Raw genomic sequence first — 56256 nt, 5'->3', positions numbered from 1 at the left:
ACCAGGTGCGCTACGAGGGCGGCACCAACGTGCAGAAGAACGTGCAGACCACGTTGATCCCGGCGGGCGGCGCGGCGGTTGTGAAGTTCACCGCGCGCGTGCCGGGAAGCTATGTGCTGGTTGACCACTCGATCTTCCGTGCCTTCAACAAGGGCGCCATGGCCATCCTCAAGGTGGATGGCCCAGAGAACAAGCTCGTCTATTCCGGCAAGGAGCTGGATTCCGTGTACCTGGGCGATCGTGCCGCACCCAACATGAGCGCCGTCACCAGGGCGACCCAGGCGTCGGAGAGCGGCACGCTGACGGTCCAGGATCAGGTGCAGGCAGGGCGCGCGCTGTTTGCGGGCACGTGCTCGGTGTGCCATCAGGGCAACGGCGCCGGGTTGCCGGGCGTGTTCCCGCCACTGGCCAAGTCGGATTTCCTGGCAGCAGACCCGAAGCGTGCGATGAATATCGTGCTGCATGGCCTGAACGGCAAGATCAAGGTCAACGGTCAGGAGTACGACTCCGTCATGCCGCCGATGACGCAGCTCAATGATGACGAGGTCGCCAACATCCTGACCTACGTGCTCAACAGCTGGGACAACCCTGGCGGCCGCGTGAGCGCAGACGACGTGAAGAAGGTGCGTGCCCAGCCGGCACCCGCCAAGGCCGTGGCCGAACATTAAGCGGATCTGCACGACCATGGCCCGCCTGACCTTGCACATTGCTGCCATGTTGATGGCGCTGGCCGGTGCCGCCGCACACGGTGCCGCCTATGTGCAGTTGCCCGGCGGTGATTTCGACAGCGTGCTGCCGCAGAACGCACCGGGGCTGCCGCAGCGGGTGCGCATCGAGCCATTTGAGTTGCGCGCCACGCCCGTCACCATCGGCGAATTCCAGGCCTTCGTGCAACGTCATGAGGCTTGGCAGCGTGGCCGTGTGCCGCAAGTCTTTGCCGGCAAGGCCTACCTTGCCGACTGGGCCGACGCGACACACGCCGATGCGCAGGCATCGCCGCAAGCGCCGGTGACCGGCGTGAGCTGGTTTGCCGCGCGCGCCTATTGCGAAAGCGAAGGCGCGCGGTTGCCGACGTGGCTGGAATGGGAGTTTGCCGCCGCGGCCGACGCCACCCGTGCTGACGCCCGGAACGACCCGCAATGGGCCCAACGCATTCTCGGCTGGTACGAGCGACCCGCCACGCGTGTGTTGCCACCCGTTGGCGGCCCAGCGGATGTCCATGGCGTACGCGATCTGCACGGCCTGATCTGGGAGTGGGTCGACGATTTCAATGCACTGTTCATTGCCGGAGACAGCCGCACCCAGGGCGACCCCGACAAGCAGAAGTTCTGCGGCGCCGGTGCCATCAGCATCGTGCGTCGCGACAGCTACGCCGTGCTGATGCGCGTGGCGTTGCTGTCTTCACTTGAAGGCGCAGATGCCACAGGCAGCCTCGGCTTTCGCTGCGCCCGATCCCTCAATGGAGATCATCCATGATGTTCACGACTTTCATCCGACGCGCCTTCGCGGCGCTCCTGCTGGCCGGCGCGACGGCCAGTGCCCTTGCTGCGGGGCCGCTCGCCCCGGGCTCGCTGTATCAATCCGATGTGGTGCTGACTGACCAGAACGGCCGCGTCTTTCACCTGGCCGACCTGCGCGGCGAGCCGGTGCTCGTGAGCATGTTCTATTCGTCGTGCCAGATGGTCTGTCCCATGATCTTCGAGACCATTCGCGCGACCCTGGCCAAGGGAGGCACGCCCGCGCACGATGGCGTGCGTGTCCTGATGGTGACGGTCGACCCTGACCGCGACACCGTTGCAGCGCTCAAGAAAACTGCCGCCGCGCACAATGCGGATGCGCACTGGCAGCTTGCCCGTGCCAACGCCAGCGGCACGCGCGAGGTGGCGGCATTGCTGGGCGTGCAATACCGTCGTCTGGCCGATGGCGATTTCAACCATTCGAGCACGATCCTGCTGCTGGATGCGGAAGGGCGCATCAATGCGCGCACCAATACGCTGGGCGCCGTGGACCCAAAGCTGGTGGGTGCCATGCGCAAGCTGGTGGCGGCGCAGCCGCACTGAGCGTGCGGCACCGTATGCCTAGGCCCTGGTGTAGGCGGCCACCGTCTGCGTCTGCACGCCGAGGCCGTCGATGCCCAGGCACATGATGTCGCCTGCGCGTAGATAGCGCGGTGGCTTGGCGCCCATGCCCACGCCGGGCGGTGTGCCGGTGCAGATCAGATCGCCCGGGTGCAGTGTCATGAAGCGGCTGACGTAGCTCACCAGATGCGCTACGCCAAACACCATGGTCGCTGTGTTGCCCCGCTGCGCGCGTTCGCCATTGACGTCGAGCCACAGGCCAAGCGATTGCGGGTCGGGCACTTCGTCACGTGTGACCAACCATGGGCCGACGGGGCAGAAGGTGTCGCAGCCCTTACCCTTGTCCCACGTGCCACCGCGCTCAAGCTGGAACTCGCGCTCGGACACATCGTTCACCACGCAATAGCCTGCCACGTGCGAGAGCGCTTCTTCGCGTGAAACATCGCTCGCGGTCTTGCCAATCACTACACCGAGTTCAACTTCCCAGTCGGTCTTTACCGACCCGCGCGGCAGCATGACTGCATCGTTGGGGCCGTTCAATGCGCTGTTGGCCTTGAGAAAGATGATGGGTTCTGCTGGGGGCGGCAAGCCGGCCTCGGCTGCGTGGTCGGCATAGTTCAGGCCGATCGCGATGATCTTGCCGATGCCGCTCCATGGCACGCCAAAGCGGGCATCCGGTATCACCGGCAAGGCGTGCATATCGAGCCCCGCGAGTTGCGCGAGGGCGGCTTCGGACAACTGCTGCGGCCCCAGGTCGCTGACCACGCCTGACAGGTCGCGTACGCGGCCTTGCGGGTCGATCAGGCCTGGACGTTCTGCGCCGGGTGCACCCACGCGTACGAGTTTCATTGCGCTCCTTTCTTGGGGGCTTCCTTGGTGGATCGGACGGGGTGGCCGGCCTCGGCCAGGCTGTGGGCCACGACGCTCAGCACTTCCTTGGCGGTGTTTTCCGAGTGGTGGCGCAGCACGTGTGCCAGGCGCGGGCGCCCGGGCTCGCGAAGGGCGGCCATGATGGCTTCGTGTTCTTCGTGCGATTCCTGCCAGCGCAGCATGTCGGCGTTGGCCGCGCCGCGCGCGCGGTGCACTTTGCTCATCAACGCGGCATAAATGCCAGCCAGTACGGGGTTGGCCGTGCCGTCGATGATGAGTTGGTGAATTTCTTGGTTGATGCGGAAGTACTCGGTGCGCCGGCCCGCCGCGTGCGCGTCGAGCATCGCCTGGTGCTTGCGCTCCAGGCGCGCCAAGGCCACCTCGGACAGACGGGCCGCTGCCAGCTCCCCAGCCGTGAATTCCAGCCCATGCAGCGTTTCGAAGGTCGCGCGCAGTTCATCCAGGTCGAGCGGCGCCACGCGGTAGCCGATGTACTGCCGATGCAGCACCAGACCCTCGGCCACCAGCACCTTGAGCGCTTCACGCAGCGGCGTCTTGGAGACATCGAACATTTCACAGAACGCACGCTCGTCGATTCGGGCGCCGGGTGGCAATTCGCCTTCTTCGATGAGGGTGCGCAGGCGCGAGGCAATCTCGGCTGACATGCCGAGCGTGCGCAGGCGGGGGGATTGGGGCAGCGGTTGGGTCACAGACGTCACCAGAATGGGGAAGATGCACCACAAGAGGCTATCACACACCGACATTGTGCTTTTGTGGTTCAATAAAATCAATAACTTACAGAAGTTGTAATTACAGATTACGTATCCTATACTCGGCCTCGTTGCGCAACACAAACCCATCAAATCGACTCAAGAGGTCGTTTCGGCGGGCGAAGCTGGCGCGGATCGGCGTCAAGACCGGCCCCCCCCAACGCCCCGCTTTTCGAAACGACTTTCGGAGCTACCAGGAGACACGCGTAATGGAAACCGCAAGCCAGGCCCCGGCCATGGCGCTAACAGAGACGAAGAGCTCTGTGCGCTGGAAGATTTTCTTGATGATGTTGATGCTGATTTCGATCAACTACGTCGACCGCGCATCGTTGTCGGTCGCGATGCCGTTGATCGCGAAGGAATTCAACATCGGCCCCGCGGTGCAAGGCTTACTGCTGAGTTCGTTCTTTCTGACGTACGCGCTCATGCAGATCCCCGGCGGCATGCTGGCGGACCGGTTCGGTCCGCGTGTGGTGATTGCCGGTGCCACGCTGGGCTGGGGCTTCTTCCAATCCATCGCGGCCCTGTGTACCGGTTGGATGCCGCTGTTGATCACGCGTCTTGGCCTGGGTGCGGCCGAGGCGCCCATCTATCCCGCCGGCGGCAAGCTCAACGCCATCTGGATGACGCAGAACGAACGCGGCCGCGGTGCCACGCTGCTCGACGGCGGCGCGCCGCTGGGCGCGGCACTGGGCGCGCTCATCATCGCGGGGCTGATTGCCGAATTCGGATCGTGGCGCACGTCGTTCGTGGTGGCCGGTATCGGCACGATGGTGGCGGGCCTCTTCTCGTGGTGGTACATCCGCAACCACCCGCGCGAGCATCCGTCCGTCAATGAAGCTGAGGCTTCCTACATTGAAGAGGCGCACGCCGCCGACCAGGCTGCCGAGCCCGCCGCCGTGAGCGGCAACGTACTGGACTTCTTCAAGTACCGCTCTGTGTGGGGCATGTTCTTCGGTTGGATGTGCTTCAACGCATTGTTCTACGGGCTGCTGACCTGGATGCCGACATATCTGTCGAAGGTGCATGGGCTGGACATCAAGGAGATGGGCGGTGCCGTGTTCACCATGTTCTTCTCCGGTTTCGTGGGCGAGATGGTGGGTGGATGGATTGCGGACAAGTGGATGGCCACCGGGGCATCGCGAGCCAGGGTGCTGCGCACGCTGTTCGGCATTGCTTCGGTCCTGGCCACGATCGCCATCTACACGGTGGCGCGCTTCAAGGACCCGGTGGTTGTGGTGGCACTGTTGTCGACCACGCTGTTCTTCCTGCGCTGGTGCGGCCTGTTCTGGTGCATTCCGTCGATCCTGGGTACGCGCAAGCGTGTGGGCTTCCTGGGCGGCACGATGAATCTGGGCGGCAACTTCGCCGGGGTCGGCATGCCGATCATCGTCGGCTTGATCGTGCAGGCGACCGGTTCGTACGACATGGCGCTGATGCTGTTTGCTGTTGCCGGTGCGGGCCTCTTCATCTGCTCGACGCTGCTGATCGACTACAGCAAGAAGCTGCCGGTCTGAAGCGCGATGAATCAACCTAAGCCGACGCCCTTTGCATTGCGGTGCGGCGCTTGCTTCTGACTTCCGACGACAAGCTGTAACCGTACTCATCAACATAACAAGCAGCCCCGACGCCAACTGTTCCGTGCGTCGGGGCGTGCAAAACCACGAAGAAGACTCCCATGACCAAACGTATCAAGCTCGGCATGCTCACGCCATCGTCCAACACGGCACTGGAACCCATTACCAGCGCCATGGTGAGCGGCCTGCCTCACGTGAGTGCGCATTTCTCGCGCTTCACGGTGACGGAAATCTCGCTGCGCGACCAGGCGCTGGGGCAGTTCGATCTGGAGAAGATCCTGAACGCCGCCAAGCTGCTGGCCGACGCGCACGTGGACGTGATTGCCTGGAACGGCACGTCGTCCGGCTGGCTCGGCTTTGAAAAGGACGAGGCGCTGTGCCGCCAGATCACGGAAGCCACCGGCATTCCGGCCACCACGTCCGTGCTGGCGCTCAACGAGATTCTGGCCAAAACCGGCGCACGGGATTTCGCCCTCGTGACGCCGTATCTGGAAGACGTGCAGCAGCGCATCGTGCAGAACTACGCGCGCCACGGTTTCAACTGCGTGGCCGAGCGCCATCTGGATCTGCACGTCAATCACAGCTTTGCCGATGTGGCAGAAGACACCATCCGTACCCTGGTGCGAGAGGTGGCGCAGCAAAAGCCGGCGGCCATCACCACGTTCTGCACCAACCTGCGCGCAGCGCATCTGGTGGAAGCACTGGAAGCGGAAACGGGCATCCCCGTGTACGACACCATCTCGACCGTCGTGTGGAAATCGCTGCGGCTGGCGGGTGTCGACACCCGCGAGCTGCGCGGCTGGGGCCGCCTGTTCGCAGACGTTGCTTAACGGAATGAGGGAGCGCTCAGCATGTCCACGGAACTCGACCTGGTGATCCGCAACGCGGATGTGGTCACCGCATCCGACCGCTTTACCTGCGACATCGGGGTGCGCGATGGCCGCATCGCCGTGCTCGGCCACGGCTTGCCGCGCGCCGCGCGCGAGCTGGATGCCAGCGGCCTGCTGGCGCTGCCTGGCGGCGTCGATGGCCATTGCCACCTCGACCAGCCCATGGCAGACGGCATGCGCATGGCCGACGACTTCTTCACCGGCACACGCGCGGCCATCTGCGGCGGCACGACAACGGTGATCCCGTTTGCTGCGCAGGAAAAGGGCGGCTCGCTGAAGGCGGCGGTGGCCGACTACCACCGCCGTGCCGAGGGCCGTGCGGTGGCCGACTATGGCTTCCATCTGATCGTGGCCGACCCCACGCCCGAAGTGCTGAAGCACGAACTGCCGGAGCTGATCCGCCAGGGCTACACCTCGTTCAAGGTCTACATGACGTATGACGATCTGAAGCTGTCCGACCGCGAAATGCTGGACGTGCTGGACGTGGCCAAGCAGAACAACGCGCTGGTGATGGTGCATGCGGAAAACGCCGACTGCATTTCCTGGCTGACCGAGAAGCTGGTGGGCGAAGGCCGCATCTCGCCGCGCTTCCATGGCCTGTCGCGCCCGGCTGCCGTAGAGCGCGAGGCCACGCACCGCGCCATCACCTTTGCCGAACTGGTGGACGTGCCGATCCTGATCGTGCACGTCTCCGGCAAGGAGGCCATCGAGCAGATTCGCTGGGCGCAAAGCCGCGGTTTGCAGATCCTCGCCGAGACGTGTCCGCAGTACCTCTACCTGACCGCCGAAGACATGGGCCTGCACGGTGACGATGGCTACGAAGGTGCCAAGTGCGTCTGCAGCCCGCCACCGCGCGATCCGGAAAACCAGGCGGCGGTATGGCGCGCGCTGGCAGGCGGTGTGTTCAGCGTGTTCTCTTCCGACCACGCCCCGTTCAACTATGACGACGCCGAAGGCAAGAAGCTTGGCGGTCAAGCGCAACCGTTCGACCATATTCCCAATGGCGTGCCGGGCATCGAGACGCGGTTGCCGCTGCTGTTTGACGGCATCGCGCGGGGCAAGCTGTCGCTGCATCAGTTTGTGGAGCTGACGTCGTATCGCCCGGCACGGCTGTACGGCTTGTACCCTCGTAAGGGCACCATTGCCGTGGGTGCCGATGCCGACATCACGCTGTGGGATCCGGAGCGCCGCGTGCGCATTACCAACGATGCGTTGCATCACGCGGTGGACTACACGCCCTACGAGGGCATTGAAGTGACGGGCTGGCCGGTGCATTGCTTCTCGCGCGGCGAGATGCTGGTCGAAAACGGCAAGTATCTCGAACCGGCACCGGGGCGCGGGCGGTTCCTGCCGGCGGGCGCGCCGTCGCTGGTTTGACGTTTCTGCTCCGGTTCAGAGGGTTTCATCGTGCATATTCTGGTCGTCAATCCCAACATCTCCGAGAGCGTGACGGAGTTGATCCATGCGGAGGCGCGTCGCTCCGTTTCACCCGGCACCACGCTCACGATGGAGACGGCGCCATTTGGCGTGGCCTATATCGAAACGCGCTTCGAAGCGCTGGTGGGCGGTTATGCCACCGCGTGCGTCGTCGCCGAACACGATGGTCAGTTCGACGGCGTGATTGTGGCGGCGTTTGGAGACCCGGGCTTGGCCGGCATCAAGGAGCTGTGCAATGTGCCGGTGGTCGGCATGACCGAGGCGGCACTGGCCAGCGCATGCCTGCTCGGCCAGCGCTTTTCCATCATCGCCATTTCGAACCGCATTCAGGCGTGGTACCGCGAATGCGTGGCCGTCAATGGACTGTCGTCGCGGCTGGCGAGCGTGCGCTCCTTGCAGCAGCCGCTGCGCGACATCGGCAGCGTGCAGGAAGACCACGCGGCACGCTTGGAGGAACTCAGCCTGCAGGCGGTGCGTGAAGACGGCGCGGACGTGATCATCGTGGCCGGTGCACCGCTCGCCGGGCTGGCGCGCACACTCAAGGACCGCATTCCCGTGCCGGTCGTGGACGGCGTCTCCAGCGCCATCCGCCATTGCGAGAGCCTGATCGCACTCGCCCCACACGGAGCAGTGGAGGGCAGCTTTGCGCGCCCGCCGCACAAGCCAAACCGCGGGTTGCCTCCCGCGCTGGCTGCCATGCTGGGGTAAGTGGGTTGTCTTGCTGCCGCGAGGGGCAGGCCGGTGCGGCAGAGGCACCCGGCGATGTGGTGAGAGGTACGATGCGCTATCCGCACCTGATCCAACTTCGCACTCGCCATGTCTCTCCGCGCCTTGAGAACGCTCGTTGCCATCGCCCGCCACCGCACGTTTGCGCGTGCCGGCGAGGCCATCGGGCTCACGCAGTCGGCCGTCAGCCTGCAGGTCAAATCGCTGGAGGAGGAGTTCAATGTCCGTCTGTTCGACCGCTCGCGCCGCGAGCCCGCGCTGACAGAGGCGGGCCGTATCGTGCTCGCCCAGGCCGAACAGATCCTCGCGCTGTATGACCGCATTCCCGACGCCCTGAGCGATGAGAAGGCGCTGGTCGGGCGGTTGCGCATCGGCGCCATCCAGACTGCGCTGTCGGGGCCGCTGCCCAATGCGCTGCTGGCGCTGCGGACGGCGCATCCTGGCCTGCGCGTGCACGTGGCTGCCGGCATGTCGGCCGAGCTTGCGCAACGCGTGGCCGATGGCGAACTGGATGCCGCGATCACGTCCCACCCCGTGCGGCCGCATCCGGCCGAACTGGTCTGGTCGACGCTCTACGAAGACCGCTTCTGGCTGCTCGCTCCGGCCCAATATGCCGAGCAGGATGCGCGCGCGCTGCTGACCGAGCTGCCGTTCATCCGCTTTGATGCGCAGGCCTGGGCCGGCCGCATGATCGCCTCGGAACTGCGTCGCCTGGGCGTGCGAGTGCGCGAAGAGATGGTGCTGGACAACAAAGACACGATCGTGCGCATGGTGGCCAGCGGATTGGGTGCCGCCGTGGTGGCGCTCTCCGATTCGGAGCTGACGCAATTGCCTCCCATTGCCCGACTGGCATTTGGCCAACCGCAATTGCACCGCGCTGTGGTGCTGCTTGAACACCAATCACGGGCGGCACAGCGCTTTACCCAGGCATTGGCCGACGCCGTCGTCGCTTCTGCAATGAGAATTTCTCATTGAATGCCGGATAAATAACAATTATTGCTGCTGTGACTGCGTGATAGCTTGGCGGGGTTCCTGATCTTTGCCGAGCCTCCTCATGCTGTCCCGGACGTTTCTGCGCCTCGCATCCACATTGCGCGCACACCGCTGTGCAGGAGCGCAGCCATGACCGCTGCAATCCTGCTCGCTCTTGCCCCCGTTGCCCTTCTGGTCGCGCTCGGCCATTGGCTCAAGCGCTCCGCCTTTATCGCCGAACACTTCTGGCCGCAGGCCGAGCGGCTCTGCTACTACGTTCTGTTGCCGGCGTTGTTCATGCATGGACTGGCCACGGCACACATGCAGTCGCTCCCCGTGCTGCCGCTGGTGCTGACGTTGATTGGCGCGACATTACTGGTGGCTGTCGCGCTGATGCTGGCCCGACCGTGGATGCAAGTGGACGGCGCGGCGTTCACCTCGGTGTTCCAGGGGGCGGTGCGGTTCAACAACTACGTAGGGGTGTCGCTGGCCACGGGCCTGTTCGGTGCCAAGGGAATTGCGCTGGCGGCTGTGTGCAACGCAGCGATTGTGCCGACAGTCAATCTGCTGTGCGTGCTGGTCTTTGCCCGCTATGGATCGGTACGGCTCAGTGGGCGCGCGCTGGTGCGTCAGATCGTGACGAACCCGCCAGTGGTGGCCTGCTCGGCGGGCATCGCCATGCAGGCGCTGGGGTTGCAGATGCCCGTGGCGATCGAGCCGGCGGTGCGTGCGCTCGGGGTGGCGTCCATGCCCCTGGGCCTGCTGTGCGTGGGGGCTGCGCTCAACTTCAGCGGCGTGCGTTCGTGGGCGCAGCCGGTGTTCGTGTCGTCGGTCATCAAGTTCCTGGCCATGCCCGTGCTGACGCTGGCGGTCGGCCACGCGGTTGGCCTGACCGATGCCGCATTGATCGTGGCGCTGCTGTTTCAGGCGCTACCCACGGCATCCTCGTCGTACATCATGGCGCGCCAGTTGGGCGGGGACGCACCGCTCATGGCCGGCATCACCGCCGCGCAGACGGTGATGGCCGCAGCGGCCATGCCGGCCGTGATGACGCTGCTGGCCCTCACGCGCGGATTACCCCAGGGGCTGCTCTCGGCGCTGTGATCCAGAAGCGCTGGCGGCCTCGATGGCCTAGAGGCGCACCACATCCAGCATGGCCTGCACAAACGCCTTCGGTGCTTCCTGCGGAAGGTTGTGTCCGATGCCGCCGCCGATGTTCCGGTGCTGGTACTTGCCCGTGAACTTCTTCGCATAGGCCGACGGCTCCGGGTGCGGTGCGCCGTTGGCATCGCCTTCCATGGTGATGGTGGGCACCGTGATGGCGGGGGCGGTGGCCAGGCGCTGTTCCAGCGCGTCGTACTTCGATTCGCCCTGCGCCAGCCCCAGGCGCCAGCGGTAGTTGTGGATGACGATGTCTACGTGGTCGGAGTTGTCGAACGCCGTAGCGCTGCGGTCGTACGTGGCGTCGTCAAACTTCCACGTGGGCGAAGCGAGCTTCCAGATCAGGCGGTTGAACGCCTTGCAGTTGGCGGCATAGCCTTGCGCGCCGCGCTCCGTCGTGAAATAGAACTGGTACCACCAGGCAAATTCTGCAGCGGGCGGCAGCGGCTTGCGGTTCGCCTCCTGGCTGCCGATCAGGTAGCCGCTGACGGACACCAGCGTCTTGCAGCGTTCCGGCCACAGCGCGGCGATGATGTCCGCAGTGCGAGCCCCCCAGTCGTATCCGCCAAAGTGCGCCTGCTTGATCTTCAGCGCGTCCATGAACGCGATGACGTCGGCGGCCAGCGCGGCCTGCTGGCCGTTGCGGGGCGTGTCTGCCGAGCGGATACGCGTCGTGCCATAGCCACGCAGGTACGGCACCAGCACGCGATAGCCCGCCGCTGCCAGCGCGGGAGCCACCTCTGCATAGCTGTAGATGTCATATGGCCAGCCGTGAAGCAGGATCATCACGGGGCCGTTCTTCGGGCCCAGGTCTGCATAGCCGATATTGAGCACGCCGGCATCGATCTGTTGCAGCGCGCCGAACGGGTCGGTCGGGCCGGCCAGCAGCGTGTTTGCGTTGGAGGGCGGTGCCGGTTGCGCATGCACAAGTTCGGCCAGCCCGAGATCCAGCACGCCAATGCTGGCGATGGTGGTGCCCAGCAGGCGGCGACGGCGAAGGTTGACGGGGTTCGACATGGGGTTCTCTCTTCGGAGTGGACGGGACAGCGGGTTAGTGAACGAGCTTGACCAGCGGCTCACCGGACTGCACGACATAGGTCGCCAATTCCGATGCCTTGCCGCTGCCGACGTTTCTTGCCGAGTGCGCAACGCCCGCCGGAATGAACAGCGAATCCCCGGTGTGTAGCGTCACCGAGGGCTGGCCGTCCAGTCGGTATTCGATCGAGCCTTGCAGGACATGGGCGATTTCCTCGCCAGGGTGGAGATGCGCGGGGGCGAATGCACGCTCATCAAAATCCACGCGCACTTGCAAAGTTTCGTGGCCGGGCACGCTCAGGTCGTGATGGACGAGGTCCGTCCGATGCACGCCGGTGGTTTGCGCAAATGCGCTGTGCGCACCCAGCGCGCCTGCAAGGATGAGCAGGGTGGTGGTCAATCGATTCGGTTGCATGAAGGCTCCAGTGATCAAGGATGGATGACGAGGCGGAGTCTTGCCCACCGCGTTTCCAGCATTGGGCGCCTGCGATGTATCCGGTCGGTTTCACGATGCCGCCGATTTGTATTGCTTTGTAGCAACGGGCATCGACGGACGGGGTTTTGTATGCGTCTGTATCCGGCCGCCGCCCGGGTACATGCCCAGACAAAACGGGCAGCACGTCGCTACGTGCCGGATACGTCAGGCGCCTTAAATGCATTCCGTGGCCACGACGCCGGGCCCAAGCAATGCAAAGCGCCGGCAGGCCGCGCAATCCCAATCCAACTGTTCAAAGGAAACGATCATGACCCGCAATCTCACCAAGACCCTTGCCGTTGTCGCGCTCGCGGTGGCCGCTGCCGGCGCGCAAGCCGCTTCGTCCGTCGGCGCACGTGACCCGTACACCGAAGGCGCCCGCGCCGTGCAAAGCGCGGTGGATGCCTACACGGAGGGCGCGCGTTCGTCCGACGTCTATACGGACGGTGCTCGCACCACCGACCTCTACACCGATGGCGCCCGCAGCGCCAACCCGTACTACGACGGTGCCCGCGCCTGAAGCCGCAATCCCGCAGACACCCCATCCACCGAGAATCCGACCCGATAACAAGGACCCGACATGTTTCATCGCAAAGCCGTCTCGACTGCAGCGTTGGCACTTGGCATAGCCGCCAGTGCGCCCCTCTTTGCCGCTACGGCGGCCGACGCCAAACAACCTTCCGTCGTGATCGTGCACGGCGCCTTTGCCGATGGGTCCGACTGGGCGAAGGTGATTCCGCTGCTGCAGGCCAAAGGCGTGAAGGTGCAGGCCGTGCAGAACGGACTGAACTCGTTGGCCGACGATGTGGCCGCCACGCGCCGCGCGATTGGCAACCAGCCCGGCAAGGTCGTGCTGGTGGGGCATTCGTGGGGCGGTACGGTCATCACAGAAGCCGGAGCGGACAGCAAGGTTGCCGGGCTGGTGTACGTGGCGGCGTTTGCGCCGGATGCCGGCCAGTCGACAGAAGAGGTGGGCACGGACTACGCGCCCGCACCGGGCATCGGCAAGCTGGTGGCCGATGCCAACGGCTATCTCTCACTGCCCGCTGCGGCGCTGGCGAGCGACTTTGCGCAGGACGTGCCCCCTGCCCAGGCGCGCGTGATGGCCGCCACGCAGGGGCCCATCAAGGCGACGGCATTTGGCGAGCGCACCACGGTGGCCGCATGGCAGAGCAAGCCGTCGTGGTTCATCGTGAGCGCGCACGACCGGATGATCCAGCCTGACCTGGAGCGCGCCATGGCCAGGAAGATTGGCGCCAAGGTGACGACGCTGCCGACGAGCCACGTGCCGCAGCAGTCGCGGCCGCAGGATGTGGCAAAGGTGATTCTCGACGCGGTGCACGCGACCGAGGCGCGCGACTGAGGCAGCGTATTGTTTGCGCGTCAGTCCGGGCGTTTGCCCATGGCGCGCAGGAAGGTCTGCTGCGCAGTCAGCAATTCCCGGTAGGTGAGCGCGCGGTAGTCGAGCGCATGGGCGCGCGCCACTTCCGCCACACGCGCCGCCAGCGCCGGATAGTGCCGGTGGCTATACGTCGGGAAGAGGTGATGCGTCAGGTGCCAGTTCAAGCCGCCGAGCCAGTAGCCGATCCACGCCGGTTGCGGTTGCCAGTCGCACGCCGTGTGGAAGGCGTGCTCGTGCCACGTGTGCGGCAACTGGCCCGATTCGGGCGGCAGATAGAACGTCACGTCGGCCCAGTGCGTGCCCAGGATCAGCGCCACCAGCACGCACGAGGCAAGCATTTGCCCCGCGAAGTAACCGAACACCACCCAGCCCCAGCCGAGGCCAAGCTGATGTGCCACCCAGGCCGGCACCGCCACGGCAATGAGCAAGTGCAAGGTCTTGGCGCACAGGAATGTCGCCCAGCCGCGCAAGCCGGGCAACACGCGATCCGTCGTCAGCGGCGTGAGGCCAAGGCGGTCCGACCAGTCGTAGATCCAATTGATGTAGGGCAACGACAGTGCGGCAATCAGCGGCCAGTAGCGATGCTGGTGGCGAAACTGCGGATACCACGGCTGAAACGGCGTCTGCCGCAGGAAGCGGTTTGCAGCGGTATCGAGGTCGTAGTGCTCCACGTTCGCATGCGCGTGGTGATAGTGCACATGGCGCACCGTCCAATAGGCCGGTTCGATGCCGAGCGGGATGGCGCTCACGCGGGTCATGAGGCGGTCCAGCCATGGCCATGGGGAGAGTGCCCGATGCGCGCCGTCGTGCAGCACGTTCATCGCCAGCAGCATCGCGATGAACGGAAAGGCCACATAGGCGAGCACGAAGACCGTCGCGCTCGTGGCCGTCATCATGGCGCCATACAGCAGCGCGGAAACCGCGACGAGGAAGACGCCCTTGGCGATGAGCCGCGCATCGGCAAAGCGATGGTCGCCGTGTGCCTGCAGATGATCGTGCGCGGCACGGCGCAAATCCTCTGCCAGCGACGAGGAACGCGGTGAAGCGTAGCGAAGCTTAGCGAGATCCGGCATGCGGCGACGAAGAGAGGGACGATCCGGCACGCAGCCCGTGCCACAGTCCACAAACAAGGCCCTGCAACCCCAGCGCAACGGCCAACATGTCGGACAACGCATCGCCCGCACCGCATACGCCGATCATCAGCACGGGCAGTGCAAGTGCCAGGAGCGGCCAAAGCCATCGGCCCCAGGTGCGCCCATCCGACAAGCCGCCGAGCGCCAGCGTGAGCAACAGGATGAGCGCGAACCAAACCGCCTGCCAATGCCCGGGCCACATGCCATCGGTGCGCACAGAGTCGATCACCACGCCAAACAGCAGCACACCACCGGTGGCGATCCAGCCGGCGGGCGTGGCGCGCGCATCGCGTTGCAGCTGCGGTGTGCGCAGCCCCAGCCATTGCAGTGCCGGCACCACGTTGGCCCAGAAGGGGTTGTCGCTGTGGGTGGGCGTGTGCACGCCGTAGCGGATCGGCACGTCAGCCAGCGCGCGCTGATACGTGCCGAACAGCTTGTCCCACAGCAGCAGCGTGCCGCCGAAGTTGCGGTCGATGTACTCCGGGTTGCAGCCGTGATGTACGCGGTGGTTGGCGGGTGTGACCATGAAGCGGTCCAGCACGCCAGAGCGGCCGACCAGCCCGCAGTGGTTGTAGAACTGCACCGAGTAATGCAGGCCGGATACCGCCACGAACATCTCCGGCGTGACGCCCAGCAGGGCCAGCGGCACGAAGAACGGCAGCGATGTCAGCGACGACAGCCACGCGTTGCGCACGCCCAGCGACAGGTTGAAATGCTCACCCTCGTGATGCACCGCATGGATCGCCCACAGAACGCCCAGCTTGTGGTGCGTGCGGTGCAGCCAATAGAAGCCGAGATCCCACGCGACAAAGGCGAAGGCCCAGCCCGCAATCGGGTGCCAGCCATCCACCCAATGCAGGCTGGCATGGGCATACAGCCACGTGAAGCCTGCCACTTCCAAGCCACGGCACAGCCACATCAGCACGTGGCCCGAGTTCAGGTTGAGGATGACGTCGCGCCACGGCAGCGGTTGGCCGCGCCACCATTTGAGCGCAGCGAGTTCCAGCAGCACGCAGCCGAGCATCAATGCGAGCGGCAGAGCAAAGGCATTCATGTCGACACCGGTTCGATGGAGAGCGTTGACGCACGCCGCGCCAACCATTGACGGATCGCCACGCCGCACAGCACGCCCACGGCCACACCCGCCGACAGATCGAGTGCGACGTGCCGGCGGGTCTGGATCGTGGCGTACAGGATGCCGAGGCCCCAAGCTGCGGCAAGCACTGTGCGAACCGGCTTGCGCGCGTCGGCCAGCGCCCAGACCGAGAGCAGCGTGAGCGCCCCATGCAGCGAGGGCAGGCAGTTCTGGCTCGAATCCACGGCCATCAGCATGCGCTGCACGCTGGCCGGCAGCGACGCGTCAGCCAGCGGCGGGTAGTGCAGCGTGGTCGGCCACAGCAGAAACACCGCACCGCTCACCAGCGCGCTCATCTGCATGGCGCGTTCCAGCCAGGGCAGGCGTGACATATCGGCCAGCAGATACGCCAACGGAATCAGCGCGAAAAACGACACATACAGCCAGATGCCCGACGTGCTGAACGCAATGGCGCGGTCCAACGCGGTTTCCGGCACAACCGTGCCCGCGCCTTGCAGCACACCGCACGCACCATAGACCAGGCCCACCGAACACCAGCCCAGGGCCATATGGCGCAGGCGCGTGGCAAGCGGGCTCATCGTGCCGCCCCCGACGCTGCGAGCCGAACGATGCGGCGGCGCTTGGTGGTGAAATCGGTGGCGATGCGCTCGGGCGTGGCGTGCCATGTCATGCGCGACGTATCGACACCCTGGCAGGCGAACACATCCGCCAGATGCGCCTGGCACGCGCGGACGATGTCGGCGTCGACCGGTTGGATGGATAGCGCCAGCGTGCACGCATCGGTTTGCACCAGGCGGTAATCCGCATACAGCGGCAGCGCCTGTGCCAGTGCCCGTGAACACAGGTCCGCAAACAGCGTGACGGTGCCGCCGCCCAGCGCGGGCAGGACGAGCGTATCGTCGCAGCGGCCTTCGATGCGCTCGATGGCTATCGCCGGATTGCCGCAGGGGCAGGCCCCAAGCGCTGGGTCGCGGCGGATGAGGATGTCATCCAGCCGGTAGCGCACGATGGGCTGCGTGCTGCGTGTGAAATCCGTGATGACGGGGACGAAGCGGCGTTCGTCCAGCCATTGCGGCTCGATGTGCACGTGCGCTTCGTTCAGGTGCAGCGTGCCGTGCGGGCAGGTCGCGCCGAGGAAACCTTCGGTGGCCTGATAGACCTCGCCGACGTTGCCGAAGGCCTGCGCAAGCAGCGCGCGGTCCATCGGCTCCAGGACTTCGGCGCCGGAAAGCACCTGCACGGGTGCGATGTCGAGCCGGCCTGCCAGCCGTTCCATCGCAAGCGCACGCAGCACCTGTGCCGGCCCCACGATGATGGTCGGCTGCAGTGCCTCCAGCGGTGCGCGGTGCGAATCGAACGGGGCAAACAGATCGAAGAACGAGAACGTCAGCCACGGGTTACGCACGGCCGTATACAGATTGCTGTTGGCGCGCAGGAACAGCGCGACGCGCTCGCCGTGCAACAGGCCGCGCGGCAGCAGCTTGGCGAGCAGGATGCCGGCCCACTGCGCCCGCTCGGTGGGGCTGACGACGAATACGCCGCGCCCACCGGTTGTGCCGGACGACAAGCCCACCGAATACGCCCCGACCATCGGCCGGAAATCGCGCGACTGCTCGGCCTGTTGCGCGCAGGCCAGCACGTCGTTCAGGCGCAGGCCGGCGGTGTTCATGGCGTCGAAATGGGCCATCATCGTGGCCTTGTCCATCAATGGCCATTCGCGCATCGGCTTCGATGCAAACGGGCGGAAGTACGGGCTGCGCGCCAGCACGCGCTGCGTGAAGCGAGCGATCTGGCGCTCTTGATGCATTTGCAGCGCTGCGCGATCAGGCAGGCGCAACCGGCGCGTTTGCCAGTACGACCACAGCAGGCGGTGCAGCGCCGTCACAACGCACCCTCGTGCGTGAGCAGGATGCGCACGTGGCCGCTTGCATCCAGCGCGCGCAGCTTGCGCAGCGTGTCGAAATAAGCGTATCGGTCTTCCATGATGGAATACGCCAGCACAGACGGCCCACGCAGTTCGCGATAGCTCAGCGGTGACCAGGCGGCGTCGGCAGCCAGCAGCACCCAGCCGTCATGCGTGCGCACGAACGCGCCGAGGTGCCCCGCGGCGTGGCCGGGCAGCGGCACGAGCAGCACGTCGCCGTTGCTGTCGGGCAAGGCCCAGGCAGATGTGAACGGCGCCAGCTCCGGTGGCAGCGCGACTTGCTCGAACTGTTCGACAAAGCGCGTGCGCGTTTCAAAATCTTCGGGAATCAGCCCGGGCACGAAGGCGCGCCGCAACGCGGAAACGCCACGCAGCGCACGCAGGTGCATCCATCCTTCGCCAGAGCAGATGACCGGCACGCCCGGAAAGTCGCGCAGGCCGGCAACGTGGTCACCGTGAAAATGCGAGACGATCAATCCATCCAGGTCGGCCGGGCGCACGCCCTGTTGGGCGAGCTGTGCCGCCATGGATTCCGACGTATCGAAATACACCGGGGTGACCTTGCGATAGATCGCGAATATGCCACTGCGCGTGTGGTCATGAAAATGCGAGGCATAGCCCGTGTCCCACAGCCAGCGTCGGCCGGCAGCTTCGATCAGCCATGCGCGTGCAGGGAAGGCGCACGTGCGCAGGCCAGCGCCGCGCAGTGCCACGCACGCGGTGTGCGTGCAGTACCCTGCTTCAAAGACCGCTAGGGTTGCCATGTTCGCGTAACCAGTGGGCCGTGCGGCGGATGCCTTCGGCCATGTCGATGGGCGGCACGTAGCCGAGTTCGATGCGCGCGCGGTCGTTGGCGAGCGTCATGTCGTAGTGCAGGGCGGCGGCGCTGTAGCGTGTGAGCAGCGGCTCGCGCTGCGTGATGGCGCCGGCGGCTTCCATTGCACGCGCTGCCAGCGCCATCGCCGGATACGGCACGGCGCGGATGCGGTGGCGCAGGCCGAGCTGTTGCCCCAGCAATTGAGCGAGCAGATCGCGCAGTGTGGCGGGCGCGTGATTGGTGATGTTGTAGGCGGCGCCGGAAGGCACGTCCGCGGTGGTGGCGCACTGCATGGCATGCACCACGTTTTCCAGGTACGTCAGGTCCATGCGTGCCGCGCCGCCGCGGGGCAACGGCAGCACGCCGCCGCGCAGTTTCAGCAGATGCAGGATGCGCGGCAGCACCACGCGATCATGCCGCCCGAACAACCCGCGCGGCCGCAGGATGACGAAGTGCGTGCGGTTCTGCGTGGAGACCTGCTGCTGGATCGCAGCTTCTGCCAGCATCTTGGTCGCCGCGTAATGGTTGGCGAAGCGGGCAGGGCGATAGCTCTCTGGCAGATCGGCGTGATGCTGGTAGTCGAAGTAGATCGACGGCGTGGAGATTTGCACGAAGCGGCGCACGCCACGCTTGACGGCGCCTTCGGCCAGCGCCGCCGTCGCACGCACGTTGGCAGCGTAGAAGTCGTCATAGGCGCCCCATGGCGATGACAGCGCCGCGCAATGCCACACCGTGTCGACACCATCGAGCATCGCATCAAGCGTGGCCGGTGTCAGCTTTGACAAATCGGCGGGTACGTAGTCCGCACCGCGTGCGACAAAAGCTTCGCGCTGCGTGGCATCGCGCCCCGTAGCGCGCACGCCCGCGCCCCGCGCCAGCAGCGCATCGACTGCGTTGCGGCCGAGCCCACCGGTAGCGCCGGTCACCAGTGTCGTCATAGCGTCAGCACCATGCCGCCCAGCGTCAGGCCCGCTGCCGTGCCAACCAGCAGAACCGGCTTGCCGGGCTCGATGCGTTGGCTCGCTACCGCTTCATGCAGCGCGGTGGGAATCGACGCCGCCACCTGGTTGCCGTGCTGGGCGTAGATATCGATTACGCTCGCTTCGGGCACGCCCAGCCGTTTGCGCAGATGCTGCATGCCAAGGTGGCTCGCCTGGTGCGGCACGACGACATGCATGTCGCGCAGCGTGTAATTGCTGCCCGCGAACAGGCGATCGAGAAAGCCATCCATCAGTTGCGAGGCGAGCTTGAACACGCGCTTGCCGTCCATGTGGAAGAGGTAATCGGTGGGGTGCGCACCGGTGCGCGGGTTGCGGCGCGTGCCGCCCGCGCGGATTTCGCAATAGGTCTTCCCGGCGGGGTAGGTCTCCAAGCGGTAGGCGTGGACGCCCGCGCCGGACGCCGCAGGCGCCGCTTCAACGATGACCGCTGCAGCTCCGTCGCCGAAGATCAACGCGGTCTCGGCATCGTCCCAGTTGATCCCGCGTGAGGCGAGATCGGAAGCCACCACGGCAATGCGCCTGTACGCACCCGTGGTCAGCAGGCTGCTCGCCACATGCAGCGCAGTGAGGAAGCTCAGGCAACTGGCGTTGACATCAAACGCGGGCGTGCCGACCAGCAGCCCGGCGGGCTCCAGGATGCGCGCGGCCGTGTTGGGCAGCGCCTGTTCCTGCACGCCCGACGCAGAGATCAACAGGTCAATGGATGAAGCGGGAACATCGGCGCGGCGCAGCGCATCACGCACGGCAGCGCCAGCCAGTTCCGACTGGTGTTCGGCCAGCGCGGCATGGTGGCGGACATCAATACCGGACTTCTTGCGCACGTAGCCAGCCCGATGGCCCAGGCGAGCATCCAGTTCAGCGGACGTGACTTGTTGTTCCGGCAGTGCCTTGCCGGTGGAAAGCAGATGAATCGGCAGCATAGATGCAGGCCCGCACGGAGGTGCGATGCCCTGTTCCCTTTTTCGGCTGCGGCGGCGCGGGGCGCATGCCGCAGCGTAACGATCTTGTCTTGTTGTGCCGCGATTCTAGCGGGTGCGGCCCGCTGCGCCGGATGAAGATTCGTTAATAATGGTGGGCCCGTCAGGCGCCGTAGCTGCGCAACCGCTCGAGGTCGACGACCGTCACGCCGCCGTATTCCAACCGCACCACGCCATCCTTTTCCAAGGCTTTGAGCGATTGGTTGGCAACCTGCCGCGTCATGCCGGAGAGCAGGCCGAGTTCTTCCTGCGTGATCTCCAGGTGGTCGCCCGCGCCGGGGTAGAGCACGGGGTTGAACAGCGACGCAATGCAACGCGCCAGGCGCGGCGTGACATCAAGCAGCCGGTCGTATTCCAGCAGCGCCATGAAGTGCCCGAGCCGCTCGTTGAGCTGCTTCACCAGAAAGCGGTTGAACGCGACGCTGTTGTCCACCAGCCACATGAAGGTGGCGCGGTCCATGAAGGCCATGCGCGTGTCGCGCAGCGCAACGATGTCGTAGCGGCGCGGCTCGTTCTTGAGCACCGTGCCTTCGCCAAACCAGCCGCCGGCGGGCACGCCCGTAAACGTGACGCTACGCCCCTCGGGCGATACCGTGCCGATTTTGATGAGGCCCGTGACAACGCCCGTCCAGCTTTCCAGCAACGTGTTCTTCGGGCAGATGCAGGCGCCGCGCGCATAGGTTTTTTCAACGATGCCGGCGCAGGCGCGGTCGGCTTCATCCGCAGGCAAATCGATCGACCACGCTGCGATATGCGCCAGGCGTGCGCGGGTGATGCCGGGACGCGAGTTTGTGTCGTGTTCAGCCACGCTGGACGCCCACCGGCAAGGTGCTCACGCGCTGCGCTTCGGGGGTGGAGAGCCAGCCGGAGCGCAGGCTTTGCAGAAACATGCCGGTGGCGTCCTCACCCCAGAACAGCTCGCCGTTGTGCACGAGCGTGGGTACCCCAAACACGCCCAGCGCGATGGCCGCATCGGTGTGGGCACGCAGGGCGTCTTTCACGGCGGGCTGGTCGACAGCCGTTGCGCCTTGCGCAAAGCCCACCGCCTCGCACAGGGCGGCAAAACCCTCGGGCGATGCCACATCGTTGCCGTCGCGCCAGATATGCCGGAAGACCGCACGCACGGCGTCGAGCGAGCCACCCATTGCAATTGTCAACCGCAGCGCCTTGATCGGGTTGAAGGGGTGCGCGGGCGGCATGCGAAAGGGGATGCCGAGCTGCTGCGCGCGAAACAGCGCGTGCCGGTACGTGAATACGCGCTTGGTGCTGATCTCGGCCGGGCCTTTCTGGCCCCAGTGGTTCAACAGCGCGCCCAGCACCAGCGGACGCGGGCGGATGACGATGTCGTTGGCCTTCTGCAGTGCATCGAACTGTTCCAGTTGCAGGTAGGCAAACGGCGAGATGACATCGAAGAACCAGTCGACAGTGATGGGCATGAACGTTCCTGGGGTTTCAAGCGGCACGCATCTGCAGCAGCGGCGCCAGCGTAAAGGGCGCTGCCGTCATGGCGCGAATGTCGTCGAGTGTCGCATGCGAGAGGATTTCACGCAGCACGAGCCCCGTGTCGGTCACGTCAAACACGGCGTGCTCGGTGACGATGACCTTCACGCAGCCCTGGCCCGTGAGCGGCAGCGTGCAGCGCGGCAGGATCTTGGAGTTGCCGTACTTGTCGGTGTGCGCCAGCGCGGCAATCACCTTGCGCGTGCCGTAGCAGAGGTCCATCGCCCCGCCGATGCCTGGCCACCACTTGCCGTTGCGCTCGCATGCCCAGTTGGCAAGGTTGCCCTGCGCATCCACTTGCAGCGCACCGAGGATGGTCACGTCGATATAGCCGTTGCGCATGGCGCCCAGGGACGTGGCGAGGTCCATGAGCGCCGCGCCGGGCATCAGGGTGATGGGCTCGCAGCCGGCGTTGGTAAAGTCGCTGTCGATGGCGTCCAGCGGGGGGCGTCCGCCAAAGCCGAAGGCGCCGTTCTCGGTGTGGAAGATGACGCCCGCCTCGGCGTCCAGGTAGTTGGCCGTGAGCGTGGGGATACCCAGGCCAAGGTTGACGACTTCGCCGGCGCGCAGTTCTTGCGCGCAGCGGGCGGCAATGCGTTGCTTGGGCGTTTCGGGCAGGGCATGCATGGGGCGGTCTCCTGGTGGTGATGGACGATCAGGCTTCGGCGGCAGCGGGCAGGCGGCCGAGCTTGGTCCAGTGGTGCTTGTAGAGTGCGTGCTGGTCGTCCAATGACAGCCCTTGCACCACCGCATTGACGAACACGCCCGGGCAGCCCACGCGCTCGGGCGGGATCGTGCCCACTTCCACGATCTCGTTCACCTCGACGATGGTGTAGTCGGCCGCCATGGCGATGTCGCGCTGGTTCTGCAGCGCCGTGCCGCGAAACTCCACATTGCCGAAGGTATCGGCGCGCCAGCCTTTGATGATCGACACGTCGGCGCGCAGGGGCGGCTCGACGAAGCAGGTCATGCCGTCCACGGTGATCGTCGGCTTGGGCGCACCGCGCTTGGGAAACATCCCGGGCTGGTCGAGGATGCCAACGCCCACCGGCACGAGCGCACCGCCCAAGCCCAGCGCACCCGCGCGCACTTTCTCGGCCCAGGTACCCATCGGAAAGAACTCGGCCACGTGTACGGAGTCGGTCAGGTAAGCCTGCGTCGATTCATCCGTCGTGCCGACGTGCGTGCCAATGAACTCGGCCAGTTGGCCGGAGGCGAATAGCCTGGCTTTGAGAAAGCCGCCGCGCAGCCCCGGCGTGTTGGTGATGAGCGTGAGTTGCCCGATGCCGCTGGCGAGCAGCGCCTCGATGCAGCAGGCCGGCTCGCCGGCGCCGACGAATTCGCCCAGCATCAGGCGGCTGCCGCTGCGAACGTGGGAGATGGCCTCGTCCACGGAAAGGACTTTGTTGGCGTAGCGCATGTGTTGTCTCCTTGGGGCCGCCCTTGGGGAGGGGATCTGCGGCGCAGTGTAGGAGCGGTGTTTCTGGCGCGATGTCTTCTGCATGACATTTGCTTCGTAAGGTTTCGCAAAGGGCAATCCTTATAGTTGTGACGCAACGTGAACAAATCCGCGCCGCAGTTGTCGCACAAGGGCCGGCCCGGCCCCGTTTCCTTTTCTGTTCCGCCATCCCATCCTTGAACCAGCCCCTTTCCAGGACCGCATGCACGTCGACACCCCGCTCATCTCCACCATCATCGGTGGCCTCGTGCTGGCCTTCATCTTTGGCACCATCGCGCAGCGCCTGCGGCTGCCGCCGCTGGTGGGCTATCTGGTGGCGGGCGTGGTGGCCGGGCCATTCACGCCCGGTTTCGTGGCCGATCAAAGCCTCGCGCCGCAACTGGCCGAGCTGGGCGTGATCCTCCTGATGTTCGGCGTGGGGCTGCACTTCTCGATGAAGGAGTTGCTGGCGGTCAAGGCCATCGCCATTCCGGGTGCAATCGGTCAGATTGCGCTGGCCACGCTCATGGGCATGGGCCTGGCGTGGCTGCTCGGGTGGGATTGGGGCCCGGGGCTGGTGTTCGGGCTGGCGCTCTCGGTGGCGAGCACGGTGGTGCTGCTCAAGGCGCTGGAAGATCGCGGCATCGACAACTCGCACGAAGGGCATATCGCCGTGGGCTGGCTGATCGTGGAAGACCTCGTGATGGTGGTGACGCTGGTGCTGCTGCCGGCCTTGGCCGGTGCGCTGGGCGGCGCCGGCAGCACGGCGGTCAGCACGTGGGACATCGTCAAGGTGCTGGCCGTCACGCTCTCGAAGGTGGTGGCGTTTGCCGCGCTGATGCTGGTGGTGGGCCGCCGCGTGATCCCGTGGATGCTCGAGCGCATTGTCATGACGGGCAGCCGTGAGCTGTTCCGCCTGGGCGTGCTGGCAACGGCGCTGGGCGTCGCTTATGGCGCGACGGTGCTGTTTGGCGTGTCGTTCGCGCTGGGCGCGTTCTTTGCGGGCATGGTGCTGGCCGAGTCCGAATTCAGCCAGCGCGCGGCCGAAGAATCGCTGCCGCTGCGCGATGCATTTGCGGTGCTGTTCTTTGTATCGGTGGGCATGCTGTTCGACCCGAGCGTGCTGATTGAAGACCCCTGGGCGGTGCTGGGGACGGTGCTGATCGTGGTGGTGGGCAAGTCGCTGGCGGCGTTTGCGGTGGTGCGCGCGTTTGGTCACGGCAACCGCACGGCGCTCACGATTTCCGCGAGCCTCGCGCAGATCGGCGAGTTTTCGTTCATCCTGATCGGGTTGGGGATCAGCCTGGAAATCCTGCCCGACCGTGCGCGTGGGCTGCTGTTGTCGGCAGCGATTTTGTCGATTCTGCTGAACCCGCTGATGTTTGCCCTGATCAACCGTCTCAAGCGCGAGGTGGCCCCAGAGCCCGCGACGGCGGAGTGAGCCTCAGGGCCGTCCTGAACTGTTTGGCACCCAAGGAGTGTTCATGAGCAATCTGACTATCGGCGTGATCGTCGGCAGCCTGCGCAAGGCGTCGTTCAACCGCCAGTTGGCGCAGGCGCTGGCGGGCTTGCTGCCATCGGGCGCGACGGCGCAGTTCATCGAGATTGGCGAGCTGCCGCTTTACAACCAGGATCTGGATGCCGACCTGCCCGAGCCCGTGCAGCGCTTTAAGGCCGCGGTGGCGGGCGTGGATGCCATCCTGTTCGTCACGCCGGAATACAACCGCGGCATACCGGGCGTGCTGAAGAATGCGATTGACTGGGGCTCGCGGCCGTACGGCCAGAGCGTGTGGGGCGGCAAGCCAGCAGGCATTGCGGGCGCGTCGCCGGGTGCAATCGGCACGGCACTGGCGCAGGCGCAATTGCGCAATGTGCTCGCGGCGGTCGGCGTGAAGGTTTTGCCGTTACCGGAGGTGTTCTTCCACTTTGCGGGGGAGCCCTTTGATGCCCAGGGCGGGGTGACGGATGCGCGTACGCGCCAGTTCTTGCAGGGGTTTGTCGACCGATTCGTTCAGTGGGCGGGTCAGAAACCAGCCTGACGAATCGATCGTTCGGGGTGTTCATGGCCGGGCGGGGAAGGGGTTCCCGCTCGGCCGTTTTGCCTTTTAGGGCATGGGAGGGCGTTAAGCCAGGAAGGCGGCGGCGCTGATGAGCCAACCTGCTGCTACGCAGCTCGCAATCCAGGCGGCCATGACGGCGCCAATATCCAACCATTTCATCATTGTTCTCCTTACAACACTTGCTTTGCTTGTTCAGGCAATCGATGTCTAAACAACTGTCACGAAGTGTAGGTGTTGCAATGCGGAAGAACAATACAGCGGTGGGTGAACAGACTGTTCCAAGAGTAACAACAGATTTCAGCCCTTGCGTGGACTGGCCTGCGCTTGAGCGCCGGGGCTGGTGCGTGGGCTGCACGTGTTGCTGCATTGCAACAACCGCGGCGAAGGCTCGGCGGCTACTTCGTGCGGAAGGTGGCGGCTACCAGGTCGGCAAAGCGGGCTTCTTCGGCAAATTCTCCCGGGGCACTGCGCCCCGCGGTGCCGAATACGCGCAGCAGGTAAACCGCGCCGTTACCAAAGAAGGCATACCCGCGAACGACGACAGTCCGCGCGGTAGACGTGTTCCATTCGCCTTCCCAGTAGATCAGTCGGCGCCCGGCAAGCATCTTTTGCGTTGGGGCCTTGCCGCGCACGAGACGGACGGCCCAGGCGGGGCGATCGCCATGCACGCGCGATTCCATGTGGTTGAGCAGGATCGCCAGATCGCGCGGGCGCAGGGCTTCCAGGTAATTGGGCGTGCCTTTGTCGAAATCGGATTTACGTACCGTGACCAGCGCGAAGCTCTCCGGAGCCACGGTCTGCTGCGCAAACACCAGCCGTGACGGACCGAACGGGGAGTTGATGGTCGCCGCAACAGAGGGAATGGGCGTTTCGCTGGTCAGCCGTGATGGGCCCCACGTGCGCGGCAAGGCAACGCTCGCACCGGCGTCGATGCGCATCGTGACGGGATAGGCGAACTTGGGCGCCGCCCAGGTCGGGCTCCAAGGCGCCATGCCGGCAAGGGCAATCCAGGCGGCCGCGCATGCGTATTGGGCGTATCGGGCGTATTGGGCGCAGCGGCTCCAGCAGCGATACCCCTCTGTAATGAACGGCGCCACTCGCGGGCTCCTGGCAGAAAAGATGGCGGACGATTCCGTGGGCGCGTGCATACCCCTGCACAGCAACGCCTATGCCTGTGCCCGCGCCTATTCGTGGCGCCGTTCTCCCCCGCCCTCAACATATCGATTTGCATGCCCATGCGCCACCGGCGTCTGGCGGGGCATCGAACGGATTAATCCGGGCGTGGGGTGTTGGGGTGGCTCTATCGGAATGACTTTCCGTGGCTCTTTTCATGGAGCCAGGAAGTTCGGTAGGGTGAAGGTTCCTTGTTGTTCCTGATCCAGGTTTCACGCATGACCACGCTCAACCCCTATCAGCAACCCATTGGCACGCCGCTGCCCGGCTGGACGGCCCGGCCGTTGCCGCCGCACACGCCGCTCGCCGGCCGCTACTGCAGGCTGGAGCCGCTTGACGCTGCCCGCCACGCCGACGCGCTGTTCGAAGCGTTCAGCCACGCGCAGGACGACCGCGTCTGGACGTACATGGTGGAAGGCCCGTTTGCCGATATCACGGCACACCGTGCTTATATCGCGCGCATTGCGGCGAAGCGCGATCCGCTGCAGTACGCAGTGATCGACGCACGCACCGATCGCCCGGTCGGCACCCTGGCGCTGATGCGCATCACGCCCGACCACGGCGTGGTGGAAGTGGGGGCGGTGACGTTCTCGCCGCTGCTGCAGCGGACGCCGGCATCGACCGAAGCGCAGTTCCTGCTGATGAAGCACGTCTTTGAGGATCTTGGCTATCGCCGCTACGAGTGGAAGTGCGACAGCCTGAACGCGCCATCGCGCCAGACCGCGCAGCGGCTGGGTTTTCAGTTCGAGGGCATCTTCCGCCAAGCGGTGGTCTACAAAGGCCGCAGCCGCGATACCGCGTGGTTCTCCATCATCGATGCCGATTGGCCGCAGTTGCGGGCCACGTTCGAGCAATGGCTGTCTCCGGACAACTTTGATGAAACCGGGGGCCAGCGCGCGTCGCTGGCCGCGTTGCGTTCGGCCTAACGCGTCTTATGACGCATCGGGCGCGGATGTATCGGCATACATGCCGCGCAGCGCCAGCGCGCGTTCGGCTTCCGGCAGGGCCAGGATGGAACGGGAGAAGCCGATCAGCGCCTGGCAGCGTTCGGCCGGCGGGGCGGTGTGGCGCAGCGCGGGGAGGGTCAGCACGCGCTGTTCATTCAGCGGAAGCGCGGCCACGGCCAGTCGCAGCACCGGCAGGGTTTGCGCACGCGTGACAACCGGCGCGTGGTCCGGGTCGGCCGCCTGCATCAGGTCTGAAAACAAGGCCTGCTCGCGGGTCACCAGCGTGCGCGGCAATCGCGCGGCCGCGGCGCTTGCCCCGGATGTGCCATCCAGATAAGCCACGCAGGCCTCCGGGCTCACGCGCTGCAGGGCCTGCGCCTGTTCAAGCGTGAGTTGCGCGTTGGCAAAGAGCAGCGCGTTGGGCGCAGTCGGAATCAGCGCGCGATACAGCTTGCCCGTCTGCTCGCGCAGCAGCGTTACCGCCTGCGCATCGGTCACGTTGCGCTGCAGCTCCGGCCACAGCGTGTCGATCAAGCGGCTGAAGTGGGCGGGGTACTTGCGCTCCAGCGTTGCATACAGCGGGGCGCTGCGCAGTTCTGCGGCCAGGGCTTCGCGGGTATTCAACTGCGTGGCCATGGTCGCGTATTCGCCGCCGGGCGATGTCCGCGTGACGACGTGGTCGGCCAGCAGTTCCTGCGCGGTGGGGAACCACATCTGGTCGAACGGTGTGTCCTGCACGCGGCGCACGAAGGCATCGGGCAGGCCTGCGTCTGAATACGCACGCCAGAGTTCGCTGTCGGTGGCGCCGGGAGTCTGATCGTGATCGGCGCCAACCGCGCGGGGGCGGTGGAACCCGATGCGCGCGCCTGGGGCTGCAGCGCGGTCAACGCCCGCGAGGAAGGCGATCGTGCAGGCTGAGGCGCAGGTCCGCTCGACGTACGTGCGCAACTGATGGCGGCGGATGACGTCTGCCACCAGCGTCCCTTCGCGCAGCCAGCCGCCTTCGGAGCGCAGCACGACGGCCGTGGCATTCGGCGCCTTGCGCAGCGCGGCTTCCAGTGCATCGGCGGCGCCATCGTTGATGCCGCCATTGAAGAGGATGGCGCGCCCATCGCGTTGCGGCATTACCGCAAATGGGGACGCCGCCTGCTCACCGAGTGCGGTGCGCAGATGTGCGCCCAGGCGCGGCCCGTCGTTGATGACGCGCGAGCTTGTGCCCACGGCGCCCAGCACGATCATCACCTTGGCAATCAGCGGCCACGGGTTCGACATGCCGGCGAGCCGGTTGCGCGCTTGCTCGCGATCGGCCGAGCGCCAGGTGCCCACCACCGCCCAGATCCACAGCGCCAATCCCAGCACATAAATAACGAGCAACGCCGAGGATGCCGCGCGCGCCGGAGCGTTATGCGCCAGCGCATGCGTGACCCCGGCGCTGAGCGCCACCACGCCAAATTGCATCAGCGCCGTGTGCAGCCAGTAGGAGCGGGCGAGGCTGTAGTCGCCGCGCCAGTGCCGTGCAAAGAAATTGCGCGATGGCGCGCGCTTCCGATGCGGATCGGGCGGGACAGTCGGGGGCAGGGCGTCGCTGGCGGCGGAGGTCATGCGTGTTCTCGATGCCGCGCACGGAATGGCGGCGCGGCGATTGTCGCTGTCGGCACCGCAAGCTGGCGTCCCCTCGATGGGAGGGGGTGATGAGGGCGTTGGTCCGGCATCGGCGGTGGACGCCATCAAGAAACGGCCGCCGCCGCGTTGCCGCCGGTCAGGCCCTGACGGAAACCAGAGGGGGCTCCGCCGGCGTGATGGCTTCAGCGCTGGCCGGGTGGGTCGATTGCGCCGATTGCGCCGATTGCGCCTGCGTTGCGTGGCGGGCTTGCAGCCGGGCGTCGCTCAACGTGGACGAGCCCGTGACCTTGTCTGTCGTACGCGCCTTGGTTGTCGCATCGGTGGTGCTGGTGGCCGCTGCACTCTTGGACGCGTTGTGGCGGTTCTCCAGCCGTGTTTGCGCTTGCTCCAGGCCGTTCTGCGCCTGAAGGCGCGCGATCTGCGCCTGCACGATCTGGATCTGCTGGCTGAGCAACTGTGCCTGCTCGCGGGCTTGATCGGGCGGCAGGTTCTGGGCGGGGAGATCCTGCATCGACTTCTGCAGGTTCTTGAGCTGGCGCTGCAGGCGCTCGATGTCACTGGCTGAGCTGCTCCCGCTGCCCGATGCGCCGGCGGTCGCAGTAGAAACGGAAGGGGAGGAAAGTTGCATGGCCATCTCGCTGATCAGTACGCCCTTCATCGGATGGCGGGCGGAAAACTTTAGCGTTCGGCCGCAACAATCGTTGCGGACCGATATCTTTTGAGTTCTATCAGAAAGAATAAAATTCCTTTAGAAAGAACAAAATTTGGCCTGAGGAGGGCAATTATGCGCGGAAACGCTCTCTTTTCCAGAGGTTTCAGGGTTTACGCCCGTTATCATTCGAGATGTCGCCTTATAAAATAGAATATAGTTCTATCAAACAGAATGCATCGAACCAGGTGCGTTCAAGGAGACGTCAATGCTTTCTTCCCCTCAGGTCGCCGGCGGCCGACTTCACGCCGGGTTGCCGGCGGTTCAGCTCAATCAGGTCTCGGTGCGGTTCGGCAGCTTCACGGCGGTGCAGGGCGTTGACCTGTCGATCGGTGAAGGCGAGTTCGTGGCCGTGGTGGGCCCAACGGGTTGTGGCAAAAGCACGTTGCTCAACGCCGTGACCGGGCTGCTGAAGCCGGCCGGCGGCACCGTCACTGTGTTTGGCGAGCCGTTGACGGGGCTTAACGGGGATGCGGGTTTCATGATGCAGCAGGACTCGCTGCTGCCCTGGAAGACGGCGCTCGACAACGTCGCGCTGGGTTTGGTGTTCCAGGGCGTGCAGGTGGAAGAGGCCCGCGAGCGGGCCCGTCCGTGGATGAAGAAGGTAGGCCTGGCCGGCTTCGAGGCGCGCTATCCGCATCAGCTCTCCGGCGGGCAGAAGAAGCGCATCAGCATGGCGCAGACGCTGATCCTCTCGCCCAAGATCGTGCTGATGGACGAGCCGTTTTCGGCGCTGGATGTGCATACGCGCCACCTCATGCAGAGCGAGCTGCTGCGCCTCTGGCAGGAAGACCGCAAATCGCTGTTGTTCATCACGCATGACCTGGAAGAGGCCATTGCCCTGGCCGACCGCGTGGTGGTGATGTCGGCAGGGCCTGCCAGCCGCCCGGTTGGCGATGTGGAAATCACGCTGCCGCGCCCGCGCAACGTGTCTGAAATCAACATGTCCGACGCGTTCATCCACCTGTATCGCGAGATCTGGTCGATCCTCGGCACCGAAGTGGAGAAGAGCCATGCCGTCCAGCACTAATACGATGCCCGCCGTAGGCACGCGGCGCGCCGGTCTCGCGCACAAGACCAAGATCCGCCTGTTCCAGCTGGCCGTAGTGGTGTTGATGTTCGGCGCATGGGAGGGCCTTGGCCGCGCGGGCGTTATCGACCCGTTCTATTTCTCGATGCCGTCGTCCATCGTTGCGCGCATCTGGGAATGGTTTGCCGCCGGCGACATCTACACGCACCTGGCCATCACGCTGGCCGAGACGATTCTCTCGTTCGGCATTGGCACGTTGCTCGGCATCAGCCTGGGGTTGTGGCTCGGCTTGTCCAAGCTCGCAGCCGAGGTGCTGGACCCGTTCATCAAGGTCTTCAACGCGATCCCGCGCATCCTGCTCGCGCCCATCTTCGTGATGTGGTTCGGGCTGGGGCTGACCTCCAAGGTGGCGCTGGGTGCAACGATGGTGCTGTTCATCACCTTCTTCAATACGTACCAGGGCGTGCGCGAGGTGAACCCCGTCATCCTGGCCAACGCGCGCCTGCTCAAGGCCAGCCGCATCAGCCTGCTGCGCCACGTGTACGTGCCGTCCGCCACGAGCTGGATCCTCTCCAGCCTGCGCGCTTCCGTGGGCATGGCGGTCATGGGCGCGATCGTGGCCGAGTACCTCGGTTCGTCTGCAGGCCTGGGCCACCTGATTGCGCAGGCCGAAGGCGTGTTCGATGCCACCGGCGTGTTCTCGGGGATCGTCGTGCTGTCGGCGTTCGTGATTGCGCTGGACCGCAGCGTGGATGCGCTCGAAGGCAAGTTGCTGGTGTGGCGCCCGAAGGCTGACCCCGAAGTTGGCACATAAGCCGGCGCCTGACCCCGAATAACGACGATGGAGACAACCATGAAACGATGGATTTCGGTCCTGTTGTGTGCGGCCGCCTGTACGGCAGCCAACGCCGCTGAGCCGGAGAAGAAGGACGTGAGCCTGTCGGTCGGCTCGATGATCTTGAACTACATGCCGGTAACGCTCACGCAGTCGCTGGGCAACTTCCAGAAGGAAGGGGTCAACGTCAAGGTGGAGAACTTCCAGGCCGGCGGCAGCAAGGCGCTGCAGGCGCTGATTGCTGGCTCGACCGATGCGGTGGTGGGCTTCTATGACCACACCATCCACATTCAGGCGCAAGGCAAGGACATCGTGTCGGTGGCGCTGCTCAACACCACGCCCGGCATCGTGCTGGCGGTGCGGCCTGACCTCGACATCAAGAGCGGCAAAGACCTGAAAGGCAAAAAGATCGGCATCACCGCGCCGGGTTCGTCTACCGACTTGTTTGCGCGCTACTACGCGATTCGCAATGGCCTGCAAGTGAGCGACATGTCGTATATCGCCGTGGGGTCGGGCGCACCGGGCATGGTGGCGCTGGATCGCAAGGAGATCGACGCACTGGTCAACTTCGATCCGGTGGCGAGCCTGCTGGAAAAGCGCCGCGCAGCCAAGTTGCTGGTCGACACGCGCACCGATGCCGGCTCCAACGCCGTGTTCGGGGGCCGCTACCCGACGGCCACGCTGTATGTCACGCGCGACTTCATGACGAAGAACCCCGAGACCGTCCAGCGCCTGGTGAACGCCTTCATCCGCACGCTCAAGTGGATCGATGCCAGCACGCCCGAGGCCATTGCCGACAAGATGCCCAAGGAGCAGCTCGTGGGCGGCCGCGATGTGTTTGTCGATGCGCTGCGCCACTCCAAGCCGATCTTCTCCAAGGACGGCCTGATGACCGATGCCGATGCCAAGGTGGCCCTGACGGTGCTCTCCAGCTACGACGACAAGATCCGCAATGCCAAGATCGACCTGAGTAAAACGTACACTAACCGCTTCGTCGACCAAGCCTTGAAGACGGTGAAGTGAACCGTCTCGCCCAACACGCCATGACCGCAGAGCGCCAAACCACCCAGAACGAGACCACGTCCGCCGCCAATGAGGGCGATGCCGCTACGCCGGGGCAGTCGGGCGTGGCCGCGCTGGACCGCGCGTTCTCGATCCTGTTTGCGTTCCGCCCGGGCGACTACGCACTCACGCTGGCCGAACTGGCCGCCCGCACCGGGCTCTACAAGAGCACGATCCTGCGGCTGGCAGGCTCGCTCATCCAGCATCGCATGCTGTTCCGCCTGGAAGATGGCCGCTACCAGATCGGTGCCGCGCCGTTGATGCTCGGTGCGCTCTACCAGCGCAGCATGCGCCTGGGCGACGTGGTCTTGCCGCACATGCGCGCGCTGGCCGAGGCCACGGGCGAGGCCGTGTCGCTCTACATCCGCGAGCGCGATGTGCGGGTGTGCCTGCACCGGGTGGATTCGAGCCATTCGATCCGCGATCACGTGCGCGAGGGCGATGTGCTGCCGCTGGAGCGCGGGTCGGGCGGGCGCGTGCTGTGTGCGTTCTCTGGCATGCAGGGCGCCACGTACGACGCGATCCGGCGCGATCACTACTACGTGTCGATTGGCGAGCGCGATCGGGAAACGGTTGGCCTGTCGGTGCCGGTGTTTGGTGCGCAGCAGGCCTTGCGCGGGGCGCTGTGCCTTGCCGGCCCCGCTTCGCGCATCGATGGAGCGCTGCTGCAATCGTGGCGCGTGCCTGTGCTCGAGCACGCCGCGCAAATCACTTCCACGCTGGGTGGCGATCCCGCGCCGCTGCGTCTGGCCGCCCAGCTCATCCAAAAACCCTAGGCTCCGCCAAGACGCCCAACCTCCTGAACGGGCGAGGGGCGGAGCCACCCTAGCTGTAGGAGTTGTTTTCATGGCTTTGCCTCTCGCGGGTTTGCGCGTGCTCGACTTGTCGAACGTGCTGGCCGGGCCGTTCTGCGGCTATCAGTTGGGCTTGCTCGGCGCTGAAGTCATCAAGGTCGAGGTGCCCGGCAATGGCGATCTCGCGCGCCGTCTGGGCGCTGATCCGGAGCAGGCGCGCCGCAAGATGGGTGCCTCGTTCGTCGCCGTCAATGCGGGCAAGCAGTCCGTCACCGTCAACCTGAAGCACCCGGAAGGGCGGGCCATCCTGCTCAAGCTGGTGGCGCAGGCCGACGCGCTGATTGAAAACTACCGCCCCGGCGTGATGGACCGCCTGGAACTCGGCTACGAGGTGCTGCGCGAGGTCAACCCGCGCCTGGTCTACTGCGCCATCTCGGGCTTTGGCAAGGACGGTCCGCTCAGCGGCAGACCCGCATACGATCAGATTATCCAGGGCATTTCGGGCGTGATGAGCGTCACGGGGGATGACGAATCCGCGCCGCTGCGCGTTGGCTACCCGATCAGCGATACGGTGGGCGGCATCACGGCGGCGCTTGCCGTCACCGCCTGCCTGCTCGGCGCGCAACGCACCGGTCAGGGCTGCATGGTGGATGTGTCGATGCTGGAATCGACGCTCGCCACGATGGGCTGGGTGGTGTCCAACTACCTGAATGCCGGCGTGAGCCCGCGCCCCATGGGCAACCAGAACTTCACCGCCGCGCCGTCGGGCACGTTCCGCACGGGCGAGGGACTGATCAACATTGCGGCCAACGAAGACAAGCAGTTTGCGGCGCTGTGTCGCGTGGTCGGCCATCCGGAACTGGCAACCGATGCGCGCTTTGCCGAGCGTCACGCACGCAAGGAACATCGCCAGCAGCTCAACGACGCACTGGAAGCTGCGTTGGCTTCGCGCGCGGCTGCCGAATGGGAACCGCTGCTGATCGATGCCGGTGTTCCCGCAGGGCTCGTACTCGACGTGCCTGGCGTGCTGGCGCACGAACAAGTGACGGGCCGCAGCTTTGTTACCTCCTTCCCCGAAGCGGGGCAGCATGTCACGCGCGCGGGTTTCCGCCTGTCGGGCGAAGACCCGTGCCCGCAGACCCCCGCGCCATTGCTCTCCGCCCATACCGACGACTGGCTTGCCAAGCTCGGCTACCGCCACGACCAAATTGAAGCCTTGCGCGCTGAAGGCGCCATCTGACCATGACGACCGCACCTATTCACGACGCCGCCGGCCTCGCTGCCGATTACTGGCGCACCGACATCATCGACATCGAACCGGGCCGCATCCACGTGCGCGGCTACCCGATCCAGGAGCTGATCGGCCACATCGGTTTTGCCGAAATGATCTGGCTGATGCTGCGCGGCGAATTGCCGGCCAAGCGCCAGGCCGCCCTGCTGGAAGCAGCGCTGGTGGCATCTGTCGATCATGGCCCGCATGCCCCCTCCATTGCCATTGCCAAGATGGCGACGAGCTGTGGCCTGCCGCTCAACGGTGCGATGGCGTCTGCGTTGAACGCGCTGGACGACGTACACGGCGGGGCGGGACAGCAGGCGGTGGAGCTGTTCCACGATATTGAGGCGCGCATGTTCGACGGGGCCTCGCTGGAGGCGGCCACGGCGGCGGGTGTCGACACGTTCATCGCGGAGCATGGCAAATACCTGCCCGGCTTCGGGCATCGCTTTCACCCGGTCGACCCGCGCGCGGGGCGCCTGCTCGCGCTCGTGGACGAGGCTGCGCAGGACGGCGTGGTCGGCGGGCGCTATGCCGCCATCGGCCGCGCCATCGAAACGCTGCTCGCGGCCCGCAAGGGCAAGCCGATCCCGATGAACATCGACGGTGCCACGGCCGTCATCTATGCGGAGCTGGGGTTTGCGGCGCCGCTGGCGCGCGGCGTGTTCTGCCTGTCGCGTGCCGTCGGCATCCTGGCGCACGCCTGGGAGCAAAGCAGCCGCGGCGAGCGCAACAAGGGCCCGATGCCGCGCCAACTGCCGTACCGCTATACAGGCAACGCCAAGCGGCATCTGGCTCAAGCCGAATCGGCCCCCACCACGCCATGACGTATTTCAACTGGCCCATCATCGAAACCACCGTCTTTGCGGAGATGCCCGCCGCGCTGCGCCGCCCGGTGCCGACCGAATGGTCGCGTGCCAACAAAGGCGGGGCACCGGTCAATTGCTTTCTGGAAGGGCCGTGCTGGGATGCACGCGGCAATCTGTGGTTGGTAGACATTCCGCATGGCCGCATCCTGCGCGTCTCGCCGCAGGGCGATTGGGATGTGGTGGCGGAGTACGACGGCGAACCGAACGGCTTGGCGCTGCGCCACGATGGCACGCTGCTGGTTGCCGACTATAAGAACGGGTTGCTGTCGCTCGACCCCGCGACAGGTACGGTCACCCCGTTCCTGACCCGCCGCAACAGCGAACGCTTCAAAGGCCCCAACGATCTGGTCGTCGCGCGCAACGGCGATGTGTATTTCACCGATCAAGGCCAGACCGGCCTGCATGACCCGACCGGCCGCGTGTATCGCCTGCGCACGGATGGCCAGCTCGATTGCCTGCTCGCCAATGGCCCGAGCCCCAACGGTTTGGTGCTCACTTCAGACGAATCCGCGCTGTTCGTTGCCATGACGCGCGACAACGCCGTCTGGCGTTTGCCGCTGCTTGCCGACGGTAGCACCAGCAAGGTCGGCCGCTTCGCGCAGTTCTACGGCACCAGCGGTCCCGACGGCATGGCCATGGACGCTGCCGACCATCTGTTCGTCGCGCATGCGTCGCTGGGCGCGGTGTTTGTCGTCTCGCCGCATGGCGAACCGCTGGCGCGCATCGCGTCGTGCCGGGGGCGCACCACCACCAACGTTGCACTCACGCCTGACGGGCAATCGCTCGTTATTACCGAATCCGCCACGGGCAATGTACTGCGCGCCCGCTGGACCCCGCCGCACCACGACTGAAAGGGCGCACGTGGACTGTTGTCGCAGTCCACGTTGTCCTACAGCTGTCCTACACGAGGGCGGCGGTCAGATCGTCAACATTCCTCGGTTTTTTGTCCCAGCAGATAGCTATTCGGCACTTTTTGTTGCGTCGCAACAGGGGGAGTGCGGCATCCTCTTCTTCCTGCCCTGGTCAGCCCGTCTCCTGCGTGGCTTTTGTATCGTTTAGATGGACGCGTCTGTTTTAGGTAAACAAACGGGTAGGAGTTGTCCTACAAAATTGCCATTTGACTGTAGGAGCGATCCTACAAAATCAGCCAAAGACCGGTCGGAGCTGTCCTACACGGCGTGTAGGAGTGGGTCAGAAGTGTCCTACAAGCAGTTAACCCGGCATCCGATGCTCACAGTCGCAGAAGTGCGACGGCTTCTTTGTCGATTTATGGCAGATTTAGGCAATTTAATTGCTATCTTTGGCCGATCATTGGGGTAAATACGTGTCAAACACCCGCTTTAGCGCATCGTCCACCCACGGCCATTGCGTCGGCAAAGGCTTCATTTGCAACGTTTATTAACAGATTTGTAGGAAAATTGCTTACAAAAGAACGGACTACCTCACCCCTCTGACGTAGGGGTCCCCCCTTCTTTACTTACCCCGGACGTAAACCCACAATGTGTTCAACAGAAAACAACTTCGCCATGTCTTTAGCGACGTGAGTAAGAAGGAGCAGGAAGTGCCGGCAACGGCGCCGACTGCAGGAACATCCGATCTGTGGGGATTGGTGAACAGCCCGGCGAGGGTAGGCGCAAAAAAAGCGCCAACCGGACATCACCATGCGAGACCGGATGCAAGTTGCACTTTTACTGCACACGACGGGACATACATGGACACGCAAGACATTGTTTCCGAGATCAGCGAACTGAATCTCACCTACTTGATGCTTGCTCAGCAGATGCTGGCCAAGGATCGGGATGCCGCACTCTTTCGCCTGGGCATCTCTGAAGAACTGGCTGACATCCTGCTGACGATGTCGCCCGCGCAGATCGTCAAGCTGGCCAGCACGAACATGATGCTGTGCCGCTTCCGCTTCGACGATCACGCCATCCTGGGTCTGGTGACCCAGCCGCACCGTGACAAGGGCCTGCAGCAATCGCAAATGTCGATTCTGCTGGCACGTCAGGCGGTTGAGCAGATCAGCTGAACCGTTTGCGGCGGGTTTTCCGCCGGGTTCAGAGATTGCACTTTGGGATGAGTAGCAAGCGAAAGCGGGAGCAGTGCCATGCGTCACACCAGCGTCATGAACGAAGTTCAGCAGATCCACCTCGCAGCGGAATTGATTTCGCTCGGTGCGCGCCTGCAACTGCTGGAACAGGAAACCACGCTCAGCCGTGAGCGTCTGGTCAAGCTGTACAAGGAAATTCGTGGGGAATCGCCGCCCAAGGGCATGCTGCCCTTCTCGGCAGACTGGTTCCTGACGTGGTCGCCGAACATCCATTCGTCGATCTTCCTGAACATCTACCGTTTTCTGGGCGAGAACAGCCGCAGCACTGGTGTGCGCCGCTTGATCTCGGCCTACAAGCTGTACCAGGAACATATTCACGTCCACGAACAGGAAGAGGTGCTCTCGATCACCCGCGCGTGGATGATGCTGAAGTTCTTCGAGGGGAAGATGCTGCACACCGTGAAGTGCAAGCGCTGCACCGGCCATTTCGTGGCCCACGCAGACGACCTGCACCACGATTTCGTGTGCGGTGTGTGCCAGCCGCCGTCACGCGCAGGAAAGAAAAAGCGCGTCGCTGCTCCGGTTGATGCGATCGCGGAAAAGACGGTCGACGCCTGATAACGGCATTTGCAGGACACGGGAATACGGGAATTGCAGAACCGCCGGGGGATGGACAAAAAGGGCGGACGGGAAATGCGGGTAGCTGTACGGGAAATACGGGAATAGCCGGCCAGATCGGCAAATAACAATACAAAGAACAAAGAGCAAGGAACACAGAGCAGGAAAAGCACAGGGGCTCAGGCAGGACAAAAGGGGAAGGGGGTAGGCCGGTCGCGGGAAAACTGCGGACCGGCTTTTTTTTGCGCTTAGAAAACAGGACGAAAAGTGGGGACGGAAAGCGATTTTCGTCCCTTTTTCTTTGGATCTGCCTAGGGGGAAGGCCTCTTTGGGCCACGAGGTGCTCAAGCCGCCCGTTTTGTTGCCGTTCTTGGTGAAGAAGGGCGCGGCGGCAGGGTTTTCCAAGCACCGCGCGGCAGCAACGCTGTGTGCGCCCCGGCCTTCAGTTAACCAGGGGAATGCCGTTATTCCCTCTTGTATTGATCGAAGGATCGCCCATTCAGGAGTTCGCCCCGTGTTAGTTGCCATCGGTTACATCGTGATTCTCGCGTCGGTGTTCGGCGGCTACATGCTGGCCGGAGGACACCTCGGGCCGTTGTTCCAGCCGACCGAACTGCTCATCATCTTCGGCGCCGGCATTGGCGCCTTCGTGGTCGGCAACGACAAAAAGGCTATCAACGCCACCGTCAAGGCCCTGCCCGGCCTGTTCAAGGGCTCGAAGTACACCAAGGCCCTCTATATGGAAGTGATGGCATTGCTGTACGTGGTGCTGTCCAAGATCCGCCGCGAAGGGATGATGTCGATCGAAGCCGACATTGAAGCCCCGCACGAAAGCACGCTGTTTGCCAATTACCCCGCCATCCAGGCAGATCACCACGCGCTGGATTTCATCTGCGATTACCTGCGCCTGATGGTGGGCGGCAACCTGAATCCGTTCCAGATCGAAGCGCTGATGGATCAGGAAATCGACACCCACCACCACGAAGCCGAACAACCGGCCCGCATCATCACCAAAGTGGGCGACGCCATGCCGGCCTTCGGCATCGTGGCCGCCGTGATGGGCGTGGTGCACACCATGGGCTCGGTCGGCTTGCCGCCGGCAGAGCTGGGCAAGCTGATCGCCTCTGCGCTGGTCGGTACGTTCCTCGGCATCTTGCTGGCGTACGGCTTCATCGGGCCGCTGGGCTCGCTGCTGGAGCAGCGCGCCGAAGAGTCGACCAAGTTGTTCCAATGCATCAAGGTGACGCTGCTGGCCAGCATGAACGGCTACGCCCCGGCGATTGCCGTGGAATTCGGCCGCAAGGTGCTGTTCTCGACCGAGCGCCCGTCCTTTGCAGAGCTGGAAGATCACGTGCGCGGCGCCAAGACGGCGTAGCGCTGACCCTATGAGAGAAGAGCGCGGCCAACGAGCCGCGCCAATGACCACGTAGCACAAACCGACGGGAACGGACCATGAGCAAGTCCAGCACGCCGACCTTCATTGTCATTCGGCGCAACAAGAAAGGCGGACACGGCCACCACGGTGGCGCGTGGAAGATCGCCTACGCCGACTTCGTGACCGCCATGATGGCGTTCTTCCTGCTGATGTGGCTGCTCAGTTCGGTGACGAAGGCCGAGCTGTCGTCGGTCGAAACGTATTTCCGCACGCCGCTGAAGGTGGCGCTGTTCGGTGGCGCCGGTTCGGGCGACCAGTCGAGCATTCTCAACGGCAGCCCGGCGCTCAAGCAGAACATGCCGCAGCCGAATCCGAGCCCCAGCCCGACCGTGCAGCGCCAGCGCAACATTCGCGACGAGTCGGATGACGCGGCGCTGAACAAGCTCAAGCAGAAGATTGCAGAGATGGTCGAGACGAACCCGGTGATGAGCCAGTTCAAGCACCAGTTGCTGATCGACATGACCACCGAGGGCCTGCGCATCCAGATCGTCGACCAGCAGAACCGCCCGATGTTTGCCAACGCCAGCGCCGAAGTGCAGCCCTACATGCGCACCATCCTGCGCGAGCTGGGCTCGGCGCTGAACGACGTGCCCAACCCGATCAGCCTGTCGGGCCACACCGACGCCACCCAGTACGCCACGCAGCACGGCTACAGCAACTGGGAACTGTCGGCCGACCGCGCCAACGCATCGCGACGCGAGCTGGTGGCGGGCGGCATGAAACCCGAGAAGGTCAGCCGCGTGGTGGGCCTGGAGGCATCGGTGCCGTTGGACAAGACCAACATCTACAACCCGATCAACCGCCGAATCAGCATCGTCGTGCTCAACGCACGCGCCGCTGAAGCCGTGCGCTCGGGTGGGGTCGAGCCGGTGGCCGACCTGCGCAATGACGGTAAAGACACGCTGACCGACGCCGCCGCACGTGCCACGGGTGTGGCGGACGCGGTGACTGCGGCCAAGCCATAAAGAGCGCCGAGGGGAGAAACAGTCAATGAGCGAGAAACACATCCTGGTGGTGGACGATTCCACGTCGATTCGCCGCATGATTGCCGCGTGCCTGCGCGAGTGCGGCTTTGCCGTGACGGAAGCCGGCGACGGCACCGCCGCACTCGAAGCCGTGCGCACGCTCGCCCAGGGCAACCACCACCTTGTGATTACCGATCAGGTCATGCCGTCAATGGACGGCCTGACCCTCATCCGAGCCCTGCGCGCACTGCCGGCCTACGCCGACACCCCGATCCTCATGCTGACCACCGAGGCTGACAACACCATCCGCGACCAGGCGCGCGCTGCCGGCGCGACGGGTTTCCTGCCCAAGCCGTTCGACCCGGACGGGCTGACGGATTCGGTGATGCAGTTGCTCGAATGGCATGCGCAGACCCACGGGTCTGCATCGACGCATTAAACGACCGAGACGACAGATATGAACCTCGACCTTAGCCAGTTTTTCGGCGCCTTCTTCGAAGAAGCGGAAGAGCTGCTCGTCGACATGGAGCGGCTGCTGCTCAACCTCGATGTTGCCAACCCTTCTTCTGATGATCTGAACGCCATCTTCCGCTGCGCGCACTCCATCAAGGGTGGTGCTGCGACCTTCGGTTTCACGCACATGACGGAACTCACGCATGTGGCGGAATCGATTCTGGACCGCGCCCGCACCGGTACCTTGCAGCTGCGCGAAAACATGGTGGATGCCTTCCTGGAAACGAAAGACGTGTTGAAAAGCCAACTTGATGCCTACCGGCAAGAGCACCCCATCGATACGGCCACGCTCGAATACATGGTGGCCAAGCTCAACAGCCTGACCGCCGAGGACGGCGCCCCCGTTGCTGCCGCGCCGGTTGCTGCCGCGCCCGTGGTGGCGACGCCCGAACCGGTGGCTGCACCCGAGCCCGAGCCGGTGGTTGCACCCGAGCCCGAGCCGGTGGTTGCCGAAGCGCCTGCGGCCGAAGTCGTGGGCGACATCGAAGGCGGCCTGGACATCAAGCTCATCGACGTCTCGAAGGAAGACTGCGAGCTGATCGTCACCGAACTCAAGCACCTGGGCACCGTGCTGCGCCACGTGCGCACCGGCCGCAACAGCGACATCGTGCTGCAGAGCACCTGCACCGCCGACGACATCATCGCGGTGAGCTGCTTCATCATCGATGCCGACCAGATTGTCATCACGCCGCACGTGGGTGGCGCTGCTCCGGCCGAAGCCGCTGCGCCGGTTGTGGCTGCACCGACGCCCGCCGCTGCCCAGACGGAAGTGCACGCCCCGGCTGCCAACGAAGCTGCGCCGGCGCAGGCCGTTGCCGCTGCTGCCGCACCGGTGCCGGCACGCCCGGCCGCTGCCGACCACAAGCCGGCCGTGGCTGCCGAAACGTCGATCCGCGTGGGAGTGGAAAAGGTCGATCAGCTCATCAACCTGGTGGGCGAACTTGTCATCACGCAGGCCATGCTGGCGCAAACCGCGCAGGCCTTCGACCCGGTGCTCAATGAGCGCCTGTTTGCCGGCCTGTCGCAGCTCACGCGCAATGCACGCGACCTGCAAGAGGCCGCCATGTCCATCCGCATGATGCCGATGGATTACGTATTCAACCGCTTCCCGCGCCTGGTGCGCGACCTGGCGCACAAGCTGGGCAAGCAGGTCGAACTGTCGACGTTCGGCAAATCGACCGAACTGGACAAGGGCCTGATCGAACGCATCATCGATCCGCTCACACACCTGGTGCGCAACAGCCTGGACCACGGCATCGAATTGCCCGAAGCCCGCGTGGCCGCCGGCAAGGATGCCACCGGCCAGCTGCTGCTCTCTGCTGCCCACCAGGGCGGCAACATCGTCATCGAAGTGAGCGACGACGGCCAGGGCCTGAACCGCGACAAGATCCTCAAGAAGGCGCGTGAGCGCGGTCTGCCCGTGTCGGACAACATGACCGACGACGAGATCAACCAGCTCATCTTCGCACCGGGCTTCTCCACGGCTGACCAGGTGACGGACGTGTCCGGCCGAGGCGTGGGCATGGACGTGGTCAAGCAGAACATCCAGTCGATGGGTGGCTACGTCGAGATCCAGTCGCAGAAGGGCAAGGGCACGACGATCCGCATCGTGCTGCCGCTCACGCTGGCGATTCTGGACGGCATGTCGGTCAAGACCGGCGAGGAAGTGTTCATCCTCCCGCTGTCGTGCGTGGCCGAATCGCTGCAACCGCGTCCGGAAGACATCAAGGCCGTGCCGGGCGGCGGTCGCCTGCTCAAGGTGCGCAACGAATACCTGACGCTGGTGCCGATGTACGAACGCTTCCGCATCACGCCGTCGCTGCCCAATCCGTCGGAAGGCATCGTTGTGATCCTGGATTCGGAAGGCAAGAAGATTGCGCTGCAGATCGACGAACTGGTTGGTCAGCAACAGGTGGTGGTCAAGAACCTCGAGACCAACTACCGCCGTGTGCCGGGCATTTCGGGCGCGACCATCCTGGGCGATGGCAGCGTTGCACTGATCGTCGATGTGTCGGCACTGATGCGCGAGACCCGCACGGGCCATTCAGAAAACGCGATGCGTGCCGTTACTGCCGAAAAGCACGAGATGGGCGAAGCGCAGGGCGGTCGTTTTTCGACCGAGGCGATGGCCGCGGCATAAGCGTTCACGCCAGGCAGGTTGGGATCACCCATCCACAACGAATTCAATCTAGTGGCCCGACGGGGGCCGAGGGGAGCCGCAATGGAAGTTAAGAAACACGTGGTCGGCGAAGACACCGGCGGGGAGGAGTACCTGGCCTTCACGCTGGGCCGCGAGGAATACGGCATCGACATCCTGAAGGTGCAGGAAATCCGCGGCTACGAGACCGTCACGCGCATTGCCAATGCGCCCGATTTCATCAAGGGTGTGATCAACCTGCGCGGCATCATCGTGCCCATCGTTGATCTGCGCATCAAGTTCCAGCTCGATCGCGTCGAGTACAACCAGTACACCGTCGTCATCATCCTGAACCTGATGGACCGGGTGGTCGGCATCGTGGTGGATGGCGTGTCGGACGTGCTGACGCTGCAAAGCCAGCAGATCAAGCCGGCACCGGAGTTCTCGGGCGCGCTGGACACGGAATATATCCGCGGCCTGGGTTCGATCGACGAGCGCATGCTCATTCTGGTGGACATCGAGCGCCTGCTGATGTCGGCCGACATGGCGCTGTGCGACGAAGCCGAAGCAGCCTGAGCGCGACATGAATCCGGCCGGGGCACGGCGTACGTGCCCCCGGCAAATGAGGCTGGGCCGCGGAGGCCCGGCGGGCGACAAGACACCGTCGGCACAGGTGCGGCGCCGTAAGGGGAGGGAAGCATGTTCAGCAAAATGACCATCCGGCTCCGTTTGGGGCTGATGATGGCGGGTATTGGTGTGCTCGCCGTTATCGTGGGCGTGACGGGCCTGATCGGCATGCGGCACGCCAACACCCGTGTGCAGGATGGCTATGCCGTGCAGCTGGCAGGCACCGTGGCATTGGCCGAATCCGATTCCAACCTGCTGAGCTTTCGCATCGTGCTCGATCGCGCAGCCATGGCCCCCAACGCGCCCGGTATGGAAAAGACGCTCGAGCGCGCCAAGATGTTCCTCGACAAGTCTGACACCGCCTGGAAGCGCTACCGCGCGCTGCCCACCACGGCAGACGAACGCAAGCTGGCCGACGAGGCCGAGGGCCTGCGCGACATCTTCGTGCGTGACGGCGCACAGGTATTGATGCAGGCGGTGCAAGCGCACGACGAAGCGCGCATCAACAAGACGGTCATGGATGTCATGCCCGCCCTGTACCGCCCCCTTGGCGACAAGGTCACGGCACTCAACCGCCTGCAGATGGACGCGGCCAAAGCCAGCTACGAAGCCAGCCAGGCCGAGCATCACACCCTGAGCACCCTCACCACCGGCCTGCTGTTGGGCGGCATTCTTGTGGGCGGGCTACTGACGTGGGCGCTGCGCCGTTCGATCACGGTGCCGCTGATGCGCGCGATCGAACAGGCCGAGCACATCACGCAGGGCGATCTCACGCACACCATTCAAGTAGACCGCGCCGATGAAACCGGCCGCTTGCTGCTGGCGCTGCAACGCATGCAGGAAAGCCTGCAGAAGATGGTGGGGCAGGTGCGCTCGGGCTCCGACTCGATTGCCAGTGCCACGCAACAGATTGCTGCAGGCAATGCGGACCTTTCGCAGCGCACCGAGCAACAGGCTTCTGCGTTGGAAGAAACCGCGTCGAGCATGGAAGAGCTGACGAGCATCGTGCGCCAGAACGCCGACAACGCACGTCAGGCCAGCACGCTGGCCGGCAACGCATCGGACATTGCCGTCAAAGGCGGCGAAGTGGTTGGCCGGGTGGTGGACACCATGGCTGGCATCAACGACAGCAGCAAGAAGATCGCCGACATCATCGGCGTGATCGAGGGCATTGCATTCCAGACCAACATCCTGGCGCTGAATGCAGCAGTGGAAGCCGCGCGTGCGGGCGAACAAGGCCGCGGCTTTGCGGTGGTGGCGGGTGAAGTGCGCAGCCTGGCGCAGCGCTCGGCCACGGCGGCCAAGGAAATCAAGGAGCTGATCAGCGATTCGGTCGGCCGCGTGGAAAACGGCACGACGCTGGTGGCGGAAGCGGGCAGCGTGATCGACGAGGTGGTGGTGGCCGTCAAGCGCGTGACGGACATCATGGGCGAGATCAGCTCCGCATCGGATGAACAGAGCGCCGGTATCGAGCAGATCAACCAGGCCGTCGCGCAGATGGATGAAGGCACGCAGCAGAACGCCGCCCTGGTGGAGCAAGCCGCCGCTGCCGCGATGTCGCTGCAGGAGCAGGCCGGCGGGCTGCGTCAGGCCGTGGCGGCGTTCCGGATGCAGGCCAGTATGCAGACCGGAATGCAGGCAAACGCGGTGCCCACGGTGTCCGTGGCCGCGCGCGCGGCTGCCAAGCCGGCACCGAAAGCCACCGCTGTGCCGCGCCGTGCCGCCCAGCCGAAGGCCGCAGCGCGCACTACCGCTGAACCGACTGCGCAGACCGCAGCTGCACCTGCAGCGCCGGCCCGCGCCAAAGAACAACAACGCGAGCGCACCGCCGCCGCTGCCGTATCAAAAGCGGCTGCGCCAGCGCCCAAGTTGGCCGTACCCAAGCTCGTTGCCGCAGGCGGCGACGATAGCGACTGGGAAACCTTTTGACCATGTATGCACGGGATCTTCGCTGCTCGCGAAAGCTCTCTCGTGTGTGTTTGTGGTGTGCAGCCTGCCCTCCGGGGCAGGTTTTTTTTTGCCTGGGCTAGTGTCTGCTGAAGCCGGGGTGACCCCCCACTGAAGTGGCATGACCCCATGGCGGTTCTAAAGAGCCGTCCCCCGCAGGCCGATAGCGGTTAGGGGGCATATAAAAACAGGAAGAGGTAGACAACATGGGTTGGATCAAGCGTTTGCCGGTGTCCACGGTACTGACCGGCGGTTTCCTGATCGTGGCCGCCATGGGCGCGGCCATCGGCGGGTTGGGCATCTACACCATCACGCAGTTGAGCAAGGCCAGCGAAGAGCTGGCACAGAAGCAGATGCGCGCCATCACGCAGATGGGCAGCGCAGCCAACAGCCTGGCGCACGCCAGCCGCGCGCAGACGGCACTGCTGATTGCCACCACGCTCACCGAGCGCAAGGCGCTCAGCACACAGATTGCCGACAGCATGCAGCACCTGAAAGACGGTGTGGAGAACGTGCGCCCGCTCTTTACGTCGGACGAAGGCAAGAAGATGATCCGCGAGGTCGATGCGATCTACCCTGTCTGGGGCAAGCGCATGACCGACTTCGTGGCGCTGATGGACAAGCAGGGCCTCGACCCGACCCAGTTCGACAGCCGCGTCACGGCCGAGAACGTCGGCCTGCTGGACGACACCGCTGCCTTTGAAAAGACGCTCGACAAGATGGTCCGGCGCGTGGAGGAGGTCTCTGCCGCATCCACCGTCAAGGCCCGCGATGACGCACACCGCTCGCGCCTGGTGATGGTGGTGATGGCCTGTGCGGGGGCGCTGCTCGGCATCGTGCTGGGTCTGGTCATCGCACGCCGGCTGTCGCGCCAGTTGGGCGGCGAGCCATCGTACGCCGCCGAGATTGCCCGCCGCATTGCCGCCGGCGATCTGGCCGTGCACGTACAGACCCGCCCGGGCGACCATGACAGCATGCTCTTCGCCATGGCGCAGATGCAGCAGCAACTGACCGGCACGATCACCAATATCAAGAGTTCGGCCGATTCCATTGCCAGCGCTACCAAGCAGATCGCAGCCGGCAATGCCGACCTGTCGCAGCGCACGGAAGAGCAGGCCTCGTCGCTGGAGGAAACCGCTTCCAGCATGGAAGAACTCACCAGCATCGTGAAGCAGAACGCCGACAACGCGCGCCAGGCCAGCCAACTGGCGGGCAGCGCGTCGGACATCGCCGTGAAGGGCGGCGAAGTGGTGGGCCGCGTGGTGGAAACCATGGCGGGTATCAACGCCAGCAGCAAGAAGATCGCCGACATCATCGGCGTGATCGAGGGCATTGCGTTCCAGACCAACATCCTCGCCTTGAATGCGGCGGTGGAAGCCGCACGCGCGGGCGAGCAGGGCCGTGGCTTTGCGGTGGTAGCCGGCGAGGTGCGCAGCCTGGCACAGCGCTCGGCCACGGCGGCCAAAGAGATCAAGGAGCTGATCGGCGATTCGGTTGGCCGCGTGCGCAACGGGTCGGCCCTGGTGGCCGAAGCCGGCACGGTGATCGAAGAGGTGGTGGTGGCCGTGCGGCGGGTGACCGACATCATGGGCGAGATTTCCGCCGCGTCGGACGAGCAAAGCTCCGGCATCGAACAGGTCAATCAGGCCGTGAACCAGATGGACGAGGTCACGCAGCAGAACGCCGCCCTCGTGGAGCAAGCCGCGGCTGCCGCCCTGTCGCTGGAAGAGCAGGCGCAACTGCTGCGCAATGCCGTGGCGACGTTCCGCACGGATGCCTCGGTGGAGCTGGCCGTGGCGGCGCCGACTGCCGTTTTGGCGCCGGCCGTCCGCAGCGAGGTCCGCCCCGAGAGGACCGAAGTGGTGCCCTCCGTGGCGCGCGCCTTGGCTTCGCGCAAGGCGGCCAAGCCCGCAGCGGCACCGGCACCCGCCCCGGAGCAGGAGACCGCCCCCGCTGCCGCGCAAGGAGAAAAAGCGCCCCAGGAAGCACATGCACCGGTTGCTCCGGTGGCTGGTGCAGTCGTTTCGGCAGGCGTTTCCGAGGCTGCCATCGCCCCGGCCCTCAAGCTGACCACCGGTTCTGCCGATGAAGATGACTGGAGCACCTTCTGACGCCAGCCTCGCCAACAGCAAACTTGGCGCGGCCTGCGGTAGCGGTGCCCGCCAACGACTGAGAGCGGGCATCAAGACTCGCCAAACACGGGGTTAGTTATCCATGGCAGCACAAAACTTGGCGCCAGTTTCGCCGACGCTCGCGTCGCGCGAGTTTTCGTTCACCGCCGAAGATTTCGGCCGCATCCGAGACCTGATCTACCGTCGCGTCGGTATTTCGCTGTCCGACCGCAAGAGCGAAATGGTCTACAGCCGCCTGGCCCGCCGCCTGCGCGTGGTCAACCTCGGCTCGTTCCGCGATTACCTGGACGCGCTGGAAAAAGGCCACCTGCCCGACGAGTGGGAAGCCTTTACCAACGCGCTCACCACCAACCTGACCGCGTTCTTCCGCGAGCAGCATCACTTCCCCATCCTGCACGAGCACGCCAAGGCCAAGCGCACGCCGTTCACCGTGTGGTGCTCGGCCTCGTCGACGGGGGAAGAGCCGTACTCGATCGCCATTACGCTGGCCGAAGCCTTTGGCTCGATGTCGCCCAGCCAGGTGAGCGTGGTCGCCTCTGATGTGGATACCAACGCGCTGGCTCGCGCCCGTGCCGGGATCTATCCGATGGAGCGCGTGTCGGCCCTGTCGCCCGAGCGCCTGAAGAAGTATTTCCTGCGCGGCACCGGCAAGCAGGAGGGCTATGCCCGCGTGCGGCCCGAGCTGCAGGCCATGATCGACTTCCGCCAGATCAACCTGCTCGACCGCGATTGGCCGCTGCAGCAGAAGTTCGACGTGATCTTCTGCCGCAACGTGATGATCTATTTCGATAAGCCCACGCAGGCCAAGATCCTGGAGCATTTCATCGATGTGATGAAACCCGATGGCCTGCTGTTTGCCGGCCATTCGGAGAGCTTCCTGCAGGTGACCAAGGCGTGGACGCTGCGCGGCAAGACCGTGTACGAAGTCGCGCCCGAGTTGCGCGCCAAGATGGGGGCACGATGATCGAATTCGGCAAACGCGCGACGCTGCAATCGGCCGCCGATGCCGTGCGCAGCGATAGCGGCCTCGGGAACAGCGGCATGAGTGCTGGCGCCATGGCCACGCTCGCGCAATCGGCGGCCAGCACCCACGCCTACTACGACACCACCTTCAGCCGCCGCGCCATGAAAGTGCTGCCCGGCGAGTACTCCGTCACCACCGAAGACCTGATGCTCGTCACGGTGCTCGGCTCGTGCGTCTCCGCCTGCGTGCGCGACAAGACCCTCGGCATTGGCGGCATGAACCATTTCATGCTGCCCTCGCGCAACGAGGGGGAATCGATCCTATCGCCGTCCATGCGCTATGGCACGCACGCCATGGAAGTGCTGCTCAACCAGCTCTACAAGGCGGGCGCCAAGCGCGAGCGCCTGGAGATCAAGGTGTTTGGCGGCGCCGCCGTGCTGGCCGGCATGAGCACGCTCGACGTGGGCGAGCGCAACGGCAAGTTCGTGCTCGAATTCCTGCGCAACGAAGGGCTGACGGTGGCCGCCAAAGACCTCTTTGATGTGCACCCGCGCAAGGTGTATTTCGTACCGTCCACCGGCCAGATCATGGTGCGCAAGCTACGCTCGCAAAACTCGGCGGCCGAGCTGGACAGCGAGGCGCAATACGCCAGCAAGCTGTCGAAGTCCATCACGACGAAGCCGGCCTCGCGTCTGCAACTATTTACCTAATCCCTGAACTTGCTCCCTGAACATGAACGACAAACGCAAGATTCAGGTGCTGTGCATCGACGATTCCGCACTGATCCGCAGCATCCTGAAGGAGATCATCAACAGCCAGCCGGACATGGAAGTGGTGGGTGTGGCGCCCGATCCGATCATCGCGCGCGACCTCATCAAGCAGACCAATCCGGACGTGCTGACACTGGATGTCGAAATGCCGAAGATGGACGGCCTCGACTTCCTGGAAAAGCTCATGCGCCTGCGCCCGACGCCGGTGGTCATGATCTCTTCGCTCACGGAGCGCGGCTCTGAAGCCACGCTGCGCGCGCTGGAGCTGGGCGCGGTGGATTTTGTCGCCAAGCCCAAGCTCGGCATGCGCGACGGCATGAACGAATACGCCGACCAGATTGCCGACAAGATCCGTGCGGCGGCGCGGGCCAGGTTGCGTCCGCGGGCAGCCGCACCGGTAGCGGCAACCGGATCGGCAAACGGTGGGGCAACTGCATCGGCGCCCGGCGCACACGTTCGCGCAGAGCCCGCGCCGGGGACCCCGGCCCCTGTGCGTACCCATTTCTCGTCGACGGAAAAGCTCATCATCGTGGGCGCTTCCACCGGCGGCACCGAGGCCATCAAGGATTTCCTGCTGGAAATGCCGCCCGACTGCCCCGGCATCCTGATCGTGCAGCACATGCCGGCGGGCTTCACCACGTCGTTCGCCAAGCGGCTGGACGGCCTGTGCCGCATCCGCGTGAAGGAAGCCGTGCACGGCGAGCGCGTGCTGCCCGGCCACGCCTACATTGCCCCGGGCGACATGCACCTGTCGCTGGGCCGCAGCGGCGCCAACTACGTCACCGAGCTGGATCAGGGCCCGCCGGTCAACCGCCATCGCCCGGCGGTGGACGTGCTGTTCCGCTCCGCCGCGCGCAACGCCGGAGCCAACGCCTTGGGCGTCATTCTCACCGGCATGGGCAAGGACGGCGCGGTGGGCATGCTGGAAATGCGCAACGCCGGCGCCTACAACGTCGCTCAGGACGAGGCGTCCTGCGTGGTCTATGGCATGCCGAAGGAGGCCGTGGCCCACGGCGGCGTGCATGAAGTCCTGCCGCTGTCGCAAATTGGCCCGCACGTGCTGGCAAGACTGTCGGCCCATGGCCGTGTGACCCGGGTATAACGCTTCACTTTGCGGGTACATTGGTTGCGGGGCGCAGCAGTCAGGCGCCCCCGAATGTGTCCAGGCGTGTTTCAGCGCTCAAGAATCGGCCCCAGGCGCCGATAAGATTGCCAAGGAAGCCCGAAACCCCCCAATTCAGTTAGTTTGCGGAGATTGTGTCCATGGACAAGAGCCAGTACCGATTCCTCGTCGTCGACGATTTCCCGACGATGCGCCGGATCGTGCGTAACCTGCTCAAGGAACTCGGTTTTGCCAACGTTGACGAGGCCGAAGACGGCGCCGCCGGCCTGGCGAAGGTCAAGGAAGGCCGGTTCGATTTCGTGATCTCGGACTGGAACATGCCCAACATGGATGGCCTGCAGATGCTGCAGAGCATCCGTGCCGACGCCAACACCGCCATCAGCAAGTTGCCGGTGCTGATGGTGACGGCCGAGGCCAAGAAGGAAAACATCATCGCCGCAGCCCAGGCAGGTGCCAACGGCTACGTGGTCAAGCCCTTTACGGCCGCCACGCTGGACGAAAAGCTGGGCAAGATTTTCGAGAAGCTCGAAAAGGGGGCGTGATGAGCGAGATGCACGATGGCGCCCAGGCGCCGGCCGCAGAAGGCGTGGATCACGGTGATATGCCAGAAATGCTCCAGCGCATCGGCCACCTCACGCGCATGCTGCGCGAAAGCATGCGTGAGCTGGGCCTGGACAAGGGCGTGGAGAAGGCCGCATCGGCCATTCCCGACGCGCGCGACCGCCTGAACTACATCGCCAACATGACCGAGCAGGCGGCCACCCGCGTGCTCAACGCCATCGACGCGGCGCGGCCCGTGCAAGACGCACTGGAGTCCGATGCCGAGGCGCTGGTCAACCGCTGGCAGTCGTGGATGGACCGCCAACTAGGCGACGACGAGATCCGCGAGCTGGTCGGCCAGACCAACGGCTTCCTGCGCAGCGTTCCCGAAAAGACGCGCGACACGAACCAGCAGCTCATGGAAATCCTGATGGCTCAGGACTTCCAGGACTTGACCGGTCAGGTGATCAAGAAGGTGCTGGATGTGGTCCAGCTCATCGAAAGCCAGCTCGTCGGCATCCTGCTCGACAACGCGCCGGAACACCTGCGCGTGGAAGCGGCGCAAGTGGCGACGACGCTGCTCAACGGCCCGCAGATCAATCCGGACCACCCGGACGTGGTTGCGAACCAGGAGCAGGTGGACGACCTGCTGGAAAGCCTCGGGTTCTGAACCCGGCGCTGGACACGACAAAACGGGCGTTGCGACGATGTGCGCAACGCCCGTTTTGTTTTTGATGCGCCGTCGTTCGTCTAGCAAAAGCGCCCCGAACCGCTGTGCGCGGACACGCAGGCGTCTCGCGCCGGGGGCAGGGCCATTTCGTCGAAAAACCCGCTCCGGGGCGGCTTTTTCCACGCTTCGCCCGAGCGAGGGTGCCGGAATAATGCGAGGGTCGGCCATGGGGCCGATGCTGTTCATTCGACCCCGTTCACCCCGCGCATCCCGGCATGTCCGAAGAAAGCGATCTCGAAAAAACTGAAGCCGCCTCTCCGAGGCGCCTCGAGCAGGCGCGCGAGGAAGGCGACGTTCCCAGATCACGGGAACTGGCTTCGTTCGCCCTCACGGCGGTGTCTGCGGGTGGTTTGTGGGTGGTGGGCGACTCGATCGTGCGGGCCGCATCGTCTTTCCTGGCGCGCTGCCTGGAGTTCCACCGCTACAACTACACCAGCGGACAGGACCAGTGGAACTACGTGACCGGCCAGTTCATGCCGCTGGCCATGGCGCTGGGCGGGCTGATGCTGATGCTGGTGATTGCCGCGCTGTCGCCGCTGGCGCTCACGCGCGGGGCCATCTCGTTCAAGCCGCTGGCACCCGACATCTCGCGCCTGTTCAAGCTGCAGGGCCTGACGCGCATGTTCTCGCTCGAGGGGCTGATCGAGCTGCCCCGCCTGCTGATCAAGCTGTTCCTGATTGCCGGTGTGGGCTGGTTGCTCGTCCGGTACTACCGTGGTGACCTGATCGAACTGCCGCAGCAGGACCTGGGCGTTGCCATGCGCGACACGCTGCACGTGGCCGGCGTGGCCTTCCTCTGCATGGCGGCGGTGATGATGTTGGTGGCGGCCGTGGATGTGCCGCTGTCCTTGTGGCAATACGCGCGCAAGCACCGCATGACCAAGGAAGAAGTGCGCAAAGAGCATCGCGAGTCCGAAGGCGATCCGCACGTCAAGGGCCGCATCCGCAACTTGCAACGTCAAGCCGCCCAGCGCCGCATGATGGCCGACGTACCCAAGGCCGACGTGATCGTCACCAACCCGACGCACTACGCTGTGGCACTGCGCTATTCCGAAACGGAAGGCGGCGCGCCGCGCGTGCTGGCCAAGGGTGCCGACATGGTGGCGGCCAAGATTCGCGAGCTGGCAACGGAGCACAAGATCCCGATGCTGGAAGCGCCCCCGCTGGCCCGTGCGCTGTATCGCCATACCGAGATCGGCCACCAGATTCCGGAGGCGCTCTATGCCGCCGTGGCCGAGGTGCTTGCCTATGTCTACCAGCTGCGCCGCCTGCATCAGGTGGGCGGCCGTGCTCCGGTGCGCCCGACCGACCTGCCGGTGCCTGCCGATATGGACCCGGGGCCTCAACCCGGCCCGGACGACGCGCCGGAAGACGTCTGATCCCAAAGGGCGGGCTCCACAGCCGGTCATCCCGCTCAGGCGGCGCCACCGCCCGCTTCCGCACCCCCCGGTGGGAGGGTATTTCAAAGAAAAGCCGCCTTTTGGGCGGCTTTCTCACGTCTTCGATTTGGCGGCGCCCCCGGCAAGATGGCATCCATCGAAAAGCCCCCCGCTGCACGCCCCGCCAATGAACGCCGCACTGCTCCGAGTCACCGACATCCTGCGCAAGGGCGACTACCGCTCCGCCGCGGGCCCGGTGCTCATCATCCTGATCCTGGCGATGATGGTGCTGCCATTGCCGCCGTTCGTCCTCGATCTGCTGTTCACCTTCAACATCGCGCTGTCGATCATCGTGCTGCTGATCAGCATGCACACGCTCAAGCCGCTGGATTTCTCGTCGTTCCCGAGCATCCTGCTGATCACCACGCTGATGCGGCTGTCGCTCAACGTCGCCTCCACCCGCGTGGTGCTGATGGAAGGCCACACCGGCCCCGACGCAGCCGGCAAGGTGATCGAGGCGTTCGGCCACTTCCTGGTGGGGGGCAACTACACCGTCGGCATCGTGCTGTTCGTCATCCTGGTGATCATCAACTTCATGGTGATCAGCAAGGGCGCGGGCCGCATTGCCGAGGTCAGCGCGCGCTTCACGCTCGACGCAATGCCCGGCAAGCAGATGGCCATCGACGCCGACCTGAACGCCGGCCTCATTCGCGAAGACGAGGCCCGCAAGCGCCGCACGGCCATCGCGCAGGAAGCCGAATTCTTCGGCTCCATGGACGGTGCCAGCAAGTTCGTGCGTGGGGATTCGGTGGCGGGTATCGCCATTCTGCTGATCAACATCGTCGGCGGCCTGGCCGTGGGGGTGCTCCAGCACGGCATGGACGTGGGCCACGCGGCTACCAACTACACGCTGTTGACCATCGGTGACGGCCTGGTCGCGCAGATTCCGGCGCTGGTGATCTCCACCGCGGCGGGCATCATGGTCAGCCGCGTCTCCACCGACAAGGACGTCGGCCAGCAACTGTCGAGCGAGCTGTTTGCCATGCCGATGGTGCTGATGACCACCGCCGGCGTGCTGGGTGTGCTGGGTCTGGTGCCGGGCATGCCGCACATCCCGTTCATCCTCTTTGGCGGCGGTCTGGCCTATCTGGGCTGGTATCTCAAGAAGAAGCGCGAAGTGCCCGAGGTCGAGCCCGTGCTGCAAGCCATTGCCCCGGTGGATACGCCCGAGGCGAGCTGGGACGACGTGTCGTGGGTCGACGTGCTGGGCCTGGAAATCGGTTACCGCCTGATCCCGCTGGTGGACAAGAGCCAGGACGGCGAGCTGCTGCGCCGGATCAAGGGCATCCGCAAAAAGTTCACGCAGGACATGGGTTTCCTGGCGCCGGTTGTGCATATCCGCGACAACCTGGAGCTGGGCCCGTCGTCGTACCGCATCACGCTCAAGGGCGTGGAAATCGGCCACGGCGAGGTGCAGCAGGGCAAGTTCCTCGCCATCAACCCGGGTGGCCAGGATGGCCTGGGCGGCCACGGCGGCCTGGGTGGTCGACTGGGTACGCAACTGCCCGGCACCCCCACTGTGGACCCGACCTTTGGCCTGCCGGCCATGTGGATCACCGCCGATGTGCGCGATCGCGCGCAGGCCGAGGGCTACACCGTGGTCGATTGCAGCACGGTCATCGCCACCCACGTCAATCAGTTGATTTACACCCATAGCACCGAGCTTCTCGGCCGTTTGGAAGTCCAGCAATTGCTCGATCATTTGGGCAAGGAAGCACCGAAGCTGGTCGAAGACGTCGTACCCAAGCTGTTGCCCGTCGCGACCGTGCAGAAGGTGCTGCAGAACCTGCTGGACGAAGGCCTGCATATCCGCGACATCCGAACCATCGTCGAGACGCTGGCGGAACACGGAGGCAGGACGCAAGACCCCGCCGAACTCACCGCCGCCGTGCGTGTGGCGCTGGGCCGGGCGATAGCCCAGCAGCTCTTCCCGAACAAGACCGAAATGCAGGTCGTCACGCTTGACCCGAATCTGGAGAACATCTTGCTGCAAAGCGTCGTTGGCTCTAATGCCGGCCCGATCGAACCGCAACTGGCTGACTCGCTCATGCAAGCGGCAGCGGACTCGTCGCGCCAGCACGAACAGATGGGCCAGACGGGCGTCCTGCTGGTGCCGCCCGCACTGCGCCCGATGCTTGCCCGCCTGTTCAAGCGTGCCGCACCGAGCCTGCGCGTGCTGTCGCACGCAGAAATTCCAGATCACCGAACGATTAAGGTTGTCGCCATGCTTGGAGGCCGCGCATGAAAATGCATCGATTTACCGGACTGACGTCGCGTGACGTCTTGCGCAAGGTCCGCGACCAACTGGGCGATGGCGCGCTGATCCTGTCAAACCGCGCCATTCCGGGGGGCATTGAGATCATCGCGGCGTCCGACTCGCACGTGGATGCGTTGGTCGACACGCAGTCGTCGGCGCCCAAGACGGCACAGCGCCGTCCGATGGCACCGGCTCCGATTCCCGAGCCCGCACCGATTGCCGCCGCAACCGCAGCCGTCGTTGCCGCTCAGGCACCTGCTGAAGAGGCTGCCCAGGTGGAGGCCCCTGCACCCAACGCACTGGCCCGTCTGCGTAACCGCTTCATTGCTTCGCGCCGTGCCCCTGCACAGGAAGA

The 56256-nt window shown here is 64.8% G+C and carries 56 protein-coding genes (2 of these 56 cut by a window edge); 38 read left to right on the top strand and 18 right to left on the bottom strand.

Going from position 1 to position 56256, the window contains the following annotated elements:
- The 3 genes in view from nirK to R2N16_RS08830 are tightly spaced (at most 16 nt apart) and all read left to right on the top strand, a layout consistent with a single transcriptional unit that may run on beyond the window.
- Positions 1 to 668, top strand: partial view of a copper-containing nitrite reductase gene (gene nirK / locus R2N16_RS08840; RefSeq protein WP_316665253.1) — the final stretch only. It extends 832 nt beyond the left edge of the window; the window shows 668 of its 1500 coding nt (coding positions 833-1500); its start codon lies off the left edge, out of view; the stop codon is at positions 666 to 668.
- A 16-nt stretch (positions 669 to 684) separates the two neighbouring features.
- On the top strand, positions 685 to 1476 hold the full coding sequence (locus R2N16_RS08835) for a formylglycine-generating enzyme family protein (protein WP_316665252.1): 792 nt from the start codon (positions 685 to 687) through the stop codon (positions 1474 to 1476).
- Complete coding sequence (locus R2N16_RS08830; RefSeq protein WP_316665251.1) at positions 1473 to 2060, top strand: SCO family protein; 588 nt, start codon at positions 1473 to 1475, stop codon at positions 2058 to 2060. Before R2N16_RS08835 ends, R2N16_RS08830 begins: the two co-directional genes overlap by 4 nt.
- 18 nt (positions 2061 to 2078) lie before the next feature.
- Here the strand turns inward: R2N16_RS08830 and R2N16_RS08825 are convergent, their stop codons facing one another.
- A complete protein-coding gene (locus R2N16_RS08825; RefSeq protein WP_316665250.1) occupies positions 2079 to 2927 on the bottom strand; it encodes a fumarylacetoacetate hydrolase family protein in 849 nt (282 codons plus the stop codon).
- Complete coding sequence (locus tag R2N16_RS08820; protein WP_316665249.1) at positions 2924 to 3712, bottom strand: GntR family transcriptional regulator; 789 nt, start codon at positions 3710 to 3712, stop codon at positions 2924 to 2926. The genes R2N16_RS08825 and R2N16_RS08820 overlap by 4 nt, the downstream gene beginning before the upstream one ends.
- Before the next feature lie 215 nt (positions 3713 to 3927).
- Here R2N16_RS08820 and R2N16_RS08815 point away from each other — a divergent pair, with 215 nt between their 5' ends.
- The 6 genes from R2N16_RS08815 to R2N16_RS08790 all read left to right on the top strand — a co-directional run bounded on the left by R2N16_RS08815 (position 3928) and on the right by R2N16_RS08790 (position 10424).
- Positions 3928 to 5235, top strand: coding sequence for an MFS transporter (locus tag R2N16_RS08815; protein WP_316665248.1), 1308 nt, complete (start codon positions 3928 to 3930; stop codon positions 5233 to 5235).
- Between the two features lie 161 nt (positions 5236 to 5396).
- Positions 5397 to 6125, top strand: coding sequence for a maleate cis-trans isomerase family protein (locus tag R2N16_RS08810; protein WP_316665247.1), 729 nt, complete (start codon positions 5397 to 5399; stop codon positions 6123 to 6125).
- 21 nt (positions 6126 to 6146) lie between these two features.
- Entirely contained in the window at positions 6147 to 7562 is a 1416-nt protein-coding gene (gene hydA, locus R2N16_RS08805; protein ID WP_316665246.1) for a dihydropyrimidinase, read from the top strand.
- Between the two features lie 30 nt (positions 7563 to 7592).
- The gene (locus R2N16_RS08800) at positions 7593 to 8330 is read left to right on the top strand and encodes an aspartate/glutamate racemase family protein (protein WP_316665245.1); all 738 of its coding nucleotides are present in this window, start codon (positions 7593 to 7595) and stop codon (positions 8328 to 8330) included.
- A 108-nt stretch (positions 8331 to 8438) separates the two neighbouring features.
- Entirely contained in the window at positions 8439 to 9323 is an 885-nt protein-coding gene (locus R2N16_RS08795; RefSeq protein ID WP_316665244.1) for a LysR family transcriptional regulator, read from the top strand.
- Positions 9324 to 9470: 147 nt separating this feature from the next.
- Complete coding sequence (locus R2N16_RS08790; RefSeq protein WP_316665243.1) at positions 9471 to 10424, top strand: AEC family transporter; 954 nt, start codon at positions 9471 to 9473, stop codon at positions 10422 to 10424.
- Positions 10425 to 10451: 27 nt separating this feature from the next.
- Here the strand turns inward: R2N16_RS08790 and R2N16_RS08785 are convergent, their stop codons facing one another.
- Both R2N16_RS08785 and R2N16_RS08780 read right to left on the bottom strand, forming a co-directional pair.
- Complete coding sequence (locus R2N16_RS08785) at positions 10452 to 11498, bottom strand: alpha/beta fold hydrolase (RefSeq protein WP_316665242.1); 1047 nt, start codon at positions 11496 to 11498, stop codon at positions 10452 to 10454.
- 34 nt (positions 11499 to 11532) lie between these two features.
- Positions 11533 to 11931, bottom strand: coding sequence for a cupin domain-containing protein (locus R2N16_RS08780; protein ID WP_316665241.1), 399 nt, complete (start codon positions 11929 to 11931; stop codon positions 11533 to 11535).
- 328 nt (positions 11932 to 12259) lie between these two features.
- On the opposite strand from R2N16_RS08780, the gene R2N16_RS08775 reads away from it, so the two are divergent.
- Entirely contained in the window at positions 12260 to 12511 is a 252-nt protein-coding gene (locus tag R2N16_RS08775) for a hypothetical protein (protein ID WP_316665240.1), read from the top strand.
- A gap of 60 nt (positions 12512 to 12571) precedes the next feature.
- Complete coding sequence (locus tag R2N16_RS08770; RefSeq protein ID WP_316665239.1) at positions 12572 to 13354, top strand: alpha/beta fold hydrolase; 783 nt, start codon at positions 12572 to 12574, stop codon at positions 13352 to 13354.
- A gap of 20 nt (positions 13355 to 13374) precedes the next feature.
- On the opposite strand, the gene R2N16_RS08765 is transcribed toward R2N16_RS08770, so the two are convergent.
- From R2N16_RS08765 to R2N16_RS08715, 11 genes are all read right to left on the bottom strand, one after another.
- Positions 13375 to 14466, bottom strand: a complete 1092-nt coding sequence (locus R2N16_RS08765; RefSeq protein WP_316665238.1) for an acyl-CoA desaturase — start codon at positions 14464 to 14466, stop codon at positions 13375 to 13377.
- On the bottom strand, positions 14450 to 15580 hold the full coding sequence (locus tag R2N16_RS08760) for a sterol desaturase family protein (RefSeq protein WP_316665237.1): 1131 nt from the start codon (positions 15578 to 15580) through the stop codon (positions 14450 to 14452). The genes R2N16_RS08765 and R2N16_RS08760 overlap by 17 nt, the downstream gene beginning before the upstream one ends.
- The gene (locus tag R2N16_RS08755) at positions 15577 to 16200 is read right to left on the bottom strand and encodes a phosphatase PAP2 family protein (protein ID WP_316665236.1); all 624 of its coding nucleotides are present in this window, start codon (positions 16198 to 16200) and stop codon (positions 15577 to 15579) included. Before R2N16_RS08755 ends, R2N16_RS08760 begins: the two co-directional genes overlap by 4 nt.
- Positions 16197 to 17507, bottom strand: a complete 1311-nt coding sequence (locus tag R2N16_RS08750; protein ID WP_316665235.1) for a F390 synthetase-related protein — start codon at positions 17505 to 17507, stop codon at positions 16197 to 16199. Before R2N16_RS08750 ends, R2N16_RS08755 begins: the two co-directional genes overlap by 4 nt.
- Entirely contained in the window at positions 17504 to 18310 is an 807-nt protein-coding gene (locus R2N16_RS08745; protein ID WP_316665234.1) for an MBL fold metallo-hydrolase, read from the bottom strand. Before R2N16_RS08745 ends, R2N16_RS08750 begins: the two co-directional genes overlap by 4 nt.
- Positions 18288 to 19301 carry an NAD-dependent epimerase/dehydratase family protein gene (locus R2N16_RS08740; RefSeq protein ID WP_316665233.1) on the bottom strand — a complete coding sequence of 338 codons (1014 nt, stop codon included), beginning with the start codon at positions 19299 to 19301 and terminating at the stop codon, positions 18288 to 18290. The genes R2N16_RS08745 and R2N16_RS08740 overlap by 23 nt, the downstream gene beginning before the upstream one ends.
- Entirely contained in the window at positions 19298 to 20284 is a 987-nt protein-coding gene (locus R2N16_RS08735) for a 3-oxoacyl-[acyl-carrier-protein] synthase III C-terminal domain-containing protein (protein WP_316665232.1), read from the bottom strand. The genes R2N16_RS08740 and R2N16_RS08735 overlap by 4 nt, the downstream gene beginning before the upstream one ends.
- A 160-nt stretch (positions 20285 to 20444) precedes the next feature.
- Positions 20445 to 21149 (bottom strand): Crp/Fnr family transcriptional regulator, encoded by a 705-nt coding sequence (locus R2N16_RS08730; RefSeq protein WP_316665231.1) that lies wholly within the window; start codon positions 21147 to 21149, stop codon positions 20445 to 20447.
- The gene (locus tag R2N16_RS08725) at positions 21142 to 21777 is read right to left on the bottom strand and encodes a 2-hydroxychromene-2-carboxylate isomerase (RefSeq protein ID WP_316665230.1); all 636 of its coding nucleotides are present in this window, start codon (positions 21775 to 21777) and stop codon (positions 21142 to 21144) included. The genes R2N16_RS08730 and R2N16_RS08725 overlap by 8 nt, the downstream gene beginning before the upstream one ends.
- Positions 21778 to 21793: 16 nt before the next feature.
- Positions 21794 to 22468, bottom strand: coding sequence for a 3-oxoacid CoA-transferase subunit B (locus R2N16_RS08720; RefSeq protein ID WP_316665229.1), 675 nt, complete (start codon positions 22466 to 22468; stop codon positions 21794 to 21796).
- Between the two features lie 28 nt (positions 22469 to 22496).
- Positions 22497 to 23261: a CoA transferase subunit A gene (locus R2N16_RS08715; protein ID WP_316665228.1), complete on the bottom strand. Its 765-nt coding sequence runs from the start codon at positions 23259 to 23261 to the stop codon at positions 22497 to 22499.
- Positions 23262 to 23502: 241 nt separating this feature from the next.
- Between R2N16_RS08715 and R2N16_RS08710 the strand changes: the two genes are divergently transcribed.
- Together R2N16_RS08710 and R2N16_RS08705 are read left to right on the top strand one after the other, a co-directional pair.
- Positions 23503 to 24720 carry a cation:proton antiporter domain-containing protein gene (locus tag R2N16_RS08710; RefSeq protein ID WP_316665227.1) on the top strand — a complete coding sequence of 406 codons (1218 nt, stop codon included), beginning with the start codon at positions 23503 to 23505 and terminating at the stop codon, positions 24718 to 24720.
- Between the two features lie 43 nt (positions 24721 to 24763).
- Positions 24764 to 25318: an NADPH-dependent FMN reductase gene (locus R2N16_RS08705; RefSeq protein WP_316665226.1), complete on the top strand. Its 555-nt coding sequence runs from the start codon at positions 24764 to 24766 to the stop codon at positions 25316 to 25318.
- 416 nt (positions 25319 to 25734) lie between these two features.
- Here the strand turns inward: R2N16_RS08705 and R2N16_RS08700 are convergent, their stop codons facing one another.
- Positions 25735 to 26436: a hypothetical protein gene (locus R2N16_RS08700; protein WP_316665225.1), complete on the bottom strand. Its 702-nt coding sequence runs from the start codon at positions 26434 to 26436 to the stop codon at positions 25735 to 25737.
- Between the two features lie 294 nt (positions 26437 to 26730).
- Here R2N16_RS08700 and R2N16_RS08695 point away from each other — a divergent pair, with 294 nt between their 5' ends.
- Positions 26731 to 27438: a GNAT family N-acetyltransferase gene (locus R2N16_RS08695; RefSeq protein WP_316665224.1), complete on the top strand. Its 708-nt coding sequence runs from the start codon at positions 26731 to 26733 to the stop codon at positions 27436 to 27438.
- Positions 27439 to 27444: 6 nt separating this feature from the next.
- Here R2N16_RS08695 and R2N16_RS08690 read toward each other — a convergent pair whose 3' ends face one another.
- Together R2N16_RS08690 and R2N16_RS08685 are read right to left on the bottom strand one after the other, a co-directional pair.
- Complete coding sequence (locus R2N16_RS08690) at positions 27445 to 29061, bottom strand: COG3904 family protein (protein WP_316665223.1); 1617 nt, start codon at positions 29059 to 29061, stop codon at positions 27445 to 27447.
- A 157-nt stretch (positions 29062 to 29218) separates the two neighbouring features.
- Positions 29219 to 29740, bottom strand: coding sequence for a FlxA-like family protein (locus R2N16_RS08685; protein ID WP_316665222.1), 522 nt, complete (start codon positions 29738 to 29740; stop codon positions 29219 to 29221).
- Between the two features lie 259 nt (positions 29741 to 29999).
- Here R2N16_RS08685 and R2N16_RS08680 point away from each other — a divergent pair, with 259 nt between their 5' ends.
- The 24 genes from R2N16_RS08680 to flhF form a co-directional block, all read left to right on the top strand.
- Complete coding sequence (locus tag R2N16_RS08680; RefSeq protein ID WP_316665221.1) at positions 30000 to 30821, top strand: ABC transporter ATP-binding protein; 822 nt, start codon at positions 30000 to 30002, stop codon at positions 30819 to 30821.
- A complete protein-coding gene (locus R2N16_RS08675) occupies positions 30805 to 31635 on the top strand; it encodes an ABC transporter permease (protein ID WP_316665220.1) in 831 nt (276 codons plus the stop codon). Before R2N16_RS08680 ends, R2N16_RS08675 begins: the two co-directional genes overlap by 17 nt.
- A 39-nt stretch (positions 31636 to 31674) precedes the next feature.
- Complete coding sequence (locus R2N16_RS08670; protein ID WP_316665219.1) at positions 31675 to 32679, top strand: ABC transporter substrate-binding protein; 1005 nt, start codon at positions 31675 to 31677, stop codon at positions 32677 to 32679.
- A gap of 20 nt (positions 32680 to 32699) precedes the next feature.
- Positions 32700 to 33494, top strand: coding sequence for an IclR family transcriptional regulator (locus R2N16_RS08665; RefSeq protein ID WP_316665415.1), 795 nt, complete (start codon positions 32700 to 32702; stop codon positions 33492 to 33494).
- A 70-nt stretch (positions 33495 to 33564) separates the two neighbouring features.
- Positions 33565 to 34752 carry a CaiB/BaiF CoA transferase family protein gene (locus R2N16_RS08660; RefSeq protein ID WP_316665218.1) on the top strand — a complete coding sequence of 396 codons (1188 nt, stop codon included), beginning with the start codon at positions 33565 to 33567 and terminating at the stop codon, positions 34750 to 34752.
- Positions 34753 to 34754: 2 nt separating this feature from the next.
- Entirely contained in the window at positions 34755 to 35612 is an 858-nt protein-coding gene (locus R2N16_RS08655; protein ID WP_316665217.1) for a citryl-CoA lyase, read from the top strand.
- A complete protein-coding gene (locus R2N16_RS08650; protein ID WP_316665216.1) occupies positions 35609 to 36505 on the top strand; it encodes an SMP-30/gluconolactonase/LRE family protein in 897 nt (298 codons plus the stop codon). Before R2N16_RS08655 ends, R2N16_RS08650 begins: the two co-directional genes overlap by 4 nt.
- 860 nt (positions 36506 to 37365) lie before the next feature.
- The gene (flhD, locus tag R2N16_RS08645; protein WP_004627783.1) at positions 37366 to 37683 is read left to right on the top strand and encodes a flagellar transcriptional regulator FlhD; all 318 of its coding nucleotides are present in this window, start codon (positions 37366 to 37368) and stop codon (positions 37681 to 37683) included.
- Between the two features lie 78 nt (positions 37684 to 37761).
- Positions 37762 to 38322 carry a flagellar transcriptional regulator FlhC gene (gene flhC, locus R2N16_RS08640; protein ID WP_092972206.1) on the top strand — a complete coding sequence of 187 codons (561 nt, stop codon included), beginning with the start codon at positions 37762 to 37764 and terminating at the stop codon, positions 38320 to 38322.
- Between the two features lie 514 nt (positions 38323 to 38836).
- Positions 38837 to 39697: a flagellar motor stator protein MotA gene (gene motA / locus R2N16_RS08635; RefSeq protein WP_004627779.1), complete on the top strand. Its 861-nt coding sequence runs from the start codon at positions 38837 to 38839 to the stop codon at positions 39695 to 39697.
- A gap of 77 nt (positions 39698 to 39774) precedes the next feature.
- Positions 39775 to 40722: a flagellar motor protein MotB gene (gene motB, locus R2N16_RS08630; protein WP_316665215.1), complete on the top strand. Its 948-nt coding sequence runs from the start codon at positions 39775 to 39777 to the stop codon at positions 40720 to 40722.
- 25 nt (positions 40723 to 40747) lie between these two features.
- Entirely contained in the window at positions 40748 to 41161 is a 414-nt protein-coding gene (locus R2N16_RS08625) for a response regulator (protein ID WP_316665214.1), read from the top strand.
- Between the two features lie 18 nt (positions 41162 to 41179).
- Positions 41180 to 43375: a chemotaxis protein CheA gene (gene cheA / locus R2N16_RS08620; RefSeq protein ID WP_316665213.1), complete on the top strand. Its 2196-nt coding sequence runs from the start codon at positions 41180 to 41182 to the stop codon at positions 43373 to 43375.
- Positions 43376 to 43456: 81 nt separating this feature from the next.
- Positions 43457 to 43948, top strand: coding sequence for a chemotaxis protein CheW (locus R2N16_RS08615; RefSeq protein WP_316665212.1), 492 nt, complete (start codon positions 43457 to 43459; stop codon positions 43946 to 43948).
- 123 nt (positions 43949 to 44071) lie between these two features.
- Positions 44072 to 45928 (top strand): methyl-accepting chemotaxis protein, encoded by a 1857-nt coding sequence (locus tag R2N16_RS08610; RefSeq protein WP_316665211.1) that lies wholly within the window; start codon positions 44072 to 44074, stop codon positions 45926 to 45928.
- A gap of 224 nt (positions 45929 to 46152) precedes the next feature.
- Positions 46153 to 48057: a methyl-accepting chemotaxis protein gene (locus R2N16_RS08605; RefSeq protein ID WP_316665210.1), complete on the top strand. Its 1905-nt coding sequence runs from the start codon at positions 46153 to 46155 to the stop codon at positions 48055 to 48057.
- A 103-nt stretch (positions 48058 to 48160) separates the two neighbouring features.
- Positions 48161 to 49042 carry a CheR family methyltransferase gene (locus tag R2N16_RS08600; protein ID WP_316665209.1) on the top strand — a complete coding sequence of 294 codons (882 nt, stop codon included), beginning with the start codon at positions 48161 to 48163 and terminating at the stop codon, positions 49040 to 49042.
- Positions 49043 to 49134: 92 nt separating this feature from the next.
- Complete coding sequence (gene cheD / locus R2N16_RS08595; RefSeq protein ID WP_037022279.1) at positions 49135 to 49752, top strand: chemoreceptor glutamine deamidase CheD; 618 nt, start codon at positions 49135 to 49137, stop codon at positions 49750 to 49752.
- 22 nt (positions 49753 to 49774) lie between these two features.
- Positions 49775 to 50914, top strand: a complete 1140-nt coding sequence (locus R2N16_RS08590) for a protein-glutamate methylesterase/protein-glutamine glutaminase (protein WP_316665208.1) — start codon at positions 49775 to 49777, stop codon at positions 50912 to 50914.
- A 161-nt stretch (positions 50915 to 51075) separates the two neighbouring features.
- Positions 51076 to 51477 (top strand): chemotaxis response regulator CheY, encoded by a 402-nt coding sequence (cheY, locus tag R2N16_RS08585; RefSeq protein ID WP_004627759.1) that lies wholly within the window; start codon positions 51076 to 51078, stop codon positions 51475 to 51477.
- Positions 51477 to 52145, top strand: coding sequence for a protein phosphatase CheZ (cheZ, locus tag R2N16_RS08580; RefSeq protein WP_316665207.1), 669 nt, complete (start codon positions 51477 to 51479; stop codon positions 52143 to 52145). The genes cheY and cheZ overlap by 1 nt, the downstream gene beginning before the upstream one ends.
- 275 nt (positions 52146 to 52420) lie before the next feature.
- Positions 52421 to 53584, top strand: a complete 1164-nt coding sequence (gene flhB, locus R2N16_RS08575) for a flagellar biosynthesis protein FlhB (RefSeq protein ID WP_316665206.1) — start codon at positions 52421 to 52423, stop codon at positions 53582 to 53584.
- Between the two features lie 187 nt (positions 53585 to 53771).
- Positions 53772 to 55889 carry a flagellar biosynthesis protein FlhA gene (gene flhA / locus R2N16_RS08570; protein WP_316665205.1) on the top strand — a complete coding sequence of 706 codons (2118 nt, stop codon included), beginning with the start codon at positions 53772 to 53774 and terminating at the stop codon, positions 55887 to 55889.
- A protein-coding gene (flhF, locus tag R2N16_RS08565; RefSeq protein WP_316665204.1) for a flagellar biosynthesis GTPase FlhF crosses the window boundary here: on the top strand, positions 55886 to 56256 show its beginning. 1543 nt of this gene lie beyond the right edge of the window; only the first 371 of its 1914 coding nucleotides appear in the window; the start codon lies at positions 55886 to 55888; its stop codon lies off the right edge, out of view. The genes flhA and flhF overlap by 4 nt, the downstream gene beginning before the upstream one ends.

Origin of the sequence: Ralstonia psammae, assembly GCF_958405935.1 — a bacterium.
Classification (GTDB): domain Bacteria; phylum Pseudomonadota; class Gammaproteobacteria; order Burkholderiales; family Burkholderiaceae; genus Ralstonia; species Ralstonia psammae.
The sequence above is the reverse complement of the archived record's forward strand: the minus strand, read 5'-3'. Positions and strand labels throughout refer to the sequence as shown.

Bases quoted from the DNA above. Each gene is read 5' to 3' on its own strand.
- R2N16_RS08725 (WP_316665230.1), bottom strand. From the start codon at position 21,777: ATGCCCATCACTGTCGACTGGTTCTTCGATGTCATCTCGCCGTTTGCC.
- R2N16_RS08825 (WP_316665250.1), bottom strand. From the start codon at position 2,927: ATGAAACTCGTACGCGTGGGTGCACCCGGCGCAGAACGTCCAGGCCTG.
- flhB (WP_316665206.1), top strand. From the start codon at position 52,421: ATGTCCGAAGAAAGCGATCTCGAAAAAACTGAAGCCGCCTCTCCGAGG.
- R2N16_RS08785 (WP_316665242.1), bottom strand. From the start codon at position 11,498: ATGTCGAACCCCGTCAACCTTCGCCGTCGCCGCCTGCTGGGCACCACC.
- R2N16_RS08625 (WP_316665214.1), top strand. From the start codon at position 40,748: ATGAGCGAGAAACACATCCTGGTGGTGGACGATTCCACGTCGATTCGC.
- R2N16_RS08590 (WP_316665208.1), top strand. From the start codon at position 49,775: ATGAACGACAAACGCAAGATTCAGGTGCTGTGCATCGACGATTCCGCA.
- R2N16_RS08715 (WP_316665228.1), bottom strand. From the start codon at position 23,261: ATGCGCTACGCCAACAAAGTCCTTTCCGTGGACGAGGCCATCTCCCAC.
- R2N16_RS08665 (WP_316665415.1), top strand. From the start codon at position 32,700: ATGACCGCAGAGCGCCAAACCACCCAGAACGAGACCACGTCCGCCGCC.
- R2N16_RS08770 (WP_316665239.1), top strand. From the start codon at position 12,572: ATGTTTCATCGCAAAGCCGTCTCGACTGCAGCGTTGGCACTTGGCATA.
- R2N16_RS08710 (WP_316665227.1), top strand. From the start codon at position 23,503: ATGCACGTCGACACCCCGCTCATCTCCACCATCATCGGTGGCCTCGTG.
- R2N16_RS08600 (WP_316665209.1), top strand. From the start codon at position 48,161: ATGGCAGCACAAAACTTGGCGCCAGTTTCGCCGACGCTCGCGTCGCGC.
- cheA (WP_316665213.1), top strand. From the start codon at position 41,180: ATGAACCTCGACCTTAGCCAGTTTTTCGGCGCCTTCTTCGAAGAAGCG.
- cheY (WP_004627759.1), top strand. From the start codon at position 51,076: ATGGACAAGAGCCAGTACCGATTCCTCGTCGTCGACGATTTCCCGACG.
- R2N16_RS08810 (WP_316665247.1), top strand. From the start codon at position 5,397: ATGACCAAACGTATCAAGCTCGGCATGCTCACGCCATCGTCCAACACG.
- R2N16_RS08670 (WP_316665219.1), top strand. From the start codon at position 31,675: ATGAAACGATGGATTTCGGTCCTGTTGTGTGCGGCCGCCTGTACGGCA.
- flhA (WP_316665205.1), top strand. From the start codon at position 53,772: ATGAACGCCGCACTGCTCCGAGTCACCGACATCCTGCGCAAGGGCGAC.
- R2N16_RS08685 (WP_316665222.1), bottom strand. From the start codon at position 29,740: ATGAAGGGCGTACTGATCAGCGAGATGGCCATGCAACTTTCCTCCCCT.
- R2N16_RS08615 (WP_316665212.1), top strand. From the start codon at position 43,457: ATGGAAGTTAAGAAACACGTGGTCGGCGAAGACACCGGCGGGGAGGAG.
- R2N16_RS08655 (WP_316665217.1), top strand. From the start codon at position 34,755: ATGACGACCGCACCTATTCACGACGCCGCCGGCCTCGCTGCCGATTAC.
- R2N16_RS08690 (WP_316665223.1), bottom strand. From the start codon at position 29,061: ATGACCTCCGCCGCCAGCGACGCCCTGCCCCCGACTGTCCCGCCCGAT.
- R2N16_RS08795 (WP_316665244.1), top strand. From the start codon at position 8,439: ATGTCTCTCCGCGCCTTGAGAACGCTCGTTGCCATCGCCCGCCACCGC.
- R2N16_RS08740 (WP_316665233.1), bottom strand. From the start codon at position 19,301: ATGACGACACTGGTGACCGGCGCTACCGGTGGGCTCGGCCGCAACGCA.
- R2N16_RS08755 (WP_316665236.1), bottom strand. From the start codon at position 16,200: ATGAGCCCGCTTGCCACGCGCCTGCGCCATATGGCCCTGGGCTGGTGT.
- R2N16_RS08815 (WP_316665248.1), top strand. From the start codon at position 3,928: ATGGAAACCGCAAGCCAGGCCCCGGCCATGGCGCTAACAGAGACGAAG.
- R2N16_RS08705 (WP_316665226.1), top strand. From the start codon at position 24,764: ATGAGCAATCTGACTATCGGCGTGATCGTCGGCAGCCTGCGCAAGGCG.
- R2N16_RS08820 (WP_316665249.1), bottom strand. From the start codon at position 3,712: ATGTCGGTGTGTGATAGCCTCTTGTGGTGCATCTTCCCCATTCTGGTG.
- R2N16_RS08695 (WP_316665224.1), top strand. From the start codon at position 26,731: ATGACCACGCTCAACCCCTATCAGCAACCCATTGGCACGCCGCTGCCC.
- R2N16_RS08790 (WP_316665243.1), top strand. From the start codon at position 9,471: ATGACCGCTGCAATCCTGCTCGCTCTTGCCCCCGTTGCCCTTCTGGTC.
- hydA (WP_316665246.1), top strand. From the start codon at position 6,147: ATGTCCACGGAACTCGACCTGGTGATCCGCAACGCGGATGTGGTCACC.
- R2N16_RS08745 (WP_316665234.1), bottom strand. From the start codon at position 18,310: ATGGCAACCCTAGCGGTCTTTGAAGCAGGGTACTGCACGCACACCGCG.
- R2N16_RS08835 (WP_316665252.1), top strand. From the start codon at position 685: ATGGCCCGCCTGACCTTGCACATTGCTGCCATGTTGATGGCGCTGGCC.
- R2N16_RS08650 (WP_316665216.1), top strand. From the start codon at position 35,609: ATGACGTATTTCAACTGGCCCATCATCGAAACCACCGTCTTTGCGGAG.
- R2N16_RS08610 (WP_316665211.1), top strand. From the start codon at position 44,072: ATGTTCAGCAAAATGACCATCCGGCTCCGTTTGGGGCTGATGATGGCG.
- flhC (WP_092972206.1), top strand. From the start codon at position 37,762: ATGCGTCACACCAGCGTCATGAACGAAGTTCAGCAGATCCACCTCGCA.
- R2N16_RS08680 (WP_316665221.1), top strand. From the start codon at position 30,000: ATGCTTTCTTCCCCTCAGGTCGCCGGCGGCCGACTTCACGCCGGGTTG.
- flhD (WP_004627783.1), top strand. From the start codon at position 37,366: ATGGACACGCAAGACATTGTTTCCGAGATCAGCGAACTGAATCTCACC.
- R2N16_RS08735 (WP_316665232.1), bottom strand. From the start codon at position 20,284: ATGCTGCCGATTCATCTGCTTTCCACCGGCAAGGCACTGCCGGAACAA.
- R2N16_RS08720 (WP_316665229.1), bottom strand. From the start codon at position 22,468: ATGCATGCCCTGCCCGAAACGCCCAAGCAACGCATTGCCGCCCGCTGC.
- R2N16_RS08830 (WP_316665251.1), top strand. From the start codon at position 1,473: ATGATGTTCACGACTTTCATCCGACGCGCCTTCGCGGCGCTCCTGCTG.
- cheZ (WP_316665207.1), top strand. From the start codon at position 51,477: ATGAGCGAGATGCACGATGGCGCCCAGGCGCCGGCCGCAGAAGGCGTG.
- R2N16_RS08605 (WP_316665210.1), top strand. From the start codon at position 46,153: ATGGGTTGGATCAAGCGTTTGCCGGTGTCCACGGTACTGACCGGCGGT.
- motB (WP_316665215.1), top strand. From the start codon at position 39,775: ATGAGCAAGTCCAGCACGCCGACCTTCATTGTCATTCGGCGCAACAAG.
- R2N16_RS08760 (WP_316665237.1), bottom strand. From the start codon at position 15,580: ATGAATGCCTTTGCTCTGCCGCTCGCATTGATGCTCGGCTGCGTGCTG.
- R2N16_RS08660 (WP_316665218.1), top strand. From the start codon at position 33,565: ATGGCTTTGCCTCTCGCGGGTTTGCGCGTGCTCGACTTGTCGAACGTG.
- R2N16_RS08675 (WP_316665220.1), top strand. From the start codon at position 30,805: ATGCCGTCCAGCACTAATACGATGCCCGCCGTAGGCACGCGGCGCGCC.
- R2N16_RS08780 (WP_316665241.1), bottom strand. From the start codon at position 11,931: ATGCAACCGAATCGATTGACCACCACCCTGCTCATCCTTGCAGGCGCG.
- R2N16_RS08775 (WP_316665240.1), top strand. From the start codon at position 12,260: ATGACCCGCAATCTCACCAAGACCCTTGCCGTTGTCGCGCTCGCGGTG.
- R2N16_RS08765 (WP_316665238.1), bottom strand. From the start codon at position 14,466: ATGCCGGATCTCGCTAAGCTTCGCTACGCTTCACCGCGTTCCTCGTCG.
- cheD (WP_037022279.1), top strand. From the start codon at position 49,135: ATGGCCACGCTCGCGCAATCGGCGGCCAGCACCCACGCCTACTACGAC.